The 57423-nt window shown below is 41.7% G+C and carries 56 protein-coding genes and 1 tRNA gene; 20 read left to right on the top strand and 37 right to left on the bottom strand.

All coding sequences use genetic code 11. The features are described from left to right. Positions 1-190: 190 nt before the first annotated feature. From BUC07_RS13930 to BUC07_RS13920, 3 genes are all read left to right on the top strand, one after another. On the top strand, positions 191-892 hold the full coding sequence (locus tag BUC07_RS13930) for an ABC transporter ATP-binding protein (protein WP_073170652.1): 702 nt from the start codon (positions 191-193) through the stop codon (positions 890-892). Between the two features lie 14 nt (positions 893-906). Continuing rightward, a complete protein-coding gene (locus tag BUC07_RS13925) occupies positions 907-1473 on the top strand; it encodes a cob(I)yrinic acid a,c-diamide adenosyltransferase (protein WP_073170649.1) in 567 nt (188 codons plus the stop codon). 83 nt (positions 1474-1556) lie between these two features. Further along, positions 1557-1778 (top strand): DUF2795 domain-containing protein, encoded by a 222-nt coding sequence (locus tag BUC07_RS13920; protein ID WP_073170646.1) that lies wholly within the window; start codon positions 1557-1559, stop codon positions 1776-1778. A gap of 61 nt (positions 1779-1839) precedes the next feature. Here BUC07_RS13920 and BUC07_RS13915 read toward each other — a convergent pair whose 3' ends face one another. Continuing rightward, on the bottom strand, positions 1840-2376 hold the full coding sequence (locus BUC07_RS13915) for a YkgJ family cysteine cluster protein (RefSeq protein ID WP_073170641.1): 537 nt from the start codon (positions 2374-2376) through the stop codon (positions 1840-1842). Between the two features lie 118 nt (positions 2377-2494). On the opposite strand from BUC07_RS13915, the gene BUC07_RS13910 reads away from it, so the two are divergent. Then, on the top strand, positions 2495-5125 hold the full coding sequence (locus tag BUC07_RS13910) for a glycoside hydrolase family 3 C-terminal domain-containing protein (RefSeq protein ID WP_073170638.1): 2631 nt from the start codon (positions 2495-2497) through the stop codon (positions 5123-5125). A 66-nt stretch (positions 5126-5191) separates the two neighbouring features. Here BUC07_RS13910 and BUC07_RS13905 read toward each other — a convergent pair whose 3' ends face one another. From BUC07_RS13905 to BUC07_RS13890, 4 genes are all read right to left on the bottom strand, one after another. Then, positions 5192-5872, bottom strand: coding sequence for a hypothetical protein (locus BUC07_RS13905; protein WP_139279590.1), 681 nt, complete (start codon positions 5870-5872; stop codon positions 5192-5194). Between the two features lie 48 nt (positions 5873-5920). After that, the gene (locus tag BUC07_RS13900) at positions 5921-8554 is read right to left on the bottom strand and encodes a DUF5916 domain-containing protein (protein WP_073170632.1); all 2634 of its coding nucleotides are present in this window, start codon (positions 8552-8554) and stop codon (positions 5921-5923) included. 61 nt (positions 8555-8615) lie between these two features. After that, on the bottom strand, positions 8616-9152 hold the full coding sequence (locus BUC07_RS13895) for a GNAT family N-acetyltransferase (protein WP_073170629.1): 537 nt from the start codon (positions 9150-9152) through the stop codon (positions 8616-8618). A 14-nt stretch (positions 9153-9166) separates the two neighbouring features. Further along, a complete protein-coding gene (locus BUC07_RS13890; protein ID WP_073170626.1) occupies positions 9167-9859 on the bottom strand; it encodes a DUF6962 family protein in 693 nt (230 codons plus the stop codon). 193 nt (positions 9860-10052) lie between these two features. On the opposite strand from BUC07_RS13890, the gene BUC07_RS13885 reads away from it, so the two are divergent. Next, positions 10053-10931 (top strand): hypothetical protein, encoded by an 879-nt coding sequence (locus tag BUC07_RS13885; RefSeq protein ID WP_139279589.1) that lies wholly within the window; start codon positions 10053-10055, stop codon positions 10929-10931. A gap of 51 nt (positions 10932-10982) precedes the next feature. Here the strand turns inward: BUC07_RS13885 and BUC07_RS13880 are convergent, their stop codons facing one another. From BUC07_RS13880 to BUC07_RS13860, 5 genes are all read right to left on the bottom strand, one after another. After that, positions 10983-12638, bottom strand: a complete 1656-nt coding sequence (locus BUC07_RS13880; RefSeq protein ID WP_073170620.1) for an ArnT family glycosyltransferase — start codon at positions 12636-12638, stop codon at positions 10983-10985. Then, positions 12631-13293, bottom strand: a complete 663-nt coding sequence (locus tag BUC07_RS13875) for a phosphatase PAP2 family protein (RefSeq protein ID WP_073170617.1) — start codon at positions 13291-13293, stop codon at positions 12631-12633. The genes BUC07_RS13880 and BUC07_RS13875 overlap by 8 nt, the downstream gene beginning before the upstream one ends. Positions 13294-13352: 59 nt before the next feature. Beyond that, on the bottom strand, positions 13353-13703 hold the full coding sequence (locus tag BUC07_RS13870; protein WP_073170614.1) for an L-rhamnose mutarotase: 351 nt from the start codon (positions 13701-13703) through the stop codon (positions 13353-13355). 11 nt (positions 13704-13714) lie between these two features. After that, positions 13715-14851, bottom strand: coding sequence for an FAD synthase family protein (locus BUC07_RS13865; RefSeq protein WP_073170611.1), 1137 nt, complete (start codon positions 14849-14851; stop codon positions 13715-13717). A gap of 194 nt (positions 14852-15045) precedes the next feature. Further along, positions 15046-16026, bottom strand: a complete 981-nt coding sequence (locus tag BUC07_RS13860; protein WP_073170608.1) for an NAD-dependent epimerase/dehydratase family protein — start codon at positions 16024-16026, stop codon at positions 15046-15048. Between the two features lie 744 nt (positions 16027-16770). Between BUC07_RS13860 and BUC07_RS13855 the strand changes: the two genes are divergently transcribed. From BUC07_RS13855 to BUC07_RS13840, 4 genes are read left to right on the top strand one after another with little or no spacing between them, the layout of a single operon-like run. After that, on the top strand, positions 16771-17103 hold the full coding sequence (locus BUC07_RS13855; protein WP_073170606.1) for a hypothetical protein: 333 nt from the start codon (positions 16771-16773) through the stop codon (positions 17101-17103). Positions 17104-17113: 10 nt separating this feature from the next. Continuing rightward, on the top strand, positions 17114-18631 hold the full coding sequence (locus tag BUC07_RS13850) for a peptidoglycan-binding domain-containing protein (protein ID WP_073170603.1): 1518 nt from the start codon (positions 17114-17116) through the stop codon (positions 18629-18631). Positions 18632-18669: 38 nt separating this feature from the next. Then, positions 18670-19185 carry a hypothetical protein gene (locus BUC07_RS13845; RefSeq protein ID WP_073170600.1) on the top strand — a complete coding sequence of 172 codons (516 nt, stop codon included), beginning with the start codon at positions 18670-18672 and terminating at the stop codon, positions 19183-19185. 5 nt (positions 19186-19190) lie between these two features. Continuing rightward, on the top strand, positions 19191-19394 hold the full coding sequence (locus BUC07_RS13840) for a hypothetical protein (protein ID WP_073170597.1): 204 nt from the start codon (positions 19191-19193) through the stop codon (positions 19392-19394). A 48-nt stretch (positions 19395-19442) separates the two neighbouring features. Here the strand turns inward: BUC07_RS13840 and BUC07_RS13835 are convergent. From BUC07_RS13835 to BUC07_RS13800, 7 genes are all read right to left on the bottom strand, one after another. After that, a tRNA-Leu gene (locus BUC07_RS13835) sits at positions 19443-19526 on the bottom strand. A 154-nt stretch (positions 19527-19680) separates the two neighbouring features. Further along, positions 19681-20154, bottom strand: coding sequence for an aspartate carbamoyltransferase regulatory subunit (gene pyrI / locus BUC07_RS13830; protein WP_073170594.1), 474 nt, complete (start codon positions 20152-20154; stop codon positions 19681-19683). 7 nt (positions 20155-20161) lie between these two features. Continuing rightward, positions 20162-21070 carry an aspartate carbamoyltransferase gene (pyrB, locus tag BUC07_RS13825; RefSeq protein ID WP_073170590.1) on the bottom strand — a complete coding sequence of 303 codons (909 nt, stop codon included), beginning with the start codon at positions 21068-21070 and terminating at the stop codon, positions 20162-20164. Positions 21071-21375: 305 nt separating this feature from the next. Further along, on the bottom strand, positions 21376-21978 hold the full coding sequence (locus BUC07_RS13815) for an IMPACT family protein (RefSeq protein WP_073170584.1): 603 nt from the start codon (positions 21976-21978) through the stop codon (positions 21376-21378). Continuing rightward, entirely contained in the window at positions 21978-22835 is an 858-nt protein-coding gene (locus tag BUC07_RS13810; RefSeq protein ID WP_073170581.1) for a DMT family transporter, read from the bottom strand. Before BUC07_RS13810 ends, BUC07_RS13815 begins: the two co-directional genes overlap by 1 nt. Before the next feature lie 47 nt (positions 22836-22882). Continuing rightward, positions 22883-24316 carry a chromosomal replication initiator protein DnaA gene (gene dnaA / locus BUC07_RS13805; RefSeq protein WP_073170578.1) on the bottom strand — a complete coding sequence of 478 codons (1434 nt, stop codon included), beginning with the start codon at positions 24314-24316 and terminating at the stop codon, positions 22883-22885. A gap of 283 nt (positions 24317-24599) precedes the next feature. Continuing rightward, entirely contained in the window at positions 24600-25856 is a 1257-nt protein-coding gene (locus BUC07_RS13800; RefSeq protein WP_073170575.1) for an MlaD family protein, read from the bottom strand. Between the two features lie 385 nt (positions 25857-26241). On the opposite strand from BUC07_RS13800, the gene BUC07_RS13795 reads away from it, so the two are divergent. Next, positions 26242-28887: a putative LPS assembly protein LptD gene (locus BUC07_RS13795; RefSeq protein ID WP_139279588.1), complete on the top strand. Its 2646-nt coding sequence runs from the start codon at positions 26242-26244 to the stop codon at positions 28885-28887. Positions 28888-28898: 11 nt separating this feature from the next. Next, positions 28899-29276 (top strand): RidA family protein, encoded by a 378-nt coding sequence (locus BUC07_RS13790; RefSeq protein WP_073170573.1) that lies wholly within the window; start codon positions 28899-28901, stop codon positions 29274-29276. A 51-nt stretch (positions 29277-29327) separates the two neighbouring features. On the opposite strand, the gene rplI is transcribed toward BUC07_RS13790, so the two are convergent. The 6 genes from rplI to accC all read right to left on the bottom strand — a co-directional run bounded on the left by rplI (position 29328) and on the right by accC (position 34061). Further along, positions 29328-29774, bottom strand: coding sequence for a 50S ribosomal protein L9 (gene rplI / locus BUC07_RS13785; RefSeq protein ID WP_073170570.1), 447 nt, complete (start codon positions 29772-29774; stop codon positions 29328-29330). A 15-nt stretch (positions 29775-29789) separates the two neighbouring features. Continuing rightward, positions 29790-30059 carry a 30S ribosomal protein S18 gene (rpsR, locus tag BUC07_RS13780; protein WP_073170567.1) on the bottom strand — a complete coding sequence of 90 codons (270 nt, stop codon included), beginning with the start codon at positions 30057-30059 and terminating at the stop codon, positions 29790-29792. A gap of 3 nt (positions 30060-30062) precedes the next feature. Beyond that, positions 30063-30419 carry a 30S ribosomal protein S6 gene (rpsF, locus tag BUC07_RS13775; protein ID WP_139279587.1) on the bottom strand — a complete coding sequence of 119 codons (357 nt, stop codon included), beginning with the start codon at positions 30417-30419 and terminating at the stop codon, positions 30063-30065. 76 nt (positions 30420-30495) lie between these two features. Beyond that, entirely contained in the window at positions 30496-32028 is a 1533-nt protein-coding gene (locus BUC07_RS13770; protein WP_073170564.1) for an acyl-CoA carboxylase subunit beta, read from the bottom strand. Positions 32029-32040: 12 nt separating this feature from the next. Continuing rightward, positions 32041-32550 carry a biotin/lipoyl-containing protein gene (locus BUC07_RS13765; RefSeq protein ID WP_073170562.1) on the bottom strand — a complete coding sequence of 170 codons (510 nt, stop codon included), beginning with the start codon at positions 32548-32550 and terminating at the stop codon, positions 32041-32043. Between the two features lie 2 nt (positions 32551-32552). Beyond that, positions 32553-34061, bottom strand: a complete 1509-nt coding sequence (gene accC / locus BUC07_RS13760) for an acetyl-CoA carboxylase biotin carboxylase subunit (RefSeq protein WP_073170559.1) — start codon at positions 34059-34061, stop codon at positions 32553-32555. Between the two features lie 316 nt (positions 34062-34377). Here accC and BUC07_RS13755 point away from each other — a divergent pair, with 316 nt between their 5' ends. The 3 genes from BUC07_RS13755 to BUC07_RS13745 all read left to right on the top strand — a co-directional run bounded on the left by BUC07_RS13755 (position 34378) and on the right by BUC07_RS13745 (position 39813). Next, positions 34378-36999, top strand: a complete 2622-nt coding sequence (locus BUC07_RS13755; RefSeq protein WP_073170557.1) for a DUF5916 domain-containing protein — start codon at positions 34378-34380, stop codon at positions 36997-36999. A 23-nt stretch (positions 37000-37022) separates the two neighbouring features. Then, a complete protein-coding gene (locus BUC07_RS13750) occupies positions 37023-38360 on the top strand; it encodes an MATE family efflux transporter (RefSeq protein ID WP_073170554.1) in 1338 nt (445 codons plus the stop codon). 415 nt (positions 38361-38775) lie between these two features. Continuing rightward, the gene (locus BUC07_RS13745; RefSeq protein ID WP_073170550.1) at positions 38776-39813 is read left to right on the top strand and encodes a zinc-dependent alcohol dehydrogenase; all 1038 of its coding nucleotides are present in this window, start codon (positions 38776-38778) and stop codon (positions 39811-39813) included. 6 nt (positions 39814-39819) lie between these two features. Here the strand turns inward: BUC07_RS13745 and BUC07_RS13740 are convergent, their stop codons facing one another. The 7 genes from BUC07_RS13740 to BUC07_RS13710 form a co-directional block, all read right to left on the bottom strand. Next, positions 39820-40683 (bottom strand): N-acetylmuramoyl-L-alanine amidase-like domain-containing protein, encoded by an 864-nt coding sequence (locus BUC07_RS13740; RefSeq protein ID WP_073170547.1) that lies wholly within the window; start codon positions 40681-40683, stop codon positions 39820-39822. 22 nt (positions 40684-40705) lie between these two features. Next, on the bottom strand, positions 40706-41569 hold the full coding sequence (locus tag BUC07_RS13735; protein ID WP_073170544.1) for an alpha/beta hydrolase: 864 nt from the start codon (positions 41567-41569) through the stop codon (positions 40706-40708). Positions 41570-41745: 176 nt separating this feature from the next. Next, positions 41746-42393: a peroxiredoxin gene (locus tag BUC07_RS13730; protein WP_073170540.1), complete on the bottom strand. Its 648-nt coding sequence runs from the start codon at positions 42391-42393 to the stop codon at positions 41746-41748. A gap of 184 nt (positions 42394-42577) precedes the next feature. Further along, positions 42578-43408, bottom strand: a complete 831-nt coding sequence (locus tag BUC07_RS13725; RefSeq protein ID WP_073170537.1) for a CPBP family intramembrane glutamic endopeptidase — start codon at positions 43406-43408, stop codon at positions 42578-42580. A 94-nt stretch (positions 43409-43502) separates the two neighbouring features. Next, positions 43503-44021, bottom strand: coding sequence for a GtrA family protein (locus tag BUC07_RS13720; protein ID WP_073170534.1), 519 nt, complete (start codon positions 44019-44021; stop codon positions 43503-43505). A 39-nt stretch (positions 44022-44060) separates the two neighbouring features. After that, positions 44061-44477, bottom strand: a complete 417-nt coding sequence (gene arfB / locus BUC07_RS13715; RefSeq protein WP_073170531.1) for an alternative ribosome rescue aminoacyl-tRNA hydrolase ArfB — start codon at positions 44475-44477, stop codon at positions 44061-44063. Between the two features lie 6 nt (positions 44478-44483). Continuing rightward, positions 44484-45173 carry a Crp/Fnr family transcriptional regulator gene (locus BUC07_RS13710; RefSeq protein WP_073170528.1) on the bottom strand — a complete coding sequence of 230 codons (690 nt, stop codon included), beginning with the start codon at positions 45171-45173 and terminating at the stop codon, positions 44484-44486. A 164-nt stretch (positions 45174-45337) separates the two neighbouring features. Here BUC07_RS13710 and BUC07_RS13705 point away from each other — a divergent pair, with 164 nt between their 5' ends. From BUC07_RS13705 to trxA, 6 genes are read left to right on the top strand one after another with little or no spacing between them, the layout of a single operon-like run. Next, positions 45338-45682 carry a NifB/NifX family molybdenum-iron cluster-binding protein gene (locus BUC07_RS13705; RefSeq protein ID WP_073170525.1) on the top strand — a complete coding sequence of 115 codons (345 nt, stop codon included), beginning with the start codon at positions 45338-45340 and terminating at the stop codon, positions 45680-45682. A 45-nt stretch (positions 45683-45727) separates the two neighbouring features. Then, complete coding sequence (locus BUC07_RS13700) at positions 45728-46084, top strand: thioredoxin family protein (protein ID WP_083578260.1); 357 nt, start codon at positions 45728-45730, stop codon at positions 46082-46084. Positions 46085-46144: 60 nt separating this feature from the next. Then, on the top strand, positions 46145-47104 hold the full coding sequence (locus BUC07_RS13695; RefSeq protein WP_073170522.1) for an NAD(P)/FAD-dependent oxidoreductase: 960 nt from the start codon (positions 46145-46147) through the stop codon (positions 47102-47104). Positions 47105-47139: 35 nt separating this feature from the next. Next, positions 47140-48558 (top strand): alginate export family protein, encoded by a 1419-nt coding sequence (locus BUC07_RS13690; protein ID WP_073170519.1) that lies wholly within the window; start codon positions 47140-47142, stop codon positions 48556-48558. A gap of 33 nt (positions 48559-48591) precedes the next feature. Beyond that, positions 48592-49011, top strand: coding sequence for an OsmC family protein (locus BUC07_RS13685; protein WP_073170516.1), 420 nt, complete (start codon positions 48592-48594; stop codon positions 49009-49011). A gap of 12 nt (positions 49012-49023) precedes the next feature. Beyond that, a complete protein-coding gene (gene trxA, locus BUC07_RS13680; protein WP_317039649.1) occupies positions 49024-49443 on the top strand; it encodes a thioredoxin in 420 nt (139 codons plus the stop codon). Positions 49444-49552: 109 nt separating this feature from the next. Here trxA and BUC07_RS13675 read toward each other — a convergent pair whose 3' ends face one another. The 7 genes from BUC07_RS13675 to BUC07_RS13645 form a co-directional block, all read right to left on the bottom strand. After that, a complete protein-coding gene (locus BUC07_RS13675) occupies positions 49553-50482 on the bottom strand; it encodes a mechanosensitive ion channel family protein (RefSeq protein ID WP_073170513.1) in 930 nt (309 codons plus the stop codon). 169 nt (positions 50483-50651) lie between these two features. Further along, positions 50652-51440, bottom strand: a complete 789-nt coding sequence (locus BUC07_RS13670; RefSeq protein ID WP_073170511.1) for a PhzF family phenazine biosynthesis protein — start codon at positions 51438-51440, stop codon at positions 50652-50654. Between the two features lie 18 nt (positions 51441-51458). Then, on the bottom strand, positions 51459-51857 hold the full coding sequence (locus BUC07_RS13665) for a HEPN domain-containing protein (protein ID WP_073170508.1): 399 nt from the start codon (positions 51855-51857) through the stop codon (positions 51459-51461). Then, on the bottom strand, positions 51854-52177 hold the full coding sequence (locus tag BUC07_RS13660) for a nucleotidyltransferase domain-containing protein (protein WP_073170506.1): 324 nt from the start codon (positions 52175-52177) through the stop codon (positions 51854-51856). Before BUC07_RS13660 ends, BUC07_RS13665 begins: the two co-directional genes overlap by 4 nt. A 48-nt stretch (positions 52178-52225) precedes the next feature. Continuing rightward, entirely contained in the window at positions 52226-54616 is a 2391-nt protein-coding gene (locus tag BUC07_RS13655) for a TonB-dependent receptor (protein WP_175552537.1), read from the bottom strand. A 103-nt stretch (positions 54617-54719) separates the two neighbouring features. After that, complete coding sequence (locus tag BUC07_RS13650; RefSeq protein ID WP_073170498.1) at positions 54720-56042, bottom strand: MFS transporter; 1323 nt, start codon at positions 56040-56042, stop codon at positions 54720-54722. Positions 56043-56071: 29 nt separating this feature from the next. Further along, on the bottom strand, positions 56072-57214 hold the full coding sequence (locus BUC07_RS13645; RefSeq protein WP_073170495.1) for a PAS domain-containing sensor histidine kinase: 1143 nt from the start codon (positions 57212-57214) through the stop codon (positions 56072-56074). Between the last annotated feature and the right edge of the window lie 209 nt (positions 57215-57423).

Genomic DNA, 57423 nt, shown 5'->3' with positions numbered 1-57423 from the left:
AAATCAATTGGGGTTTAATGGTAATAAAGCTAAATTAACCTATTAGAATGTTGACATGTAATATTATCTTTTAAAACGATACCAATGAAAAGATAAAAATGAGACAGGAACCTTCGTTTTGTTATATATTTTTGCTTTTTAGCTGAACAGGAAGGTATAGGATCGTGTTGAAACAGTAACTAAATTAACGATGCAAGAAAAAGTAATCCATCTGGAATCGATTTCGAAGAATTACCGCGTAGGAACACAGGTAGTTCACGCTCTTAAAAATGTTTCGCTCGATATTTTCAGGGGCGAATATGTGGCTATTATGGGTGCCTCCGGTTCAGGTAAATCAACATTGATGAATATTATTGGCTGCCTTGATACATCCACCAGTGGTTCTTATATTCTCAATAACCGCGACGTAAGCCGTTTGTCTGACAATCAACTGGCCGAAATCCGAAATAAAGAAATTGGATTTGTCTTTCAGGTGTTTAATTTGCTTCCCCGCAGTACGGCATTGGAAAACGTGATGTTGCCGATGGTTTATTCGGGGGTTCGTAAAAATGAAAGAAAAAAACGTGCGGTCAGTACGTTAACCGATGTTGGCCTCACCGATCGTATGTTGCATCAGCCCAATGAGCTTTCGGGCGGGCAGCGTCAGCGGGTGGCCATTGCACGTGCGCTTGTTAATCATCCTTCGTTGCTGCTGGCCGATGAACCTACCGGTAACCTCGATTCCAAAATTTCAGAAGAAATTATGAAATTGTTTGCCGAAATTCACCGAAAGGGAAACACGTTGCTCATGGTTACACACGAAGAAGATATTGCAAGGCACGCACACCGCGTGGTAAAATTAAAAGACGGAGAAATTGAATCGGATGTGGTAAATCCGGATCCGGTTTATTAAAAATTTATTTTTGAATGAGAAAAGAGTGGAAAATATATACTAAAACAGGAGATGATGGAACTACAGGACTCGTAGGCGGCACCAGAGTAAAAAAATATGATGTCCGGCTTGAAGCATACGGAACTGTGGATGAACTGAATGCTTCAATTGGCGTAATTCGTTCATTTGAGTTTCCTGCAGGATACAAGAAGTATTTAGTTGAAATTCAGAATAAGTTGTTTAATATTGGTTCCCGGCTGGCTTCCGATGAAAAAGGTGAAGCCGTTACTTCAAAGCTTTCAATATCGGAAGAGGACATAGCAGAACTCGAAAAAGCCATAGATGAGCTGGATGAAGAGCTTCCTGAACTTACGCAGTTTATTCTGCCAGGCGGTGCACCGGCTGCTGCATATTGTCATGTGGCACGCACTGTTTGCCGTCGTGCGGAACGGCGTATCCTTGAATTCTCCGAACAAACTTTTGTTCAGCCCGAAATTATGAAATACATCAACCGGTTATCCGATTTTCTTTTTGTTTTGGCCCGTAAACATACTGCTGTTAGCGGTGTAGAGGAAATACCGTGGCGGCAGCCACAAAAATAATCGTGTCTGCTGTAGTTCGTAATCTTTTTTTATTATATTCGCGGCATTGTAAAAAACGATTTGAACCGCTTAAATTCATTAAGATGTATTGGACACTTGAGTTAGCTTCAAAACTGGAGGATGCTCCCTGGCCGGCGAGCAAAGACGAATTGATCGACTACGCCATTCGTTCGGGGGCACCACTTGAAGTTATTGAAAATTTGCAGGAAATTGAAGACGAAGGCGAAGTTTACGAAAGTATTGAGGACATCTGGCCGGATTATCCCAGTAAAGACGATTTCTTCTTTAACGAAGATGAATATTAAAATTTATCGGATAGAAACGGAAAAGCAGGTTTTTTCAAGCCTGCTTTTTTGTTTGTTGGTACTATAAATAATTTTTCAGCTTTTTTAGGGGTATTAAATCAAATTGATTGTACTTTCCATTTTTAAATTCAGCAATAAATTCCCGGTTTAACAGAAAAAGTTCACTGTTGTATTTATCCTGCGAGTAGGTATTCTCGGTTGTGAAATTTTCAAAATTGAACTGTGTGAAATTCAATTCACACGCCGACAGTTGCCACTCGCCTTCATCGTTGGTGAAAAGAAGCGGCAGCCCGTGGGTGCGGCAAATCACCGGCCGCGATTGATAAATGGTACAAACATGTTTTTGCAAAAACACGCACGAATCATTATTTTCACGTTGTGGAGGCAATTCTGCTTTATCAAAATTGTTGGCTCTTAATTCTTCCACGATAGAGAAAAATTCAACAGGTAAAATCCCGTAGTCCATGCAGCATGAGTCACAGCCAGATTTGCACTCCATGTGATGGTGGTGTTTCTTTGTCAGTTTTGCTGTAGCGGAATCAATTTCTTTCCTTTGGTTGTAGTATTTTTTATAAAATATTTTTGAGCGATCATCCATTTTTATTGTCCGTTTTCAGCCTACAAATTACGATAAAAAATTGCAGAATGTGGGAAGAAATCGTTAATTTTACCATACCAGAACAGAACAGTAGAACATTAACATAAATTAAAGACCGATGAAAAAAATATTGATTAACCTGAGTTTGATTTTGGTCAGCGTAACTTCCTATGCACAATTCACAAATTTTGAGTATTTAAATCCGAATCTGCCAGTTGATGAGCGGGTGGAAATTCTCGTGTCGCAAATGACCGTGGAAGAAAAAATTGACCAGATGGTTTACACGGCACCTGACATCCCGCGTTTGGGCGTGCCGGAGTACAACTGGTGGAACGAAAGTTTGCATGGGGTGGCGCGTGCCGGTTACGCCACTGTTTTCCCGCAGTCGATAACTGTTGCTGCCTCGTGGGACAAAGATTTGATTCACCGCGTGGCAACAACCATTTCGGATGAAGCCCGGGCGAAGCACCACGAGTTTGTTCGCCGCGGGAAACGGGGAATTTACCAGGGACTCACTTTTTGGTCGCCCAACATCAATATTTTTCGCGACCCGCGGTGGGGAAGGGGACACGAAACCTACGGCGAGGATCCTTACCTGACCGGAAAACTGGGAACCCAATTTGTAAAAGGGTTACAGGGCGACCATCCTGAATACCTGAAAACCGTTGCAACAGCCAAACATTATGCGGTTCACTCAGGCCCCGAACCATTGCGTCATGAATTCAACGCGTTGGTGAGTGAACGCGACTTGCGGGAAACCTATCTTCCGGCCTTCCGCGATTTGGTGGTTGAAGGCGGTGTGTATTCTGTAATGGGAGCATACAACCAGTTCCGGGGGCATCCGGCCTGCGCCAATCCAATACTGGAAAACATTCTGCGCAACGAATGGGGATTCGATGGCTACGTGGTTTCCGACTGCTGGGCGATTTCCGATTTTTTTAGGTTTCAGGATTATTCGGCCGATGCTGCCGAAGCTTCAGCCGTTGCCGTTAAAAACGGTACCGATTTAAACTGCGGAAATTCTTATCCTTTTTTGAGAGAAGCAGTAGAGCGTGGTATTATTTCGGAAGAAGAACTCGACAGGGCGGTAAAACGGCTGTTCACCGCCCGGTTTAAACTGGGTATGTTCGATGATAACGAAGATGTGCCGTATGCACAAATTCCGTTTACTGAAAATACATCGGATGAAAATGCGAAACTGGCGCTGGAAGCTGCTCAGAAAAGTATTGTTTTATTGAAAAATGCCCGCCTGCCAGGGCAGGAGAACAACACGTTACCGCTTTCGAAAAATATAAACAGGCTGGCCGTAATTGGACCAAATGCCGACAACTGGGAAGCTTTGCTTGGTAATTACAATGGAATTCCAAAAAATCCGGTGACAATTCTCGAGGGACTGAAAAGAAAACTCAACGATACTGAAGTCCTTTTTGCCGAAGGTGCCCACCTGGCCGCAGGAGTTTCAAATCTGCACCCCATTGCCGGTGAATTTTTGGTTACCGAAAAGGGTGAGCCCGGCGTAACAGGCGAATATTTCGACAATGCCGAGTTGGAAGGTAATCCGGTGTTTACCCGTGTTGATGAAAACATAGATTTTTACTGGGAGTCGCATGCTCCGGTACCCACACTGCCTGATGACGATTTCAGCATTCGCTGGACCGGTTACCTGGTGCCGCCTGTTTCCGGAACCTACAGTTTAGGTTGCTGGGGAATGCCCACGCTCGATGTTTGGCTTGAAGGTGAAAAAATCCTCAGCCATAATACTGAACACCACGCTTTTCATCATGAAACGGCAGTGGAGCTGGAGGCCGGTAAAAAGTACAAGTTTGTGTACGAATACAAAAACTGGCATGGCGATGGCGATGCCCGTTTGTTGTGGGCAATACCAAATCCGGATATGCAGAAGGAAGCTGTTGAAGTAGCTGAAAGAGCTGATGCTGTTGTTTTGGTACTGGGCCTTTCTCAACGGCTGGAAGGTGAGGAAATGGATATTGATGTAGATGGTTTTGCCGGCGGCGACCGCACCCACCTGAAATTGCCCAAAACGCAGCGCGAACTGATGCAAGCAGTTGAAGCAACCGGAAAACCTGTTGTTTTGGTGTTGCTCAATGGAAGCGCACTGGCCATCAACTGGGCCGATGAAAACCTGGATGCGATTGTTTCTGCCGGCTATCCCGGGCAGGAAGGCGGACATGCCGTGGCCAATGTCCTTATGGGCGATTACAACCCGGCAGGACGTTTGCCGGTTACCTATTACAAATCGGTTGATCAGCTGCCGCCATTTGAAGAATATGATATGGAAGGCCGCACCTACCGCTATTTTGAGGGTGAACCGCTTTACCCGTTTGGTTACGGATTGAGTTATACCACCTTCGAATACGATGCACTGGAACTGCCTTCGGAAACTGCTGCCGGTGAATCAGTAAAAGTAAAAGTAAAGGTTACCAATTCGGGCAACATGGCAGGCGACGAAGTGGTTCAGGTGTACCTGACCGATGAAAAAGCATCCACACCCCGTCCGATTGTTCAGCTCGAAGGTTTTAACCGGATTCACCTGCAACCGGGGCAAACAAAAACTGTGGAGTTTGAATTGACACCGCGTCAGTTTTCATTGATTGGTGAGGATGAAATAAGGGTGATTGAACCGGGCGATTTCACCGTTTATGTAGGCGGCGGGCAACCTGGTAAGAAAGGTGCTGTTACAGTGTCAGAAAAAATCAGGTTAACAGGCGAAACTGTAGAAATCAAATAGCAATAGTTGTTTTTAAGATATTCCGCCGCAGGTTCTTATAAATAAAAAGAGCCTGCGGCTTTATTTTTATTCTTTTCTGAAAACAAAAGAATAAACAAACAAAACTCCAAAAGCGCCAAATACTGAAAGTGTGAAACCAGTAATGGTAAACATCGGGATTACCCAATATAAAATTCCATGAATTAACGGCAGCAGACAAAAAATGGCTGCAATTTTTGAAAGACTTTTACCTTTAATTAACACAAAAAACAACAAGAAAAAGGCGAGTGCAAGGCCTCCCCATTTCAACCAGGTTATTAATTGAAGTTGATTGAGCGTAGGCAGCAACCCGGCAGTTATTCCACTTTTTGAATAGTTGTCTGTAATTTCAAGCAGCAGAATATTTTCAAAAAAATCGGCAGCCAATATCATGATGATTAAAGGAAAGCCGGCAAGTAGGAACCGGCTTCCGAATATTTTGTATGTTTTCCTGAAAAACAGGACCAGAAAGAGGGAATACGCCACCATGAAACTAAAATCGAAGTAATTCCCTGTATCAATCTTTCCAATTTTTATGGGTGACAGCGAACCTAAAAGCAGGTTTAAATCCTGCAGTGTTTTTGCAAACTCGAAAGCGACAATAAAATTTGGAAACCCATCAGGCTTAAACCCTGGAAAATAATTTCCCATTAAAATGGTAAGCACACCTACCGGAATTACCAGCAACCCGATTTTTGCATAAGGATGTGTTTTGAAATAGTTTTTCATTGCCGGTTTAATTTTTCCCAAATTAACGAAAAAACAAAACAGTTTTTTCTATCGTCCCAAACGGTAAGATAATTTCACAAGAAAAATATTGTGTGCTTTCTGTCCGAACAGTTGGTTTACATCATTCTGAAACCGAAAATTGCCGGAATTTTCAAAATTATCGCGGTTTTGCGACCATACCAGAAAAAGTGTTGAACCCGGGCGGTATTCCCAGCGAACAACCAGGTTCGACAAAAATTCCTTTACATTGAAATTGGGTTGGTCAAACTCATAATCTGCCTGATTATTTCTAGCTTCAGCAATAAAATATAGTTCGTCATTTGCGTTGTAACTGATTTGATTTTCTGAATAATATTGATACCGGTTGTTTACATCATCGGCTTTGGTGTTGGTGGCGTATTTAAAATCGGAATACTTACCGGTGGCAATAAATGGTTGTCCCCAGTATTGAATGGTCAGGTCGGGTGTAATATTGTAATTGAGCCTTACCGACATGTTCAGTGTATTTCGTTCGATGCGCCCCAGGATGTATCGTTTTTCATTCTCAAAATCTTTTTGGGTGACGTACTGCAACTCATCCATCGATTTATTGAAACCCGGCGAAACATCAATTCTTAAGGATTTGAATGGACGGTAACCAATTCCCAGGTTGTAATTCTGATTATTTTCAAAATCTTTTTCATTGCTGAAATAGTGACCGGTTGAAAAACTGAAAGTGAGTTTTTTTTGCTGATTGGTAGAAAATCCCAGGTAGATATTTTTGTAGCCGGGTAATTTCATGGATGGTCCGCCGCGGAGCATTGAATTGGAGAGCTGGGTTCCCCCCACGTTGAAATTTCCGTAAGCATTCCAGTAATTTTTAAAGTTCATCCACCAGTTAATATTACCTCCCGGTGCGGTAACATTGCCTCCAAAATCGAATTGTACCCACTGGTTCAGGTTGAGGCTGATTTCGCGGAATATTGAAAACGGTTCATAAATGCGGTAGCCGGCCCAGAATATCTGAAAAATATTATCCACCTGCTGTGCGTAGCCGATGTCATTAATTTCCAGTTCGGGCGATTTCCAGGCTACCCCACCCATAAATTTCAGGTTACCTCCCAATTTTCCCAAGGTGAGTTTTCCTCCCTGCCCGGTGAGCGAAGTGCGGGTGGTATCGTAATTTACATAATCAGCATCCGGTCGCTGAAAACTCCGGATGTACGATTCCTGGGTGTTTCTAATTGCTTTCTGGCTGCCCTTTACATGGCTGAAATACCATCCGGCATCCAGCATCCAGTTTTTATTGTTCCATTTATGGATGAAATCAATTCCGCCGGAATATGCGCTGGTGTGCAGAAAATCCAGTTGTGTGTTGTCAATTTTTCGGTTTACTGCTGTAAGCATCCCACCCAAATAAGTATTTCCATCGTTAAAATCTTTTTGAATGCGCGACACAAAGTAATTGGTTAACGGCTCCACGGTTTGTTCGCGGCTGTTCCCAACTCCCCTGATTTGAGCATCTTCTTCGGCAGTCACACTCTCCAATATACCCACCGACCAGCCATCGGGCGTTTTCCCCGTAACTTTGGCAGCTCCCAGAATACGTGTGAACTCGGGCATTCTGGCATATTCATCATTTTCCAGGTCGGGTGAATAATGAGGCTGGCTCCCAATCCGTCGGGAGTAAAACAATCCGTCGGAAGCCAGGTCGCCATCGCCGAACATCAATTTGTATTTCAAAATATTTTTTCCTTCGATGAAAAATGGCCGTTTTTCTTCAAAAAATGTTTCGTGGGTGGAGAGGTTTACTTCCGATGGGTCGGCTTCCACCTGGCCAAAGTCAGGATTGATGGTGAGGTCGAGAGTGAGGAAGTTGGTGAGGCCGAGCTTTGCATCGAGCCCGGCGTTTAAATTGTTGCTTTTTCCGTTTTTTCTGAAAGGATTATCCAAATCCTTCTCAAAACGTTCGGTACGCGCCACCACGTAAGGCATCACATCGAGTGTTTTTTTAGGCTGGATATGTTTTAATCCGTTCATAGTTCCAAACTGAGAAACCAGTCCCGACGCATCTCGTTTCATGTGCTGCCAGGTGGAAAGCTCTTCTTCCCGGAAAATGGTGCGAAAAACCTGCAATCCCCAAGTTTGCTCCTCGCCCTCACGGAAACGCAGCTGCGTCAGTGGAATTCGCATTTCGGTGTTCCAGCCATTTTCGGTGGTTGTGGTTTTTACCCACCAGATTGGATCCCACGAAAAATCTTCGTTTTCGCCGTCGTTGCTAATTACCCAGTCAACTTTTACACCCACGGCCGAAACGGCAAACATAAAAGCAGTTCGCCGGTCGTAGTAGGTATCAAAACCAATCCCAACCTGGTCGCCGTCAATGTCGTCACGCCGGGTCATACGCATCGAAATGCTGCCCGGATTTTTATCTATGGCTTTTATGGCTACATAAATATTATGTTCGTCGTAAAGAATTGCAAATTCAGTTTGCTGATACGGAGGGTTGCCTTCATTCGGTTCAAACTGCACAAACTTGTTTTCCCATTTCACCGACTGCCAGGCAGGTTCATCCAGCTTTCCATCTACATTAATATTGTAACCGTTTACCAGATTGGCGATGTAGCGTTTCTTTGAAATTTCCTGTGCCACAATTGACGGAGTAAAAATTAAACACAGGAAGAACATTGTCATCGTTTTCATAAAAATTGGCTTTTTATTAAGACTGATGAATGGGGTTTAGGTTACACGGAAATAGGATTTTTTACAGGATGTCTCCCTCCAGAATGGCATAATGAAAATTATCGACCCATTCCCCTCTGATTGGCAGAATTTTTCTCCGCGTTCCTTCGCGTGTCAGTCCGGCTTTTTCGAGTACGCGGATAGATACCAAATTTTGGGTGGCCACTCCGGCTTCAATCCTGTGCAGTTTGCATTCTTCAAAACCAAATTTTATGAGGGCTTTTGCCATTTCTGTTGCAAATCCATTTCCCCAAAACTTTGGGAAAAGTTTGTAATAGAACTCGCCCATTTTAAACCGGTCGTTTGATAAAGTCATTCCTGCGATGCCAATAAAGTCATTTGTTTCTTTCAGAATAGCTTTCCAGCAAAAACGGGAGCGGGGCGTTTCATTTTGGTTGTCGATGTAACCCTGGATATTATTTCGCGTTTCATCGAGGTTTTCGGGAATTCCTAATGTGTTGAATTCATCCACTTCGGGAACTAAATGAAGTTGGTGTATCTTTTCAAGGTCATTCCACGAAATTTCGTGCAAGGTTAGCCGGTCAGTTTGAATTTTCATTTTTGCAGATAAAGTTACTGCTTAATTTCCGACATGTCAATACGGATGGCACCAAGGTAGAAAAATGTGGCAGCAATTGCCATCAACACGTGACTTGTACTGGCGTAATTAAACCATTGATGGGGCGATATTTCATTCATGAAAATGAGGGCAGCCACTGCGGCAAAACCAATTCCGGTGAGAATGTATTTCCCGGCAATATTTCGGGTCTTGTAAAACAGGAAACTTTCGAGCGAAAGCACCACAAACATCAGTCCGTAGCCCGAATGAAATTCCACAAAAAAGAAATTGAGTGTGGTAACGGTGAGCGTCAGGAAAATCAGGAATTCAATAATATTCACCACTTTAAAACTGTTGACAATCGATTTGTTTAAATAAATCCGGGTGTGTTCAATTGCCGCCCGTTCCACAAACATTATGGAAATCATGCTCATTATCCAGCCCGGCAGTTTCCAGTAAAAAAGTTCCCCTCTGAAATTTTCAAAAAGATATAAAAACGCATGACCGACTACTCCGCCCAGAAAAGTGGCAATTCCCATGGTAAAAAAATAGATTTTGAAATAGAGAAAGGTCTTCTCCGTTTTACCAGATTGGTGAATTTTATAAGCATACAGAAAACATAGAAATGATACCAGTAAATCGGTTACTGTTACCACCGGTTCGTCAATTCGGATTCCCCACAAATAAACGGTATTTAATTCCTGCATTGGCCTGATTTTTTGTAACTGCTTTCAATGGAATACGTTTTGTTAAACAGATTGTTCATGAATGTTAATAATAATGAAGATTTTTTGTAGTATCAAATATTTTGCGAACCGTCTCGTTAGAAAAATGAAACAAGTTTTGGCACACACGAAAATCGCAAAAAATTATAGCTTTGTCGCGCAAATGAAGAAAAATATGAAATTCAAAAATAATATTCTGCTTGCATTGGTTTTAATTGTAGCTGCTTGTGGAGGTCCGAAAAATTTAACGCAGTATAAACAAAATGCCGAACAAGCCATTTCTGAAGGAAATTACGCCCAGGCAGTTGAGAATTGGAAAACCTATTTTAACGGGCAAAATGAAGCTGAAAATGAAATTACAGGTGCTGAATATGCCGAGGCAGCGAAGACAGCTTTCAAGGCTGATATGACCAATCAGTCAGTGGATTGGTTCGATGAGGCAAGGTGGGCAGGTTATGCTGATGAAGAGATGTACACCACGCTTGCAGAAATTTTTAAGGGCATGGACAACCTGTCGAAAGAATTGACCGCGCTGGAATATTACTACGGTAATTTCAGCAAAGATAATCCGGAAGTAAACAGTCGGCTTTTTTCTATTTACGATGAAATTGATCAGGATGAAAAAGCCCTGGCTGTTTGGGAAAAACTGCCCCTGGAAAAGCAGCGTGAAAGGGAAAATATTGAAAAATTTTTCGATATAAATAAAAAGCTTGAAAACGAGGAAATTGTTGATTCGGTGAGCAGTGAGTTGCTGGAGATTAATCCTGACCACACCGGTGCGCTCGAATGGGAAGCCATGAAATATTACTGGAGAGCTGAAAATCGCTACCAGCGCGAAATGGAAAAATATAACAACAACAAAACCCGCAGCCAATACCGCATTTTACTTGATGAACTCGATAAAGTAACTGCCGATTTTAAAGTGGCACTTTCTTATTTTGAAAAACTGTGGGAGCAAAATCCCGGAGAAAAATATGCACCCTACATGGCCAATATTTACGCCCGGTTTAACGACGAACAGAAAGCCAGTTATTACAGGAAATTTGTTGAATGAAATTTAAAGTAATAGTCTCACTCAAAGTGAGGCTATTACTAAAATTTGTCTCTAATCCGCCTCCCGCTGGAAAAACACAAACCCATTTTTCCGTCCAATTTCTTTCACATCCTCATATTTTTTCAGGTTGTGTGCCCGGTGAATTTTGGTGACAAAACAGACGTCTTTGTCGATGTCGCCGGTGAGCAGCCAGTCGGTGTCGTAAAAGTTGGGGTTTTCAGGAGGCTGCGTTTCGCCATAAAAATAGGTGGCGTACGATTTGAAATAGAGGTTTTTCAGATAAATATCTTGCCCGGCTTTCGATTTGAAGAATTCAATCAGTGCGTTTTGCGAATATTTTTCGATTCGGGGAACAAAAACGAGAATGACCGACAAGGTGAAGAGGAGCGTAGTTCCCCATAAAAATACAGCTCGCTTTAGCGGGTTATTCTTTTTAATCAGCGAGAAAATTAAAATCATTGCGATTAGAAAAAGCACGCCCGGCAAGAATTCAAATCCGGTCCAGTTGGCTTCAGCTTTCAGGTTTTCCACTGCAAAAGCATCTTTAATCAGGTCTTTTTCTATGATAATATTTTTGTATTTTTCCACAAACTGTAATGCGATAACCGGCAGCGCAATTAACGATGCAATAAAAATGGTGAGTGCCGACATCCATTTGCTCCACCTGAATTTTTTTTCCCATGCCCCGTAAATAAAAGCCGCAGCCAGAAAACTTATTGGGAAATAGGCCAGTGATGAATAGTGCACAATTTTGGTTTTTACTATGGAAAAAAGGATGAGGACTACCCAAAACAGGATAATCATCCATTTTTTCAGCAACCGGTAAAATACGTCCTTGCTGTTTTCTTTCTGAAAGGCTTTCATGGCAAGAATGGATGATGGAAACACGCCGAAAAGCAGCACCACAAAATGGTAGCCAAAAAATCCTCCATGGCCGGCATCCTGTGTTTGAAACAACCGTACCTGGTAAACAATGAACTCTTTTACGGTATTGAAATGACCGTTTAAAATTTGCAAAATAAACCACGAACCGCCGACCAGAGCAAGCACTAAAAAGTAAATCAATACATCTTTCATCCTTACTTTCAGTTTGAACTTCTCCCAGGCTAAAAATACGGCGCCAGTTAATGCAATCAGTAAAAAACCAACCGGCCCTTTCGTGAGAATGGCAAGACCGGCAAATGCTGCAGAAAATACCACGTTCCGGATTTTATTCTTATCCTCTGAATTGGTGAAAAGCATCAGAAAATAAACGCCGAGAAAAATAAACAGGTTGAACCACGGATCGATAATTCCTGATTTGAAATAGAAAAAGGGAAGGACCGAGCCTGCATAAGCCAGCACCCAAAGCAAGCCAAACAGGTTGTTTTTTGTTTTGCGGCCAATGCTGAAAAGCACCAGCAACGTAACTATTCCGCAAAGGGCATTTGGAAAACGGGCGGCAAATTCGTTGATGCCAAATAGTTTCATGGAAAGCACCTGCATCCAGATGAAAAGTGGCGGTTTTTCCCAGAACGGTTGAAAATTGATTTGAACTGTCAGGTAATCGCCGGTTACAATCATTTCGCGGGCAGCTTCGGCAAAATTGATTTCGTCCCAGTCGAAAAGATGCACGCCACCTAAAAAAGGCACAAAAAGCAAACCCGTAGTCAATACAATCAGGAACTGAATGGTGAGGGGATGGGTTTTATTTAATTTTTCAATCATGCCTGCGAAATTTTTTTGGGAGAGCTGAGCTATCAAGCCAGGCTTTTTGCCAGTGACTTACCCACCAAAAAACAAGGAGCATTACAGTTACAGCCAGAATAGATCCGGCAGTTATGTCAATTAAAAAGTGTTGCGAAATGTAAACGCGAGAGTAGGCTACCGTTACTGCAACCATAAACAGGAAAAATTTGAGGGTGTTGTTTTTTACAATCAACGCCAAAAAGAAAAACACGCTAAAAGCAGTTGCGGTATGGCCTGACGGAAAACTTTGTTCGCTGTGCAGTTTTACTCCTTCAACCAAATGGAGCTGTGCTTTTTCTACTATTTCAAAATAGCTTGACGGGCGGTAAACGTCTTTTAAAAGCACCCATTTAAAAAGATTTACAATGGCTGAAGCAATTGAACTGCCAATGAGAAAAGCAAATGCAAACCGAAACCGGACAAACAGCAATAGGATAAAAGCAATGGCAACAACTGCTCCGTTGCCCAACGAGGTGGCATGCCTGAAAAAACTATCGAAAAATGGAGAATTTGCCTGGTTCAACAGGAGGTGGAGATCGGCCTTGCTGTAGCTGATTAACAGTATGAAACAAGCTGTTAAGAATACCAAAAAAGGAACCAGGAAAAACTTGTTTTCAGCAAGTATTTTCTTCATACTAATATTTGCTTTTTGTCTTCAAAAGTCTGCAAAAAAACCGGAACCTCCAATTTTAATTATTCACCAAGTTTGTAAATCCGTTCCATGAGCTGCCATTTTTCATCGGCACTTGCATCGGACGATGTTTTTTGAAACTGCGAAACATATTTTTCCCACTCGGCCTGCCGGGGTTTTTGTGCCAGTTCTTTCATGGCTTTCTCGTGGTCAAAATCCGGGACGGTGTCCATAATCATAAAAAGTTGGTTGCTGAGGAGGTAGATTTCCATATCCACGATTCCCACTTCGCGCATTCCCTGTGAAATTTCGGGCCAGGCAGCGCCGGGTGCATGTACTTTTTTGTATTCTTCAATCAATCGGGGATCATCTTCCAGTTTCAATGTTTTGCAATAGCGTTTGTAGTTTTTCATTGTATTTCTGTTTAGTATTTGATTTTGATTTTTAATGTACCTTCAATTTTTTCTTCGGAAGGAAAAATAATGTATCCGCCGCCACTTCCCGAGGTAATAGCGCCGGAATAATTCGGAAAATATTTTTCTTCCATTTCATCCATCACCCAGTCGGGAACGGTGTGCGGCAACAATTCGTGCCAGCAGAGAAATGTCTCTTTCATGGCCTCACCGAGTTGGTTGACATTTTTTTTCAGAATAGCATCGTAACAGGCTTTCCCTGATTCTCCCAATCGTTTGATTAAGGCTGGGGTGAGTTTTTTTTGCTGAATGGGATTGTATCCTTTTGGCCGGGGTGCGAGCGGTGCAAAATTTAGTACTTCCGACAGCCATTCGCAGGTTTCGCGGTCGGTAGTGTTTTCGATGTGAGCGGGCCAGAAACTGCCGTTATAGTCGAGGCGCGAAATACCCGGAACGAGTAATCCAATCTGATCCTGCGAACCTGAAATGTATTCCGAACCCGGAGGATTTTCGGCACCAAAAAGCAGTTGCGCATTGCGCAGCGGGTCGCCATCGGGAAGTTGGTCGCCCCATAATTCGATGCCCACTTTTCGCGAACTGGTGGCCATGCCCGAGCGGTCGTTAAAATCGATGATGGGACAAACCTGTGCCACCACCACCGAACCCGGATGTTTTTCAGAAACCCAGGGTTGATCCATCCAGCCACCGGCCAGGCAAACCCGGTAGGGGAATTGCAACTCTTTTTTGGAACCGGAACTTGAACGTTCGGGCAGTCCTTCTTCCGGAATGCGTTCCAAAACAACGAGCTTGACACCGTTCTCTTCGCACACCCTTTTTTTATCGGGAGTGTAGCCATCAGAATTCACCACAAAAATATCAGGACGCAATTTTTTCATATCTGGTTCAAAATCGAGCATTCCGGAGCCGGAGGCGATGTATGATTTTTCAACATACTTTATGGCATCTACCATGTACCTGCGCTCCTCCTGCGAAAAATAAGGTGCTTTTCCTTTCAATAGTTTGATGTTTTGGTCCTGTCCCACAAACACATGCAGTTCGCCGTATTTCGCGGCGGTTTTAAAAAATGCGATGTGCCCTGCGTGCAGCAGGTCGTAGCACCCGCTGACCATTACTTTTTTTTGAATCATATATTTTTATTGTTCGAATGACTCCATAAGAAATTCCAAATTTCAAAAGATAAATCTCAAATAAATTCCCCCGCAGGGATGCCTATGGCACAATAAAGAATATTAAAATTCAAAACATTTGGAAATATTCCGGGAAATATCAATTTCAAATTTCATTTCCCGGTTTGGTTTTTTTGTTTGAAATTTGATTATTGTTATTTGGACTCTTCTCCCTTTATCATCTGCTCTTTTATCCAGTCGTACGTTTTTTCCATTCCGTCTTTCAGCGGGTAGGAGGGAGCCCAGCCGAGGTATTGTTTTATTAGTGTATTGTCGCTGTTTCTGCCGCGCACACCTTTTGGGGCATCCAAATCGTAGGTGCGTTTCAGTTTGAAGCCGGCAATGTCTTCCACAATGTCCACCAACTGGTTGATGGAAACCATTTCGTCGCTGCCCAGGTTGATCGGCTCCTCGATGTCGCTGTACATAATTTTCAGGATGCCTTCCACACATTCGTCGATGTACATAAACGAACGGGTCTGTTCGCCGTCGCCCCAGATATTGATTTCATTTTTACCGAATAACTCGCTTTCAATCACTTTGCGACACATGGCGGCAGGCGCTTTTTCGCGGCCACCATCATACGTTCCAAACGGTCCGTAAACATTGTGAAAACGTGCTGCCCGTGTGGTAATTCCATAATCTTCTCTGAAATGCCTGCACATTCTTTCCGAGAACAGTTTTTCCCAGCCGTAACCATCTTCTGCCATTGCCGGGTAGGCATCTTCTTCTTTCAATCCGGGATTATCCGTGTCGGTTTGCTTTGTGGCATTGTACACACAAGCCGACGAGGCATAAAAGAAACGGGTAATTCCCAAATCGCGGGAAGCCATCAGCAGGTGAGTATTAATAAGTACACTCAGCATACAATCGGCTTTGTGGGTTTCAATAAATCCCATGCCGCCCATGTCGGCAGCCAGATTGAACACTTCGTTAAATCCATTTAAAGCCGTGTAACAGTTTTCTTTCAGGTTGAGATCGAGCACGAGATTATCCACATCGTCGTGTACCTGGTACCAGTCGGTTAATGGTTTTTTGTCCACTGCACGCACATGATGTCCCATGTCAGCCAGTTTCCGCGACAAGTGACCACCGATAAAACCACCTGCTCCTGCTACTACAATTCTTTTTTTCATCTTTTTAAATTTTTACTTTCCATACAAAGATGCTACATCTTTTGATGCTCTGCAAGCTGCTGTATGTGTGAATTTTGACGCAAAGGTTTCCGCAAAGCTTTGCGAAATAGAAAACATGTTGTGAAACACAAAATATTTACCTGGTTAAAATAAATCCACCATTCGGTTGATAAATATCAAAGAAATCCCCGTCCGGATCCAGGCTGTGTGAAAATACAAACTTTTACACCGTGGCTTTAGCCCGGTGGATGAGAAATTCATAATCGACTTACGGCTTTAGCCGTTAAAACCCTGAAAATTAATGGCTAAAGCCGACCTTCATTCTTCATGAAATCACCGGGTTAAAACCCGGTGCAAAAATCAACCCCATTTGATCCTATTTTCACACAGCCTAGGATCAGACGGGGATAATAAATATTGTTATATCTTTTCTTGTTTTGAAGATTTTCTTTTTTCCAGATTTTACTGATTCGTTAATTCGCCTTCAAGATAGATAGCTTTTGGAAAAATGATGTTGTTTTTGAGTTTTTTCAATGTCTTTATATTGCATTTTTAATCAATTAGTTGTAAATTGTATCAAGCTATCATGGCGCATGGGATATGTACATGGACTATTTCAATATCATTATTTATATTGAGATAAGCTTGAGCTTTAGAACTAATATAAAAGTAGTTAGAAAAGTACCTTATATAAGGTAATAAAATTTATTCGTGTTAGTATTTTTAAACTTTAATTTTTTAGTTATGTCATTGAGAGATGCTTTGCAAAGTCTAAACAGTGCAGTTCAAGACCTCACCTCACTTCACGTTCAAACATTTACTGGTGAACTAAAAACTGAAATAACAGGCGGGAAAAACTTTACAGAAATTCGTAATTTAATCAAGAAAGCAAAAACGGATGGAGAGATTGAATTGGTTGCAGAAACATTGGCACAATTTGATGGCGATTCGTACAATTTTGTTAAAAAAGATTTAAATGAAGCTCCAGAAGTTGCACTGGAAGTACATAGAGATGCAGTACAGTCAGGAATTGAAACAAGGCTCGGTCTCCTTGAACTTTTTAAAGATTTAATATAATCAATGTCTAATGGCTGATTCATTACCAAAATATACGTTTGGTAATCTGTCTGGCTCGCATCTTAATCAGCTAGGCCAGTTTGAACGAATTTTGAACGAAGCCAGCAATAAAGGAATTATCGCAAGAACTCCCTCAAATAAGGATGAAACATACGATATAAAAAGCCAGAAAGTCAGATTACAAACAATTGCAACAAGATTGTGGTTATTGGGCTATTTACCACGTAAAATTAATAAACACAAAATTGATAGGAAGCTGGATGATATAAAAGAAGCTGTTTTAAGGTTTCAGGAAGATTCAAACCTAGAGCAAGATTATTGGGTAGGCGACAAAACATGGTATGCTTTGGATGAATTAGTCAGTTTTGAGTCCGACCTTTCCAAAGAAAAATGGTTTGACAATGCTAAAATCAAACCGGAAGTAGAGAATGCATTTCATAGAGCCATTCAATTGAGGCTTTGGAGTTTGGGGCTCTACCGAAACAAACCAAACTACAAATTCAAATTATTGAATAAACAATCTTTAAGAAACTTTAAAAGCATCTTACAGATATTTCTAATTAGAAATGCCACGTTTAATGCTGACTTTAATTTTGAAACAATAAAAATACTATTTGATCAAGATTATCTTACTCACTGCATTTCTTCAAGAGCATCCGAAGGAAAAAATTCTTTTATGCTATTCCTTTCAGATCGAAATCAAGAAATCAAAAAAAGCCTGGCACAAAAATTTATTGTGAATTGTGCTAAAATAGAGTTATGGCTGTTGGGTTATGACGTAAGAATTGACGGGAAAAATGATTTTGAAATTTCAAGAGGAAGCGATTTATATTCTGCCTTATGTCATTATCATGAACATTTTGGTAATATGAGCAGACAAAAAGCGGAATCTTTTGCAGAAAGAATTACACCAAAATTATTTACGGGAATTGAAGAAGCGAACTCGATTAAGGATACTGACAAGATTGAAGATGCAAGCGAAGAAATTAGTAAAGAATTCCAGTCAACAATTGATATTGACAATGCCTGGTCGTACATAAAAGAAAAAGGTACTAGATTATGGGATGGGTTGAAAAGAATATGGAGGTGGTTTAAGAAAATTGGAAGGAAAGTAATTTCATTTATCAAAGAAAATGTTTTCAGAGCGTTTTTCAGATATGTTTCGAAAGCATATAAGATAATTTCGGCGGGGATATTAAAAGTCATAAAGTCCATAGGAATATACCTGAAAGGTGGATTACAGCTTACTAATATTCATATGATTTATTCCGGAGATATGGATGCTACAGTATTTATTTCTAACAATATTAGTGAAGTGGACGCAATTTCTGGTATAAACAATCTAATGAATCATTCCAAAGCTTTTCGGGTAGCTTGCAAAATTGTGTCTTTTATTTTTAACATCTTCAAAAACATTTCAATAGCATTTATTGGGTGGGCAAAACTTTTATACTCCCTTGTCAAGGGTTATAGTGATTTGAAAATTTTATATCATGACTTTAAAGCCTTGGCAGCGGATGTGAAATGACGATTAGTAATTTTAAACTAATGCTTTATAAATAAAAGATGAAGGATAGTCAGAAAAAAAGAATATTCAATACCCTGCTGAATTACAAATTCAAGTATTTTGTTTTGAATTATATATCAGCAAGGTTTTTTAAAATAGACAGGAACTTGAATGTTTTTTTAGCATTTGCAGCATCAGGTAGTGTAGCCACTTGGATAATTTGGGAAAAACTACCCATTTTGTGGGCAGGAATAATTGTTGCTTCCCAGATTGTCAATGTAGTTAAGCCTTTCTTTCCGTATTCAAAATATGCAAAACAAATCAATGAAAAGCAGAATCAACTGAAAGGAGTACTTCTCAACTTTGAGATCTTGTGGAACAAAATTCAAAATAATAAAGTGGATGATGATAAAGCGATGACTGACTTTTTCCAACTTAAAAAAGATATAGAAAAAATATTGACCTTCCCTTATGATACTGTGTTTTCTGTTAACAAGAACATTAAGCACAAAGCAAACTTAAAAATGAAATATTATTTGAAAAGAAACTATGACATTGAAGTAGAAGTAAATTAGAAATCATGAGTAAAGTTAGAGAATTTGGAAATGAATCAGAAAAAAAAATAAATTCTGATGAACTGGATAGGGAATTTGAGAAAATGGAAAAAGAACTTATTGATATCCCAGAGGATTTTGAACTCGACTTGCCAAAGACTTATTTAGACCTACCCGATTTTGAATTGGATGTAGATTTACCGGGTAAGAAAAAGCACCTAAAACGTTGATTTTAAGTGCTTTTGATTTTTTTTTGATTCCTTTTGAATTCAAAAACGTGCCCAGTAAAGGACTCGAACCTTCACGTCCAAGAGGACACTAGTCCCTGAAACTAGCGCGTCTACCAATTCCGCCAACTGGGCTTTTGTAAAGAACGTTCTCCATTCCGGAAATCGAGGTGCAAATATATAAAAAATTACGTCTGCCCGTGAAAATTTAGTTCAATCATTTTGGGGAAAATTTTAATTCTGAACAGGATGTAGCAGACGTAGTTCATTTTAAGCTTATTGCCGGAAATTACAGCATTCTCATTTGTTCCCCGATTGTCATTTTTTCGCAATACCGGCACCTTAGGGTAACGGGCGAAGTAGAGAGGACTTTAAAGCAAGTGGTAACTTTTTCGTTGTTTGTTATGCATTTCGGGTTAAAACATTTTACAATGCCTTTAATAATTTCAGGTGCCTTTACAATTTTTTTCTCCACCACTTCGTAGTCTCTTATAATGTTGAGTTTGGCATCGGGTGCTATCAGGGCAATTTTATTGATTTCGTCGTTTTCAAAAAACTTGTCGGAAACTTTAATGATGGCCTTGCTACCCAGTTTCTGGCTTTCGAGGTTGGTGCCAAAGGTAATCTGGTTTTCAATTTTATCGAGGCCGAGGATGGTTATTACCTTGAATAAATTTTGGGCCGGGATGTGGTCGATTACCGTGCCTTCTTTAATTGCACTTACTTTAAGTTTCAGCTTCTTTTTTGTTGTATCGTTACTCATGGCTTGCTTATTTAAGGTTCATAATGTGTGTGATAATGGCTTCGCGGGTGTACATTCCGTTTAAAGCCTGTGTGAAATAGTAGGCTTTTTCGTTTTTGTCCACATCTGTATGAATTTCGTTGACCCGTGGCAGCGGATGAAGAATCTTCATGTTGGGCTTGGTATTTTCGAGCATCGAATTGCGGAGGATGTAAATATTTTTCACCTGCTCATATTCCATGGGATCTGAAAAGCGCTCTTTTTGCACGCGGGTCATATAAATAATGTCGGCTTCGCTGATGATGTCGGTAAATTCGCGATGTTCAAAATACCGGATATCATTTTCCCTGAGGAACATTTTATACTCTTCGGGCATTTGCAACTCTGCCGGGGCAATAAAGTTGAAAATCGGGGTGTCGAACTGCGACATGGCCATAAGCAACGAATGCACGGTGCGGCCGTATTTCAGGTCGCCAACCATAAAAATGTTGAGGTTATCGAACGTTCCCTGTGTTTTTAAAATGGAATACATGTCGAGCAGGGTTTGCGTGGGGTGCTGATTGGCCCCGTCGCCTGCATTGATGATCGGTACGGGTGAAACCTCGGCGGCATAACGTGCCGCTCCTTCCAGCGGATGGCGCATTACAATCAAATCGGCATAGTTGCTTACCATTTTTATGGTATCGTGCAGCGTTTCACCTTTGGTGGAACTTGAATTTTGTGGATCGGCAAAACCGACAATTTTACCGCCGAGGCGGTTAATTGCGGTTTCAAAACTTAACCGGGTACGGGTTGATGGCTCAAAAAAAAGGGATGCAACCACTTTCCCTTTTAACAGATCCTGGTTCGGGTTCTTTTCGAACTCAGCAGCCAGGTCCATAATTTTCAGGTATTCTTCCTTCGAATAGTCTGTAATTGAAATTAAATCTCGCTTCATATTCTTATAAATTGATGGTCATAAATTTCTGTTTCAAAAAAAAGCCAATATTTCAAAAAAATAAAATATTGGCTTTTCGTTTGTTGAAAAAGTAAAATCACCTTTTCTTTAAAACCTGTTTTAATCCGGTTATGTAAAAAAACGATAAAATGCCGGGGATGATAAATGCTTGCCGGGTAAAATTGCACCCTGCAGATTTGTTGATGACTGATAATTTGGCATTTCATCATAAAACTCAAAATTAAAATGAAATAAGCAGATTACCTGCGAACTGAATGAACTTTTTTCAGCTTTTTATTAACAGCTCAGCCAATTTGTTCAATCTCTGCTCCATAATAATTTTGAAATTTTTTTTCGATTCTTCCGGCTTCCGATTTTCGCACGGTGAAAAACAGATCGCATTCAATTTCGAACTGTGTGTCAACAATATTCAGATTTTCCTGCTTTATTATCTGCATCACATCGTTCATGTGCGGATAGGTAAAATGAAGTTTGAATTTTACTTTGATGGTTTTGGTAACAATCCGGGCGCTGCTGAGGGCATCGGCAGCAGCAGTTTTGTAAGCATTTATAAGTCCGCTTGTGCCGAGCAGCGTTCCGCCAAAGTAGCGTACTACCACAATAAAAACGTTGGTGACATCAAAACTTTGCAACTGCCCCAGGATAGGCCGTCCGGCTGTTGAGGAAGGTTCCCCGTCGTCGTTGGCCCGCCAGGTGATTTCTTCTGTTCCCAGTCGCCAGGCATAACAGTGGTGACGCGCGTTATGGTGTTCCTTTTTTATTTCTGTAAGAATTTCCTTTATCTCGTCTTCGTTGCTCACCGGGCAGGCATAGGCAATAAATTTACTCCCTTTGTCTTTGAAGTAACCTTCGCTTTTGGCCGCTATGGTTTTATAGGTATCTTCCATTACAGTAAAATATACAAACTTAAAATAGCCAGCACAATTCCGGCAATATTTAACCGGTTCAGTTTTTCTTTAAAAATAAAAAAACCGAGCAATGCCGAAAGCGCTACAACCATCATGTTGTTGAGTGCAAAAACCAGCGAGCTTTCCAGGTTACTTCGGTTGAGCGCCTGCAGTATAAAATAAAGCGAACCAAAATTAGCCATCCCGAGCAAAGCACCTAAAAGCAGAGTTGGAGTGTGCAGGGTTGGTTTCCGGTTTATACTTTTGGAAAAAGTGATTAGTACGCCGAAAATGAAAGCTGTAAAAAATACAAATGAAGAATAGGCTGCCGATAGCTGGTCGTTTATTTGCAGGGCCTGAACGTATTTTATAAATGAATCGATAAAACCACTGCCCAGAAAAATGGCAATGGGTAAAACAAAATAAAAGCGATTGGTTTTTTTGATGTCTTTTTTGTAGAGTGTCAGCAGAACGGCGGCAAATGCTCCGGCAATTCCAAAATATTTTAACGTGGTAATTTGCTCGTTGAACCAGAACAGCGAAAAGAAAACCGGAAATACCAGCGACAGTTTATTGGCCAGCGTGGTGACGGTTATTCCTGCTTTTTGCGACGAAGTGCCTATCAGGAAAAACATGAGAATGTACATTATCCCCAGTATTACTCCATAAGGCAGCCAGTGGTTATTTTCAAAAAAAGGCTGAATATTGAAACGAAGCAGAAACCCAAAGCCCAGAACTGTTGCCACGAGGTAATTCATGGTTATCAGGGCATTCAGTTTGCAGTTGTAATTTTTTGCCCATCTGAAAATGACATAAATTGCAGCTGAAGATATGATGCTTGCTAACAGATAAATCATGTAGGATGGATTAAAAAAGGCAGGAATTTTGGTTCCTGCCCGGTTGGTTACATCGTTAATTTCTTTTCGATATCTTCAACGTATTGCCGGAAATTTTTGTCGGTATCTTTTAGGTTATTTACCGTTTTGCAGGCGTGCAGCACGGTGGCGTGGTCTTTATTTCCTATTTGCGCACCAATACTTGCCAGCGAATATTTGGTAAGACTTTTTGAAAAGAACATGGTGATTTGCCTGGCCTGTACAATTTCACGTTTACGTGTTTTGGTCTGCAGCGACTCCACCGGCATATTAAAGTAATCGCACACTACTTTCGAAATGTATTCAATTGACAGTTCCCTGTGTGAATTCTTTACCAGTTTGTTGATCAGTTTGGCAGTAAGGTCGATCGTAATCTCGCGTTTGTTCAGCATCGACTGGGCCAGTAGCGAAACAAGTGCTCCTTCCAGTTCGCGCACATTATTATTTACGTGCGAGGCAATGTATTCAAGCACTTCGTCGGATAACGAAATGCCGTCGTTGTAAACTTTCCGGCGCAGGATTTCCATCCGGGTTTCAAAATCGGGTGTTTGCAGGTCGGCTGTGAGCCCCCATTTAAACCGCGACAAAAGCCGTTGTTCCATGCCTTTCAGCTCAATGGGCGGTTTATCCGAGGTTAAAATGAGTTGTTTTCCGGTTTGGTGCAGGTGGTTGAAAATATGGAAAAAGGTTTCCTGCGTTTTTTCTTTGCCGGCAAATTCGTGCACGTCGTCCAGGATCAGTACGTCAATCATCTGGTAGAAATGCAGGAAATCGTTCCGGTTGTTGTTGCGCGTTGCTTCGGTAAATTGGGTTTGAAATTTATTGGCATTTACATAAAGCACCACTTTGTCCGGCATATTTTCTTTTACTTCAATGCCAATGGCTTGCCCCAGGTGTGTCTTGCCTAGCCCTGAGTTTCCGTAAATCATTAACGGGTTGAAAGCGGTTCCGCCGGGATTACGGGCAACAGCATAGCCTGCGCTTCGTGCCAGCCGGTTGCAGTCGCCTTCAATAAAATTATCAAATGTATTATCGGCTTTGAGCTGCGGGTCAATCTGCAGTTTCTGTATGCCGGGAATTATAAACGGATTTTTTATGGATTTTTTTTCATCTGCTTTCAGCGGAATATTTAACGGCTGGTTTTGAATTTTTGAGTTGTTGTTGGTTGGATAGCTTACAGTATAGGGTGAGCCATTTGTTTGTGTGTCGCCACCCATTACTACATTATACTCCAGCTTGGCACCGGTGCCTAAAACCATGCGCAGTGTTTTTCGAAGAATGTCAATAAACTGTTCTTCGAGATACTCATAAAAAAATGCACTGGGCACTTGAATCGTTAGTACTTTGTTGTCGAGTTTGACGGGTACTATTGGTTCAAACCAAGTTTTAAAACTGCTGCCTGGCACATTATCTCTGATAATGTTGAGGCATTTTTCCCAGGCCGAAATATGTTCCTTACTCATTTAATCTGGTTGGATTTTTGAGGTTCTACAAAAAATTCCCTTTTAATTCCCGAAAGCAAAATTTGCTAAAAAAAAGTTTAAAAAAAAATGGATTTGGGCTTGACTTTTTCGGAAATGTTTTATCGGTTTCTATTTGAGGGGATTAAAAGTTGAATATTTTTTAAAATTAATAATCTGTTGATATCCAATTGATTGTGTTTAACATTTTGATAGTTAGCAGGCTATCTGGTTGGTAGTGATCGGGTTTTAACTTGTATTTACAAGTATATTAACGCTCCGTTGTTTATTTCTTTAATGATTTTAGTGCTTTTTCTAATTTTATCAACCGTCCGTTTTTGAATGCGACAATGGTTGCATCCGGAAATTTGTCTGTAGCCTTAACATGCAATTCTGCTATTTCGGCATACGAATGTGATTCACCAGCAAGATAAGAATAAGCTCCACTGGCTTCGTACTCTTCAATTGGGCCAAGTCCTTTAAAATGGTCAGCATCGAGCGGAATTTTATTTTCACTTGAAACAAGGTGTACTTTAAATACAATGTTTTCTTCTGCTGCATCTCCGCTGGCATTGATGTACACATTTTTACCCAGGTCGATGGCTGAAAACTGAAGGTAACGTTCCGGGTTTATCCTGATGTCTCTTATTAATGAACTCAAATCGGCAGAAAGCGTAGTAATGGAAGCATAGAGTTCGTCGTCGTTAAGGAGGAGGCCGGCTGAATTGTCGGTGCTTTCGAGTTTGGCAAGTACCGAATTGATTTTGTTTGAGGCTTCCAGTATATTTGTCAGCACAGGGGTAATTGGCATTTGGGCCAGTGTGTCGCTGAATTGGGCTATGTTTTGCAGGGTTTTTTCCAGCTCGGCAGTATTTCGGTTGAAAGCAGTGGTGATGCTGTCCATGTTCGTGATGATGTTTCCCACACTTTCTTTTTCAGTAGAAACAAAAACTTGCAAGTCGGAAGTAGTTTGTTCCAGGTTTTCGATGGTGCGGTTAATATTCTCAAAACTTTCAGAAAGGTTTTGGCGGGCATCTTCGTTGAAAATTACGGTTAAAATGGTTATGGCAGAGTCGATTGTGCTCAGTAATTCTTCGGCTTTATTTTTTATGGGCAGCACCTGCATGCTCACCTGTTCTTTTAAATCGCTTTCAATATCTCCTGGTATGGTGTCGTTGGGCTGGTAAAACTCATTTTCATCGGTCATGTTCAGTTTAATCGACCGGGTTCCCATCAAATCGCTGCTCACTATCTGAGCCACAGAGTTAACAGGTATTTTTATGTCCGAATCAATGGTGAAAGTTACCCGCAAATAGCTTCGGTTACCCTGTGTGAAGGCAATATTTTTCACCTGCCCGATTTTATACCCGCTGAGAATTACATCATTTGATTTCGAAAGCCCGTCAACACGTTCGTATATGACATGGTAGTCGTTTGATTTCTGAAAAATATCATTGCCTTTCAGATAGCTCAATCCCCATATTAAAATTGTGATGGATATCACTATCAAAATTCCCAGTTTCGTGTATTTTGAAATATTCATACTGTTTAATTTTTTCAAAAATATAGGGTAAAATTAGGCAATTCAATCAGGAATTACATTTTTCTGAAGGTGTTTTTCTCAGATATTAATTCATTGTTCTTTTGAGAAGGCGAAGAAGTGAATTGTTTTCAGACTTAAAATGGTATTTAAAATCCCCCGATTTTCATGAAAAAATATGTTAAAACACCTGTAATTTTTTCATTATTAATAATTTCAAATTTGAAAACCAAACAGTAAATTTTCCCCCTTGCTGTCCGGCTAATTGATTTACCGGCAAAAATAGAAATATTAAATTTATTTTGCATTTATTAGCGTTCAAGTAAAGGGCTTATTTTTATTTTTGCACGTCGTGCCATTAGGTGAAGCATTAAATTCAGAAAACATTTTGTATAAGATACTTTTTACATACCTGTTCGTATTTATTTCTCTGCTGGGTTTTTGTCAGAAAACGGAAAGTTTATCTCCTGTATTGGAAATTCCGCAATCTGACACCGTTTACAATCAGGCCGTTCAGGTTGACACATTGCAGGAAATGGGAGGGACAGTAATTGATACTACTGCAGCTGATTCTATTGTTGCTCCGGTAATAGAAGCTCCCATCGATTACAATGCCGAAGATTCAATTATCGTTTCTTTCGACGGGCAGAAGGTTTTTCTCTACAACAATTCCAAAGTTACTTATCAGCAAATCGAATTGTCGGCTTATTTCATCGAGCTCGATTTGGAAACCAAGGAAGTGTATGCTGAAGGTATCCAGGATTCCACCGGGGCCCTGGTGCAGAAACCAATTTTTAAAGATGGTAACGAGGAGTTTGAATCCAAAACACTGCGGTATAACTTTGAAACCGAAAAGGGGATTATTACCGAGGTGGTTACTGAGCAGGGCGATGGGTTTGTGCATAGCCAGCGAACCAAAAAGATTTCGAAAGATGCTTTTATTTTGAGAAAGGGCAAATACACTACCTGCGATGCCGACCATCCTCACTTTTACCTGCATCTAACCAAAGCGAAAGTAATATCAAATAACAAAATAATTACAGGCCCGGCCTATATGGTTTTGGAAGATTTCCCAATCTATTTTCCTATTCTTCCGTTTGGTTACTTTCCTAATGCACCAACTTATTCATCCGGAATACTGGTGCCGGCATACGGTGAAGAACAAAACCGCGGGTTCTTTTTGCGTGACGGGGGGTATTACTGGGCAGCCAGCGAATATTTCGATTTGGCGTTGCAGGGCGATATTTACTCCAAAGGTTCATGGGCTTCAAAATTAAATACCAATTACCGGAAACGCTACAAGTTTAGCGGGGGTATGAACCTGCAATACAGTGTAAATGTATTTGGCGAAAAAGGGCGGGAAGATTACCGGAGGACACCACAGTTTTCAGTGCGCTGGAACCACAGCCAGGATGCCAAAGCCAATCCGAACCAGACGTTTTCGGCCAGCGTGAATTTATCGTCAAGCGGTTATGAAAAATTAAATTCCTATTCGTCACGGGAATATCTGAGTACCCAAAAATCGTCGAGTGTTTCATTTACCAAGAAATTTGAAAATACACCATTTAATATGTCGGTTAACCTGCGGCATTCACAAAATTCACGGGACTCCACCATGTCGTTGTCGTTGCCCGAAATGACATTCAGCATGGGAAAAATTTACCCTTTCAGAAAAAAGAACCGCAGCGGGGCCATTAAATGGTACGAAAAGCTGGGGGTTAATTACAGCGGAAACCTCCGAAACTCGGTAACGGCCAAGCAATCGGAAATACTGAACCAATCGTTTACACGCGACTGGAAAAACGGGATACGGCACAATATTCCCATCGCATTGCCCAGTTTTAATTTATTTAACCACGTGAATTTCAGTCCGGGGTTCAGCTACAACGAAAAATGGTACTTTAAAAAATACGATTACACGTACAATGAAGGAGCTGATTATGATAATCCTTCAGGGGTCCCCAGTGCGGTGAAAGTTGACACTATTACCGGTCTGAACCGGGTTTACGACTATTCGTACAGTGTGAGCGCATCAACAAATATTTACGGGATGTTTTTGCCTCGCAACGCCAATTCGAAAGTGAAAGGTATCAGGCATAAAATGTCGCCTTCCATGAGCTTTAGTTACCGCCCCGATTTTGGTGCCGAGCGTTTTGGCTATTGGCAGAAAGTTATGGTGGACTCCACCATGCAGTATTTCGATGTTAATGCCGGCGGTATTTACGGCGGCTCGCCCGGTCGGGGAGCATCGGGCTCAGTTTCATTTTCATTGAATAACAATCTCGAAATGAAGGTGCTCGACACAAATGATACCACCAAAACCGAGGGCGAACAACAAACACGAAAGGTGAAAATTATTGACAACCTGAGTTTCGGGACTTCCTATAATTTAATTGCCGACTCGCTGAATCTTTCTCCAATTAGTATTCGTGCACGAACAACTGTTGCGGGAGTGAGCATCAACATGGGAGGTGTGCTGGACCCCTACATGGTAAACGATGATTACCAAAAAATTCATAAATATGTTTGGAACGAAAAGAGTGGACTGGCCAAACTGGGAAGGTTAACGCGTGCCAATCTCTCTTTTGGTATGAATTTCCGTTCGAAGAAAGGGGAGGAAGAAGCCGAACGGAATAAGGGGCTTGTGGAAGAGGAAAATATTTTACCCGGCGAGTATGAAGATTACGTGGATTTTAATATCCCGTGGGATTTTGGTTTCGATTACAGTTTTAACTATACCGGCCCCACCAGGGCAGCACCCGATGGCAGGTTCTCGCAAACAATCGGTGTGAGAGGAAATGTAAACCTGACCGAAAAATGGCGGATTAGCGCAAATACCAATTACGATATTATGGCCGGTGAATTTGCCCACACCACTTTCAATGTGAACCGCGATTTACACTGCTGGCAAATGTCATTCAGTTTTGTTCCATTTGGTTTCCGCAAAAGCTACAGCTTCACTATCAACGCCAAGTCTTCCATCCTGAAAGACCTGAAAATCCAGAAACGACAAAGTCATTACGATAATTTCTAAAACCTGTAATTATGAAAAAAATAATTGCTACACCCAATGCCCCGCAGGCGATTGGGCCTTACAGTCAGGCCGTGGAAGTAAACGGCACGTTGTACATTTCGGGCCAGGTGCCGCTCGACCCCGAAACCATGAAAGTGGTAGAAGGTGGAATTAAGGAGCAAACCCGCCAGGTGATGAAAAACATTGGCGCTATCCTGAAAGTGGCCGGCTACAGTTTTTCGGATGTAGTAAAATCTACCTGCCTGCTTAGCGACATGGCCAATTTTAAAGCCATGAACGAGGTATATGGAGCGTTTTACGAGAAAGATCCGCCGGCACGTGCAGCATTTGCTGTAAAAGAATTGCCGCTTGGGGTTTTAATTGAAGTTGAAACTGTGGCTGTGAAGTAATAAAAAAGGGTTCCCTTTCGAGAACCCTTTTAAAATATATCAAAGGTTTTTTTATTCACCTACTACATCAAACTCCAGCTCAACGATGACGTCTTTGAAGAGTTTGATTTTGGCAGTGTATGTTCCTGCTTCTTTAATGCTGTCAGAAGGCAGGGTAATTTGTTTGCGGTCGATTTCAAATCCTTTTTTGTTGATAGCTTCTGCTACCTGGATGGTATTTACCGAACCGAAAATTTTACCCGAAGAGCTCACTTTGGCGCCAATGCTAACTTTCTTGTTTGCCAGCTTGTCGGCAATTTTCTGGGCTTCTTCTCTTAATCTTGCTTCTTTATGTGCGCGTTGTCTTTTGTTTTCTTCCATCACCTTCCTGGCTGTGGCAGTGGCAGCAATTGCCATTTTTTGCGGAATAAGGAAATTGCGCGCGTATCCTTCTTTTACTGAAACAATGTCATCTTTGTTTCCCAGCCGCTCAACGTCTTGTGTTAATATAATATCCATTTCAAGTCTCCTTTTTTATTTCATCATATCGGTTACATAAGGCAGCAAAGCAATCTGGCGGGCCCGTTTAATGGCCTGGCCCACTTTGCGCTGGTATTTCAGTGAAGTGCCGGTAATACGGCGGGGAAGAATTTTCCCCTGCTCGTTCAGGAATTTTTTCAAAAACTCCGGGTCTTTGTAATCGACATATTTGATTCCGTTCTTCTTGAAACGGCAATATTTTTTCTTTTTAATTTCTACTGACGGCGGGGTCAGGTACCTGATTTCACTTGTATTTTGTGCCATTTTTTATCCCTCCTTATTTTCTGTTTTTTCTTTCTGAAGCCTTCTTCTTTTCTCACTGTATTCAACTGCGTACTTGTCGAGTTTTACAGTCATAAAACGAATGATTCGTTCCTCGCGGCGCAGCTCAATCTCAAACTTTTTGATGAGCGAAGGTTCGGCTTTAAATTCAAACAAATTATAAAAGCCAGTAGATTTCTTTTGAATGGGATAAGCCAGTTTTTTCATCCCCCAGTTCTCTTCATTGACCATTTCCCCTCCGTTGGAGGTGATAATGTCTTTGAATTTTTTTACCGTTTCCTTTACCTGTGGCTCAGATAAAACGGGAGTACAAATGAAAACGGTTTCGTACTGATTCAACATAAACATTAATTTTAATTATTACTTAATAAATTTTGAACGCGCAAAAATAGAAATAAATTGTTATTCAGCAAAGTAATTACAACGGAATGTTTCCGTGTTTTTTAGGCGGGTTCGATTTGCGCTTGTTGCGGGTCATTTCCAGTGCACCAATAATTTTTTTGCGTGTTTCTTTTGGCGGAATAATTTCATCGATGTAGCCCAGCGCGGCAGCTTTGTATGGATTGGCAAATTTCTCACGGTATTCATCCACTGCCTTGGATTTTTCTTCGGCGTTGTATTTACGGTAAAGAATATTGATGGCACCTTCGGGGCCCATTACAGCTATTTCTGCTGTGGGGTAGGCAAAATTAACATCGGCGCCAATGTGCTTGCTCGACATCACATCGTAGGCCCCGCCGTAAGCTTTTCGGGTGATGACGGTAATTTTGGGCACCGTGGCCTCCGAAAAAGCATACAGTAGTTTGGCTCCGTGTTTTATAATTCCTCCAAACTCCTGGCTGGTACCGGGTAAAAATCCGGGAACATCCACAAACGTTACCAGCGGAATGTTGAATGCATCGCAAAAGCGCACAAAACGGGCTGCTTTTGCCGATGAATTAATATCGAGCACACCGGCCAAATGATTGGGCTGATTGGCGACAATTCCTACCGGCTGGCCGCCAAACCGGGCAAAACCAACAATAATATTTTGAGCATACTGCGGCTGTACTTCCAGGAAATGCTTGTTGTCGATTACATTCTGAATAATTTCATGCATATCGTATGGTCGGTTCGGGTCGGCCGGAACAATTTCCTGCAGGTGTTCTTCCTCCCTGTCGCTGGGGTCGATTGTCGATTTTACGGGCGGATCTTCCAGATTGTTCGATGGCAGAAAAGTGACCAGTTCGCGGATCATCATCAATGTTTGTTCTTCGTCGGCACCTGTGAAATGGGCAACTCCGCTTTTGGTGCTGTGCGTGTTTGCTCCTCCTAACTCTTCTTTCGAAACATCTTCGTGGGTAACAGTTTTGATAACTTCGGGGCCGGTAACAAACATGTGGCTTTTTTCATCCACCATAAAAATGAAATCGGTTAACGCCGGTGAATAAACCGCACCTCCCGCACAAGGCCCCAGGATAGCCGATATTTGCGGGATGACTCCTGAAGAAGTTACATTGTTGTGAAAAATGTCGGCGTACCCGGCGAGGCTTTCCACGCCTTCCTGAATGCGGGCACCGCCTGAGTCGTTGAGACCAATAAGAGGTGCTCCCATTTTCAGGGCGAGGTTTTGAATTTTTACAATTTTATCGGCATTGGCCCGGCTTAGCGAACCGCCAAAAACGGTAAAATCCTGTGCAAATACATACACCAGCCTTCCGCTGATTTTTCCATAGCCTGTAACTACACCGTCGCCCAGGAATTTCTTCTCCTGCATGCCAAAATCGTAATTGCGGTGGGTAACCAACTTGTCAATTTCATTGAAAGTTCCGGGGTCAAGCAGTTGCAGAACCCTTTCGCGGGCTGTTTTTTTTCCTGTCGCGTGTTGTTTCTCAATGCGTTCTTCTCCTCCTCCCAGCTCGGCTTTCGTGTTAAACTCTTCGAGCTGGTTGTATTTATCCTGTAGATTCATAAATAAATTGGTTTATTCGAGTTCAATAAGCACCTGGTTTCCTTCAATAGTATCACCTTCGCTTACATTAATTTTCTTTACCATCCCACTGATTGGGGCTTTGTATTCACTCTCCATTTTCATGGCGGCAATAATAATGGCGGTTTTTCCTTCATCTATTATATCGCCTTCGTTTACCAAAACTTTTACCACTTTCCCGGGCATAGGCGACGATATGGTTTTTTCACTTTTACCCACTCCGTTTGAACCGCGGTTGATAAGATAACGTGCTTCGGCATCAATAATATCAACTTCGTAGGTGTTGTAAAGTGTGTGTGCGGTGTATTTTTTTGGTTGGTTGTGGGGGACCAATTCAATATTATAGGAATGTCCGCCTTCGAGAATGGAAAATGTTCCGTCTGCTGTGTGGAGCAGGTCAACATTGTAGCGTTTGCCGTCAACCTCCACTTCCAGCAGGTTCCCGTTTTGTTGAATGAGGTTAACCCATGTTGTACGATCGTTTATTTTTATTTCAAGTGCCATAGTTAAAAATGGTTAATGTACGGTATTTTCTTCCAGCGGCTTTCTGCCGGCGGGGCAAATTCTTTCTGGTTGTCCTGAATCCGGCTGATTTTATCCATGTAATCAACAAATGCGGCAATAACTACCATGTCATCGCTTTCTTCAATATCAGATTTTTTATACAATTGATTCTTATTATTTTCAATGAAATGCGTGTCGTATTTTCCTTCAATAAAGCTTGCATTGTTCATAATGCGTTCAAGAAATTTTATTGAAGTTTTAACCCCTGTGATTTTGTATTCATACAAAGCCCTTCGCATTCGGGCGATGGCTTCTTTTCTTGTTTTTCCCCAAACAATCAGTTTTGAAATCATGGGGTCGTAAAAAATTGGAATTTCATAGCCTTCGTAAACATATCCGTCGGTGCGAACGCCCAAGCCCAAAGGTTCTGATATTTTGTAAATTTTCCCCGGACTTGGCATGAAATTATTATCGGGGTCTTCGGCGTAAATCCGGCATTCAATGGCGTGTCCCTTTTGGCTTAAATCGTTTTGCGAGAACTCCAGTTTACGGCCTTCAGCAATTTTGATTTGTTCTTTCACCAGGTCGATTCCGGTTACCCGTTCGGTAATCGGATGTTCCACCTGCAGCCGTGTATTCATTTCGAGGAAATAATAATTCAGGCTTTCATCTACCAGGAACTCAATGGTGCCGGCACCAGTGTAATCAACTGCTTTTGCTGCTTCCACGGCGGCATTACCCATTTTTTGCCTCAATTTTTCGGTCATTAACGGGGATGGAGTTTCTTCAATCATTTTTTGGTGACGCCGCTGAACGGAACATTCGCGTTCGAACAGGTGCACTGCGTTCCCGTGCTGGTCGGCCAGAATTTGAAATTCGATGTGGTGTGGTGAGCTGATATATTTTTCAATATAAACCGAATCGTCACCAAACGCTGATTTCGCTTCGGAGCGGGCAGCTCTAACGGCAGCAACAATTTCTTCCTTTTTGTGCACGAGCCGCATTCCTTTTCCCCCGCCACCTGCCGATGCTTTTATCATAACCGGCAGCCCTATATTTTTAATGGCATCGAGCGCTTCTTTTTCGTTGTTCACACTGTTGGGCGTGCCGGGAACCACCGGGATTCCGGCTTTCATCATGGCTTCGCGGGCTTCAATTTTATCTCCCATTTGCGAAATAACTTCCGGCGACGGTCCAATAAAAATAATTCCTTCTTCATTGCATCGCCGGGCAAAATCAGCATTTTCCGATAAAAAACCATAGCCGGGGTGGATGGCATCCGCGCCGCACGCTTTTGCAACTTCAATTATTTTTTCCACATTCAGATAGCTTTCGGGAGAAGGAGCTTTGCCAATGTAATAAGCTTCGTGAGCATACCTTACATGCTGTGAAGTTCGGTCTGCCTCAGAAAAAACGGCAACTGATTCGATATTCAGCTCCCGGCATGTACGCATAATTCGAATAGCTATTTCTCCACGATTAGCAACCAGGATTTTTTTTATTTGGCTCATTGCGTTTATTTTTATTGCAATAAATATTGTTTTCTAAAAACACACCTAAATAACTCATTTGGTTAAAAATTGTTTAGGCTCTTTTATTAACTGTTGAAATTACGCCATGAATCTGACAACGCAAATGGGAATGTGTTAATAAATGCAAATTGGACGTTTAATGGCTTCTCAGATTTGTTGTTATTTGAAAATCAAAAACTCTGGTTCTAATAGTGCAAATTTTAATGTTTTCTGACATCTGCAAGGAAGATTATATGTTAAGATTTTTTTTGTTTAGGAAATCATTTTATTTTTACTGGGAATAAAACTAACCTAAATGAAAAACAAACACTTGTTGATTATATTCTTACTATTTTTGGGAATTACCACGAGGGCACAAAATTACGATTACACATTGTCTGATGATTCGCTGGTGAACTACCATGCAAGTATTAAAAGGGTGTATTATGCTACCCGCACCGAACTGGTCCCCAAAATTGACGGCAAACTGGATGATGAATGCTGGCAAAAATTGGGAAGCTGGGATGGAGGGTTTATTCAACAGCAACCCAACCAGGCTCAAACTCCTTCGCAGGAAACGGAGATTAAAATTTTGTACGACGACACCTATTTGTACATGGCCATTGCTTGTTATGATAATGAACCGGAGAAAATACGTTCAATTCTTGGCCGGCGAGATGAAAATATGGGGGATATGGCCGGGATTGCCCTGGATAGTTATTCCGACAGGCAAACCGCTTTCGAGTTTAATGTAACTGCTGCCGGGCAAAAAGTGGATTTGATGCACCTTGGCGAGTATGGATGGGATTTTAACTGGGATGCCGTTTGGGATGGAAAGTCGCATGTGGGCGATTCGGCCTGGTATGCCGAGATGCGTGTGCCATTTAGTCAGCTCAGGTACGCCAATAAAGAAGAACATGTGTGGGGAATGCACGTCTGGCGTTGGATTGACCGATTGAAAGAGGAAGATCAGTGGAAACTTATTCCGGTTGATGCCCCCGCAATGGTTTATATTTTTGGCGAATTGCGTGGGATTGAAAATATTCCGTATAAACGCAATTTTGAAGTGATGCCCTATGCCAAGGCAAAATATGTTTCGGATGCCCCGGACAATTTTAAAGGAGGTTTTGGCGTGGATGGCAAAATTGGAGTCACTTCTGATTTTACGCTCGACTATACAATTAACCCTGATTTTGGCCAGGTAGAAGCCGACCCGTCGGTGCTCAACCTCACTTCCTACGAAGTTTTTTACGACGAAAAACGGCCTTTTTTCCTTGAAGGGAACAGCATCCTGGAATATGGTGCCGGCAGCAGCGATTTACTTTTTTATTCGCGCCGGATTGGGGCTTCACCCGGCTATACACCTTCTGTAGCGGAAATGGAAACACTGGAAATGCCCGATCAAACTTCCATTATAAATGCACTTAAATTAACCGGAAAAAACCGCTCAGGACTTTCGGTGGGGGTTGTTAACAGCATGACGGCACATGAAAATGCAACCATACATTTTAACGGTCAGGAAAGGGAAGAAGCTGTGGAGCCTTTTACCAACTATTTTATTGGCCGGGTGAAGCAGGATTTCAACGAGGGGAGCACTGTGTTGGGCGGAATGGTTACATCCACATTGCGCAATATTAAAGATGAGCATCTGGAATTTTTGCCCGACAATTCAACAGTTGGCGGAGTGGATTTTCAACATAACTGGAAAAATCGAAAATATTTTGTTGATTTCAAAGGATTTTTCTCGCAGGTAAACGGCTCGGAAGAAGCCATTTCAAACCTGCAAACCAACTCAAGGCATTACTTTCAACGCACCGATGCTGAGCATCTTGAATACGATCCGACGTTAACATCACTAAGTGGTTGGGGCGGTGAAATGAGCGGCGGAAAACGAAGTGGTAAATTCAGAATAATGGGAGCGCTCGACTGGCGTTCGCCGGGAGTGGAGCTCAACGATGTGGGGTATCTGAGGCAGGCCGATTATATCGATCAGGAAATTAACATTGTTTACTGGGTGAACAAACCCAAAGGCATTTTAAACAATTACTATTTTGATTTTGAACAGGAACATAACTGGAGTTATGGAGGCGAAAATCTGGGAGATGAAATAACCGGCCATGCCCGCTTTCAGTTTAAAAACCTTTGGCGGCTCGACCTGGTTGCGGAGCGTTCGTTTTACGAAATCGATACCCGCAAATTGTGGGGCGGCCCTTCGCTGAGGATTGATGGAGAAACCAGCGGAGAAGTCTTTTTGCAAACCAATTCGAGCAAGGACCTCTTCTTTGGCGGGGGAACTGAACTGACCCGGAATGATGATAATATTTCAAAAGCCACTGAAAATACTTTTTACGTGCAATGGCAAATCGGCAGCCGTTTTACCCTTTCTTCAATGAATAATTTTAATGTTGAAACAGATAATAACCAGTTTGTAACAAGCATGGAAAGAAATACTTTTTCCAGAAAATATATTGTTGGAAAAATCGATCGGAAAACCATTTCTTCCACTATCCGGGCCGAATTTTTTGTTACCCCCGAACTCTCTTTTCAGTATTACGGAAATCCTTACGCCTCGGTAGGTAAATTTTCTGACTACCGGGAAGTTGCTTCTTCTAAGTCAAAAAATATAAACCAGCGGTTTGCACCTCTGTTTGTTGAAGAACAGGAAAGTGGCGGACAATGGCTGGTGGATGAACAACAAAACTATATTATGGATTTGGCACAGAATTCCCCGGATTTTAACTTTCAGGAATTTCGTTCCAACTTTGTGGCCCGGTGGGAATATAAAACGGGGTCAACACTCTATTTTGTGTGGACTAATTCGCGCTCGCGTTACGAAAGCAAATACGAACCTTCAGTATTCGAAAGTTTTAAAGGAATCTCGGATGTGAAAGCTCAAAATGCTTTTATGCTTAAAGTAAGTTTCTGGTTCTCTATTTAATCTAAAAATGTAATTTTGGCGCCATGAATCTGGCGCACTACATACCATTTTACAAACGTAACCTGAGGCTGGCCCTTCCGGTTGTGCTGTCGCAAATTGGGCAGGTTGTTGTTATGCTGGCCGACAATATGATGGTTGGCCATGTTGGAACCGTTGAACTTGCTGCTTCATCGTTTGCCAATAATGTATTTGTAATTGGTATGTTTTTCGGGATGGGGGTTACCTATGGGCTTACCCCACTGGTTGGAAAGGCTTTTGGCAATAACCGGTTAGATCGGGTGGTGGTGTGGCTTAAAAATGGCTTTTTTACGCATGCGGTTGCCACTTTTGTTTTGGCACTCATAATGTTTGGAGTGTATTTTCTTTTGCCATTTATGGGGCAGACCGATGCCGTGATCGAAATGTCGAAACCCTATTATTTGCTCCTGTGTTTATCCTACTTTCCGCTAATGCTTTTCTTTTCGGTAAAACAGTTTTTCGAAGGAATTGGTAACACAAAAATGGCAATGCAGATAACCCTGACAGCCAACGTTATCAATATTATTTTGAACTATTTGTTGATTTTCGGGAAATTTGGTTTTCCTGAATTAGGTTTGGTTGGAGCTGGTATCGGCACGTTGGTTTCACGTATTTTTATGCCGTTGCTGTTTGTGGGCTACATTCTTAAATTTTCGCGTTTCAGAAGATTTTTCGTGCTTGCGCGAAAACAAACGTACGAAAAACGAAAAATATTTTCCGTGTTAAAAATTGGGATTCCTATTGGATTTCAGTTGATTGTGGAAGTGCTGACTTTTAGTCTTGGGGCTGTTATGATGGGGTGGCTGGGCGAAACACAACTGGCTGCCCACCAGGTGGCAATGGGGATGGCATCGTTTACATACATGATTTCTCTGGGAGTGTCGCAGGCAAATACTATCCGGGTGAGTCATCAAATGGGTGAGAATAATTTAAGTTCGATGCGCATGGCTGCTATGGCCTCTACGCACCTGGTGCTGTTTTTTATGTCGGTAATGGGACTCATTTTTATACTTACAAAAAATTACCTGCCGTTTCTTTTTACAACCGATCCGCAGGTTGTAGCCGTGGCTTCGCAACTGCTTATTGTTGCTGCCATCTTTCAAATTTTTGACGGGTTGCAGGTGATAATGCTCAGTACTTTGCGAGGAATGGCAGATGTAAAAGTACCTATGTTTATTGCTTTTGCTGCTTATCTTTTAGTTGGGGTGCCCACCAGTTATGTTCTGACCTTTTTGCTTAATGCCGGGCCACAGGGAATTTGGTTCGGATTTCTCGTGGGGCTCGGTTCGGCAGGGATCTCCTTCTACTTCAGGTTTAAACATAATCTTCGGAAAATAGCATAAAAAAACGGGTTACCATTGGTGGCGATAACCCGATTGTTCATAGTTTAGTTTAGTTAGACCTGTTTAAATATTGGTTTAACAGAGAAAAGGTAGTGTTTCAAATAACATTTAGTTTACATTCAATTAATGAATTGCTAATATAATACAAAAATAGCTCGAATGTAAAATTTTTTGAAAAAATTATTAAAAATTGTTAATTTACAGTGATTTCTAAATTGTAATTTATTGTTATGTAGTGGGTTCTAAAGATAAAAGATGTTATAAAAAATATTGCAATTTTTTCGGTATTGGAGAAGTAGATTCATAAATCTTCTGTGAATAATTATACATTGCATGTGATGGAAAATCATTAAACCTGATAGTACAGGATTCAGGAAAAAATATAATTTGCACTTTTACATTGAAAAATATTCTTATGAAACAAGTAGCACTTACCGGCATTCGCCAAATGCAATTGACTCGCGCAAACGAACCAACGTTGAAATCGGGAGATGATGTAAAAATCAGGCTGTCGTCAATAGGGGTTTGTGGCTCAGATATTCATTATTATTCAGAAGGGAAAATTGGAACCCAGGTAGTTAAATATCCGTTTGTTGTGGGGCACGAGTGTTCGGGCGTGGTGGAAGCAACGGGAGAAAACGTTAAAAACATAAAACCCGGCGATTTGGTTGTTATCGATCCGGCGGTGCATTGCGGAACATGTGACCAGTGCCTGGCCGGTCGTCCGCACACCTGCAGGAACAACAAATTTTTGGGATGCCCCGGGCAAATTGAAGGCTGTTTGGGGGAATACATTGTAATGCCTTCGTTCACCTGTTTCCCCGTTACCGGGAAAATGAACCCGGTGCAGGCCGCTTTAATCGAACCGTTTTCCATAGGTGTTTATGCGGTGAAACTGGCTCAAGTTGCAGATGAAAATAGTTCTGCGGTAATATTTGGTGCCGGCCCCATCGGACTGAGTATTTTGCTGAAACTGCTGGCCGATGGTATTTCCAATGTTGGGATGATTGAGCCACTCGAATACCGGCTGAAAAAATCGAAGGAAATTGGGGCCCGGTATTTCATCAATCCCGAAAAACAGGATGTGGAAAAGGAAGTGCAAAACCAGGAAGAATTGCTTGTTGATGTGGCATTTGAGGCCAGCGGAGAACAGGATGCTGTTGACAATGCGCTGAAAATTCTGAAACCGGGCGGAAAGCTGGTGCTGGTTGGTATTCCACCATCTGCACAATATACTTTCAATATGGATTTAATGCGCCGCAAAGAATTGACAGTTGTCAATGTCCGGCGACAGAACCATTGTGTGGAAGAGGCCATTGATTTGGTGGTGAGTGGAAAAGCCGATGTGGAAAAAATGGTCACCCATCATTTTTCGCTGGATGAAACACCCACCGCTTTCGATATTGTTGAAGGCTATAAAGATGGCGTGGTAAAAGCTATGATTGATTTATAGCAGTCTTTACCTGGGACGTGCCACCATAATTCCGTTGGCCGATTTACTTCCCAGCAGGTAATCTTCCAGCGTTCCTTCAGAAACAACCACCTTTTCGGCCAGCGACGAAGCGTGCATCAGGTGAATGCGACCTGCTTTGCGTACCAAAATTCCAACATGCGAAATATCGAGCCCGTCGATGTTGGTGGTAATTCCCACAATGTCGCCATCCATCAGTTGGTCTTCCACTTCCGAAATTTGGGTTTCGGGTATGTGAAAAAGGTTTCTCGAGTTGATATTTTTTTCCTGTTCTGCGATAATTTCAACCAGTTGGCTACTGTCTTTCAGCATCGGATAACTCTCAGGATGCGTGCTCATGAAATTGATTTCTTTGCTGTAAGGAGTTGCTGCAATTTCTTTTGAAATAGCATTGACCAGCCGTTTTTGCTGGTTATCGAAAATCCAGTCGCTGAAATAGTGCAACCGTGATGGGTAACCATCAATTTCTCCATTACGGTAACGAATTTTTTTAAGTTCTTTTGTGAATTGCTCAAAAGAGTGTTTTCCGCTTTGGACGGTTTTTGAAATGGCGAGGCAGTTCTCGGCAAAAGTGGTGCAGTCCATTTCACGCAAATTGACAACCAACTGTTCAGGAGATGTTTCAAGCGTGTTGGCTACGTAAGGTGTTCCCAGAAAAAAAGTGCCGGTTTTTACCATGAGCAGCGAAGTAGGGGATTCCCTGTCTTCGGCAAACATCTCCAGCGCTTGTTCCAGAATTTCTTTATCCTGTTGCTGGTAAATAACTGGCAATTCCTTTTCATTACTATTCTGTGCTGAATTGCATGCAGCAAATATCAAAAACAGCGGGATGAAAAATATTTTGAATTTCATAGAAACAACTATTTGCAAATTATTAATGCTGATGAAATGCCTCGGAAACAAACCGGAGCACTTGGGGTAGCGATTCGCGCCAGTAGGTCCAGGTGTGGCCGCCATCACGAATGCGGAATTCGTGGGGAATTTCTTTTTTACGCATTTCGATGTGCACCAGCGAATTGCCCTCAAAAAGAAAGTCGTCGTCGCCGCAATCGATGTACCAGCGAACGGCTCTTTTTTGCTCGTCGGGAATATTTTTCAGCAGTTCCAAAACGTTGTATTTTTCAAACCATTCATTCTTTTGCTCTTCGCTGGCACCGGGCATTCCTCGCCGGCCCATATAATTTTCCACATCGTCGCGGGTCCGTGGGCCGGTTGAAGCGCTCAGCGGACAGGCTGACGAAAACAGATCGGGACGGTGCAGGGCATAATAAAAAGTGCCGCCGCCACCCATTGAAAGCCCGGAAACTGCACGGTAACGTTTTTCACTTTTAATGCGGTATTTTTCTTCCACAAACGGCATCAGTTCTTCAAAAAAGAAATCTTCGTAGCGCCAGTTGCCGTTCACATCGTTGGTATAACCACGCTGTCCGGTGTTGGCATCGGGCATAATAATTACCATTGGAGTGGCTTTGCCTTCTTTTATGGCTTTGTCGGCAATATGGCGTACTTCGCCAAACTGCACCCAGCCGGTCTGGTCGTCGCCGGCGCCATGTAACAAATACAGCACGGGGTAACTGCGTTCCGAAATGCCGTAGCCCGGCGGGAGATAAACAGCATATTTACGTTCCATGTCAAGTATTTCACTTTCCATTGAAAGATTGTCAAACACTTTCCCGGTTTGGGCAAAAACGAAATTTGAGAGGAGAAGCGAAATAAGTAGAAATGAAATATTTTTCATGACAAGTTGAATTTAGATTTGAAAATGGGTAGTAAAAATGCATTTATTTCCGGAGTTTTGAAAATTCTTTTAATAAAAACAGTTATGTTTTGATGAAAACTGAAAGTGCTTGGAATTGTAGCAATAAAAAAGGCTGTCCGCAATAGACAGCCTTTTTATGAATGAGTGAAGTCATTTTATAAATCTTTTTTAGCGAGGTAAAAGTCAACCATTTCGTAGCTGCTTTTTTCGCGTTCTTCCATTGCCTCAACAGTTTTTGGCGGAGGAACAATTACTTTATCGCCTGGTTTCCAGTCGAGTGGTAGTGCAACGCCGTGTTTATCGGATGTTTGCAGTGCTTTCAATACCCTGATAATTTCATCCATGTTACGGCCCACGTTAAGCGGGTAGTACATCATAAGGCGGATTTTACCTTCGGGATCAATAAAGAATACGGCACGTACCGCAGCTGTTTCACTTTCGTTCGGTTGTAACATTCCGTACAGTTTAGATACATTCATTGAAATATCTTCAACAATCGGGAAATCGAACAAAACGCCGGTATTCTTTTTCACATTGTTCACCCATGCTACGTGCGAGTGAATACTGTCAATGCTTAATCCCATTAGTTTGGTATTCAGTTCTTTGAATTCGTTGTGGCGCACGGCAAATCCGCTCATTTCGGTGGTGCAAACCGGAGTAAAGTCGGCAGGGTGCGAAAATAAAATCACCCAGCTTCCTTTATTGTATTCTGAAAACTGAATAGGACCATAAGTTGTGTTGGCTTTAAAGTCGGGAGCCATGTCGCCAATGCGTGGCATTTGTGTAACTTTTTCTTCTTCCATTTTTTATGAAATTTTTAGTGTTATTAATTTGAATTTTCGTGAAGATAAACATTCTTGGTGAGAATAAGTTCAATAAAATGTTAAAGATATTTAAGCTGTATGCCGGTTTTGTGATGTTTCTTTATCCTTCAGGCTGGGGGTAAAATACTGTAATTCAGTTTCTGAAAATGCAGAAATAATTTTTTTAATGTGAATGATTTTTTTGCCTGATTCTTTTGGGCCATAAGCTCAGAAAGTAAATTAGTATAAGTGACAAACCGGCAACTGCTACACTTAACAGCATGGATTCTTTTTTCTCCATCAGAAACAGGGCGTGGGTGTTTATTTCCTGCCAGTAGGTTACTGTAAGCAAAACAATTAAATTGTTGAAAGAGTGGGCAATTATGGCCAGAATTAAACTTTGTGTACGTATGACAAGCCAGCCAAGTAGCAGGCCTAAAACGAAGGTAGCCGGCATTTGCCAGGGATTCAGATGAAACAGCGAAAACAAAAGGGCCGACATTACTACCGACACGAAATTGTTGTAATTGCGCCGAAACCCCTGGAAAATAAGGCCCCGGAAAATAGACTCTTCCACAATGGGCGCCACAATGGCAACTTTCATAAAAGCACCCCACCAGCCAAAATCGCTTTCAAAAATATTAGTGAAAAGTTCCCAAAACCAGGCCGGAGCAGGAATAACCTTTTCAATGGCAATGTTCACTTGTTCAATTAAATTCTGGATGCCCCAAAAAAAAGGAACCAGCGGAATTAAAATTAACGGATTGAAAAATTTTAGCGGGAATACTTTTTTAAACGGTACTTCCGATTTACGAAAACCATAGATGAGGATAAAAAGTGTGGAACCAACTCCCAGAACTACTTTTTTTACGGGGTGGTATAAATAATCGGTCCCCTTGTAGTAATCGATTAAAGCAAGTGGGAAATCAACAATTGTTTGAATAAAAAGGTACAAAATTAACAGGTGGATGGCCTGCAAAATTGTGGGGTAATATTTTAACCTTGGTTGCTGCATTTACAATAAATAATAAAGATAATCTTTTTTGTTATTCAACAATAAAACACACCAACAAAGAAAAGTTCTGATAATTATTTGAAAATATAAATTGTCAGGCTGATTTTTTTGATAGCACCAGACTTGCTGTTTGAAACGAAAAATAGCGCTGCGATACGTAGCTGAATGCAACCACAATAACAGTTGTGAAAACTTTTGAAAGGGTAGCGTACAGACCAACGTACTCTACGAAAAATTTCAGAAAAACATAGTTTAGGAGAATTGCCCCGGCAACTGTGACTCCGTAACGAATTAGTTGAATGCGTCCTCGTAGTTCAGATGCGGTAAATGTAATATACTTGGCCAGCAAAAATCCGGAAGCAAAAGTAATGGGGAACACAATCAGAAATGCTGCAATGTGCGGGCTGATAGCAACAAAACCCAAATCAACAATTTGTTTGTTCAGCACAAACCGGTAAAAAACAAAATAGAGAAAAATGTCCATGGCTGTATTTGCCCCGCCGGTTGCGCCATACCTGAAAACTTCCTGCGGAATGAAACGCAGAAAAGGAAAATAGAAGAAATCTATAATTTGAATGATTTTATTCCGACATTTTCGCAAAAAGTTCAGCATTCCTTTTTTACTTTTGAATGGCAAAGAAATAAATTTTCGTTAATTCTCCGGTGGTTTCCGCAACTGTTTCTTTTGGCCTTGTTTCTTTTTGTTCTCGAGTCGTTTGAGCTTTGAGGCTTTGGTTGGCCTGGTTTTAATGCGTTTTTTTGGTGGAGTCAGTGCTTTCTCTATCAGCTCGAAAAATTTCTGCATCACTTTCTCCCGGTTCCGCCACTGCGTCCGTTCGGCAGAGGAGGTCAGCACCAGTTCGCCGGAAGTTGTTATCCGGTTTTTCAGTTTCGAAAGAAGCCGCTGTTTTTGAGTTTCGGTAAGTGTTTCAGAATCGTTTACCGGAAACCGCAACTCCACTTTGGTACTTACTTTATTTACATTTTGTCCGCCCGGTCCGCCTCCGCGACTGGCCGAAAAGCTAACTTCCGAAATCAGGTTTTCCCGTATTGAATGTGATAAATGCATGATTTATTAACTCGTTTTACTTACGGTTTCCAGTTTCTTGCGGTCGGTTATTTCAATGCCCCGTCCTTTCAGGATTATCATTTTTTCTTTTTCAAATTCCTTCAGGAACTTGATGGCGCTTTCAGTGGAAATGGAAGCAAAATCGGCAATTTCCTGCCGGGTTAGGTACTGAAAAACATCCTCTTTCAGGAATTCTTCATGCGACAGGTAAAGCAGCCCCGATGCCAGTTTTCCACGCATTTGCTTGTACGAAATATTTTTAATTATCTCGAGTAAATGCCGTTCGTTCCGGTAGTTTTTTGAGGTAACCTCCAGGGCAAATTCGGGGTTCTGCAGCAGAATGGTTTTGAGGCTCTCTTTTTCAATCATGCAAATCACCGAATCTTTCTGTGCCTGCGCTGAATAAGTGTGAATATTCTCGCCGAATATGGATGAAAAAGCAAGGAAATCGCCTGTTTTGGCCAAACTGAGGTTTATCTGTTTTTCAAAACCTGTTTGCAAATACACTTTTATCAGTCCGCGCACCACGTATAAAACATAAGGTGCAAAAGCGCCCTGTTTAAAAATGGTTTCGCCTTTGAGGTAAGTTATTTGAGTCTTGCTTTTAGTTAGCTCTTCCAAAGCGTCGGGCAGCTGTTTTATCAACCCCTCAAAGTCCTTTTTTTGTTGACGGTTTTTCGATTTTTCGTTGCTCATTTCAATATTTCTGAAGTCGGTACAAAAGTATCAAAAACAAATAATATTGTCTGGTGACAGGAAAAAAACTGAAATAATACAGTTTTGCTGCTTTCGCATCATAGCCCCGTTCTCTTTCCTGATTGTAAGGCTGTTTCTACTTTTGTAGCAGAAATTTTAAACAAATGAAACGAGTTGCCATACCAGTATCAAATGAAAGTTTAAGCGAATATTTTGGCGAGTGCCAGCACTACGAAATATTTGAAGTTGACGGAAAAGCGGTGGAAAAGAAAGAAACCGTTTATCCTTCGGCTATTGGGCAATCAGATTTACCTGCATGGCTCAAAGAAATGGGAATTACCGATGTGATTGCCTACAGAGTTAATAAACAGATTATTAACCTTTTTGCAGCCGAAAAAGTGAACCTGTTTGTTGGCATCCCTTTAAACTCGCCCCGCAATTTGTTGGAAGACTGGCTGGAAGGAAAGCTCGAATCGGATGAAAAAATTATTGGCGAAATAACAAATTAAAAGTTATAGAAAATCAATTATTCACAATTTTAAAAGAGACTTGTTATGAAAATGTTACAAACAAATTTGCACGAGATCGAAACAGCCACAGAGCTGGAAAAAATGATTCAGGAAAATGAAAATGTAATGGTATGCTGTGGTCGTATGGGCCCGATGTGTATGCCTGTTTACGATGTAATGGAAGAACTGGAAGATGAAAGGGACGATGTGAAATTTGCCGTGATGGCATTCGATAACCCCGAAGCTGCCATTATTCGCAATGCACCGGAAACCAATGGTTTTATGGGACTTCCGTTCACCATGTATTACAAAAATGGTAAAGTGGCACATGCAACAAGCAGCATTCAGAACATGCAGCAGGTTGCTTCCATTTTAGACGAACAGTTTGCAGAAAAAGTGTAACACAAAACCTTAAGGGTTGCCCGGATAATTTCCGGGTTGCCCTTTTTAAATTTTTATGCCATGAACGATACCTACGATGTAATGATAATTGGTGCTGGAGCAGCCGGATTAACCGCCGGAATTTATTCTTCCCGCGCCAAACTTACAACACTGATTTTGAATGAAGGTGCTGTTGGCGGCCAAATGGTGCTTACCGAGGAAATTGCCAACTATCCGGGTGTTCCGGCCACAAAAGGTTACATGCTGGCCAATACTATGAAACAGCAGGCCAAAAGTTTTGGCTGTAAAATAAAATCGAATATTAAAATTGCCCGTTACGATCTGGAAGGTGATATTAAAAAAGTAGAGCTGGAGGATGGCCGCAGTTTTAAGGCACGTTCGGTGATTCTTACACCAGGCGGAAGGCCGCGTTCGCTGAATATTCCGGGAGAAGATAAGTTTAAAGGAACGGGAATTTCATACTGTGCTACCTGCGATGGTGATTTTTTCACCGGAAAAGAAGTTGTGGTTGTTGGGGGCGGCAATTCGGCACTCGAAGAAGCGGTTGCACTTACTCAATTTGCCACAAAAGTGACCATCGTTCATCAGTTCGACCATTTTCAGGCTTTTAAACATGCAGTGGAGGAGGCACAGAAAAATCCGAAAATCAATTTCATAATGGAATCGGAATTGCGTAGTTTTTATGGAAATGGCAAACTGGAAAGCGTGGATATCGAACACCTTCCAACCGGTAAAATGAGCAGCCTTAAAACCGACGGCACATTCATTTTTGTAGGATATCAGCCCAATACCGAAACTTTGAACGGACTGGTAAAACTCAACGAAAGAAATGAGATTGTGGTGGATACCGACATGAAAACAAACATTGACGGTGTATTTGCCGCCGGCGACAGTATTGTGAAAAAATACCGGCAGGTGACCACGGCTGTTGCCGACGGAACCATTGCCGCATTAAGCGCAGCGCGGTATTTATCGGAAAAGCATGTGAAAGCAGGAGAACTCCTGGAACAGGAAGCCTGAAAAAATTTTCGTAGAAGGAAGAAGTATTATATTTTATGAGAAAATCCGGATTATTATTTTTGATTGTAAGTTTTATTAGTGTTCAGCAAGTAGTTGGTCAGTTCTCGGTTGACGGTGAATTCCGGAGCCGAAGCATACTGAGTCAGGGATATAAAGTTCCGGTAAAATCAACGTCTGATGCGGTTTTTTCGTTCGATCAACGCTCACGCTTGAATTTGAATTATAAAAATGACAAGTATTCCACCCGGCTGGTTTTGCAGGATGCCCGGGTTTGGGGCTCCGATGACAGGTACAATCCAACCGGGGTAATGGGTAATTCCGGTACTTTTGGAATTTACGAGGCCTGGGTGGAGTTAAAATTGAAAGAAAAATCGAGCCTGCGAATTGGCCGCCAGGAGTGGAATTACAACAATATGCGGATTCTCTCGTATCGGAACTGGTGGACCAGCGGATTAAGTTACGACGGACTGCTTTACAAATTGCACGACGATGAAAATGGCTGGTTTATCGATTTGGGGCTTTCCTACAATAACGATGGCTCATTAATCGGAGATGTTGATAACACAACCTGGACAGGCGAAAAACTGAAGACAATCAATTTCGTCAATTTCAAAAAAAAACATCACAATATATTTTCAACCTCACTGTTTTTTAGCCTTGCCGGGCGCGATTATCCTGACATCGACAAATTTTTCCCCACCGGAACGCATGGCCTGATTCTGGATTATAACAATGAGGGCACCGGATTTTTCGGCTCCCTTTCGGGCTACTACCAACACGGCACCGACAGTAAAAAGGGCCCGAACGGTGACTACCGGAATATTTCGGCCTGGCTGGTTTCGGGCGAATTGGGGGTGCGTGCTCCTGAAAAAAACTGGGAGCTGGCAGCCGGGGCCGAAGTTATTTCAGGACACGATTTCAGCAATACAGAAAATGATTATGCCAATACCCGGCACAGTTTCGATTTGCTGTACAGCGCGCGATTTGCGTATTACGGAGGGAATGTCAACCATTTTATCATGCAGGACAGCTACAAAACCGGCACAAAAGGCGGGGGATATTTTGATCCGTACCTGCGGTTCAGTTTTAAACCCGGCAAAAAAAATGCACTGGATGTAACCTGGTGGTCGCCGGTTTTAACAACAAATGTACCTGCGCATACTTTTATTGATGAAGCAACCGGATTGCCTGCCGGTACTGAAACCGACAACAACGGAAACACGGTTTACTGGAAAGGCGGCCTGGGAAATTACATCGATTTGGGTTTCACCCAACGCATAAATCCGGATATCGTGCTGAAAACAGGTTTTTCGTTTGGCACGATATCGGACATTAAAAATCAGATGGTGTTTGGATACAAAAATACCTCGGACCAGGAGTTGTTCGAGCCCGGAGCCAATTACCTGGGATGGGTGATGCTCATTGTGAAACCAAATTTTTTCACAAGTGAATAAATATTAATTTTGAATTTTGAAAGGAAATAAGATATGGCAAAAGAACAAGTAAAAGTAAGCTGGCTGGAGAAGATGGCTTTTTCGGCCGAAGTAAACGGACATAAAATTACACTCGACGCTGCCGAAAAAGTGGGTGGCGAAGACCGCGGGCCACGCCCAAAACCGCTGATGATGACAGCGCTGGCCGGTTGCACCGGAATGGACGTGGTTTCTATTCTCAAAAAAATGCGTGTGGAAGTGGAAGATTTTAACGTAACTGTTGAGGGCGATTTAACAGAGGAACATCCGAAACAATTTTCGAAAATGCACGTGATTTATGAGTTTAAGGGCAAAGATTTGCCAATGGAAAAACTTAAAAAAGCAGTCAGCCTTTCCGAAGAGCGCTACTGCGGAGTGAGTGCCACCTACCGCCAGGCAATGGAACTCACTTCAGAAATAAAAGTTACAGAATAAAAACAAACAGATATGTCAACAACTCTAATTATAATACTTGCCGTTTTGGTTGCTTTAATCGGGTTGATAACCTTTAATTTTTACCGGATGAAAAATGCCAAACCGGTGGAAGACAGCAAAAAAATCATTCAACTTGGCAAGAAAAATTTTAAGCCGGCCATCCGCAGGGGAATTACGCTGGTCGATTTTTGGGCGCCCTGGTGCAATCCCTGTAAAATGGTAGCGCCAATCCTGAACGATATTGCCGAATCGGAAGACGATATCACCATTGGGAAAGTGAATGTCGATCAGCAGCAATACCTGGCTAAAAAATTCAAAGTTCGCAATATTCCCACGCTTCTTGTTTTTCAGGATGGAGTGGAAGTGAAACGGATTGTTGGGGTAAAACCCAAAAAACATATCATGAAACAGGTGGAACAATTGCGTGCGTGACTTTTAAGTATAGATATTCGAAGGCACATAAAAAACCCTGTGGTTAACAAAAATCACAGGGTTTTTTATGTTTTTTGTCGTGTTGATTTTGAAAATCAACGTTTTGTTTTTAATTCTTCGCGGCAGATGTTTGATTCACATCCAGCTTCAGCGGATTGATTTCCTCTCCCCAGTAAACAGTAGTATGCGGGAATGGGATTTCAATATTTCGTGCATCGAAAGCTGCTTTCAGGCGGCGGCGATATTCGCGGCCAATTGTCCATTGCTGGCTGGGTTTTGTTTTTATCCGTGCTTTTATCACCAGAGCGCTGTCGCCAAACTGGTCGAGGCCAAAAATTTCAATGGGTTCAAAAAATGCTTTTTTGAAATTGGCATCGTTTTGAAGGTCTTCGCCCACTTCGCGCATTACCTCCATTACAGTATCCACATTTTCTTTATACGCCACGCCCACATCGAACACCATTGCCGACCATTCGCGGGTCATATTGGAGAGTGTGTTGATTTTTCCGTTCTGAAATACATGCACTGTTCCTGAAAAATCGCGCAAAGTAATGGTTCGCATTTCAATTTTTTCCACGAGTCCGCCGGTTCCGTTAATAGCTGCTACGTCGCCGGTGCGCACCTGGTTTTCGAGCAAAATAAAAAATCCGGAAATAAAATCGCGCACCAGTTCCTGTGCTCCAAAACCAACAGCCACGCCAATAATTCCCACACTAGCCAGGATGGGGCCAATATCCACACCAAATTTTTTCAATGCAATCATTATAAAGATGGTCCACAACACAATTTTTACAATGCCTTTGAGGATGTCAACCAGGGTGTTAATTCTTTTTTCAACTTCTCCGGCATCTTTATCTTTTGCTTTACCTGCCCGGGCAATCAGTCTCATTTTAACCTTTTTCAGCGTAAATGAAAAAGTTTTGAAAATTATCAGCATTACAACAATAATAATCAGCAATCCGGGTAATTCTGTGACTATCCATTCGCGGGCACCCGCAATCAACGTTTCCCAAAATTCATTAGAAAAAAATTTTTCCATGTTTTAATTTTTAAGATTTGAGGTAATAAAATAAGGGTTTGGGTTAAATAAACAAAAGTTTTTATTTAATGCAGCTATAAATTAACATTTCGTTAAGCAGTGGGTGGTTTTGTCAATTTTGAATCCGGATGCTGAAGTTTTTTTGGTAACGAATTTTTCAATTGCGGGGTTAAACAAAAATTTCCCCCTGTAGATAGGTTATGGCCTGGCCACCAATTTCAACTCGTTCTCCCAGGAGTTTGCAGTGCAGCACACCTCCGCGAGCCGAAATCTGTTTGGCCATCAATTCGGTTTTGCCAAGTTTTTTTGCCCAGAAAGGAATGAGCATGGTATGAGCCGAACCGGTAACCGGATCCTCGTTTATTCCTTCGATGGGAGCAAAAAAGCGTGATACAAAATCATATTTTTCAGAAGTAGCGGCAGCTGTAGCAGTTATGCCTCGGGTGTCGAGCGTTTTCATGAACTGAAAGTCGGGTTGCAGGTTTTTAATATCGGCTTCGTTGTTAAATTCAAACAACAAATCTTCGCGGCCTTTGAAACATTTCACAGGGCGTTTGCCAAAAGCCTGCTTAATATTTTGTGGCAGTTCAATTTCTTTTAGCTCCGAAACCGGGAAATTGAGCACAATAAACTGGCCTTCTTTTTTAACGGTCAATTCACCCGTTTTTGATTCAAATTTTATTTCTTTTTTATTGAATCCCAAGTGATTGAAGAGCACATGTGCACTGGCCAGTGTGGCATGTCCGCATAAATTTACTTCTGTTAATGGTGTGAACCAGCGAATATGATAACCATTGTGTGTGGGAACAAAAAAGGCCGTTTCCGACAAGTTATTTTCCATTGCAATTTTCTGCATCACTTCATCGGGCAGCCATTTTTCCAGCGGAACTACTGCTGCCGGATTGCCTTTAAAAACGTTGTCGGTAAACGCGTCAATCTGAAAAATTGTGTACTGCATGTTTTTTAGCAAGAATTTTTAATCTTTTTCTTTTTCAATTAAGTTAACGAGAACTTCGTTCAATTTTTTAACTCTTACGAGTAGCGGTAAAACATCTTGTTCTTTAAATTCCACATAAACAGAATATTCACTTTCTTGTCTCCAGTCAATTAAGAGCGAGTAAAGTTTTCCTAATTCAGTATCAATAATTTTATTTTTTACATAAAGCTGAAGAAATTTTGTTTTTAAGCCTTCATGCGATTTTGTTTTGATTCCTTGCTTAAACAGTAAAGCATTTACCAGATGAAATGATGAATAATACAATCTGTTAATGCAGGAATTCCATCTATTATTTTGAGCTAATAATTCAGCATCTTGAAATAACTCTTTGGCCTTTTCAAGTCTGTAATTGATATAATCGTTTTGAAATTCGTTCATGAAAGTACTATCCCTTCGTTTTCAATATTTTCAAAAAGAGGTGTTTTAGAATATTTTTTGTACCACTCTTCTTTGGAGTATATTAAAGTGGATATTGGCTCACCCAGTTCAAGTTCTAAGTTGAATAATTCATTTCTGTACTTCATTTCAACAGATCGATCAGTTTTGGGGGAATCAATAAGTATTAAAATATCCCAGTCTGATTCGGAGTTTGCTTTTCCTCTGGCATGCGAACCAAATAAAATTACGCTTGCGTTTGAATCTTTTTTTTTGATTCGATTATTAATTTCGCGGGCGATATTTAATTCTCTGTCAGTCATAGAACAAATATAACACCTATTCTCTGCCAAAACAATGAAAACAATCTCTCAAAATTTAACTGTCAGTTTTAAATTGAATTTCCGGTCGGTGAGGTAGTTGGGCACTGCAAACTGGTCGCCGTAAATACTCGATACCCAAAAGTAGGAAATGGTATTTTTAATATTTAACAGGTTAAATACTTCGAGGCTGAGCGACATATCGTTGACATGCCTGAGGAAGTTGTGTTTAACCGGCCGGGCGGCACTTATGAGGACTTTTGAAAAACCGAGGTCGATGCGGCGATAGGGCGGCATTCTGAAAACATCTTCGTACCGTTCGGAATTAGGCGGGCCGGTGGGCAGCCGGGCACCGTAAAATCCGGAAAGATGCATTTTCCACGAGGGGTTTCCCGGGAGGTAATCCTGAAAAAACAGGCTGAAATTTACCCACTGGTCGGTGGGGCGCGGAATGTATCCGTGTCCGTCATTAAAGATATTTTCTTTGGTTTCAAGGAGCGAAAGGCTGGCCCACGATTGCACGCCACTCACAAATTCGCCGTTAATTTTCATATCGATTCCGGTGGCGTAGCCTTTTGCTTCCTGGTCGGCAAGGTAGCGAATCTGAACATTGTCAATCTGGTAGGGAACCAGCCGGCTCAGCCACTTGTAGTATGCTTCGGTGGTAAACCGGAAAGGACGGTCCCAGGCTGTAAACAGCAAATCGGAACCTGCCACTATCTGAAATGAACGTTGTGCCTTTGAGTTGTAATTGATGCTCCCGTCACGGGTTTTCAGTTCTTTGAAAAACGGCGACTGGTGGTACATCCCCGCCGAAAGACTGAATGACATTTTGTGTTTCCAGGCGGGGTAAAAACTTACTGATGCGCGCGGACTGATAAGTAACTCATCATTAAAATCCCAGTAATTAAACCGCACACCGCCATTGAGGTATAAATCGCCCGAGCTCACCGGCAGGCTCCAGGTGTCCTGTACAAAACCGGTCAGGCGGTTGGAGCTGATTTTGTTTGCGCTGTTCAGGGTGTAGTAGAGCAAAACTTCCGAGTCGGAGTAGGGAAGGGAATAACCGGTTGAATCGCGGTAAATCCACTCATTTATTTTGCTTTCAAACTTTTCGTGCTGAAATTTCAGTCCCCAGTTTACCAGGTGATTTTCGGAATTGAAAGCCCCTCTGTGTGAAAAGCTGAACACATGGGCATTGAGAGTATTGCGGGCATGGTTTAAAAATGAGCCAACCCCCAGGTTGAGGATGCTGTCGCCAAATTCTTCTGAAGACATGTTTCGTTCCAACTGGTTGAGGTAATACTGCCCGAGAATATCGTAGGTTTCTTTTTCTGAAGTTTTAAAAGCCGATGCACTAAATTTCAGGTTCAGGTTCAGGTTGGGATGGTAGTTGGCCGAAAGTGCCCCGAGATAAGTTTTAAAATCGTCAATCTCCTGTCCTTCGAAAAATATGGTGGTGTTGAGTGGGTTTTGCCACGTGCCGAATGTTGTTTTGCGGGTTTGTGGTATAAACTGATATTGATTTTGTGCGGCATTTCCCAGAAACGAGATGTTGAATTTTTCAGAAAACTGATAGGTGATGTAGGTTTGAAAATCGACAAACTGCGGGTTGTAATTTCCTTTTTCGTCGAGCCCGCCCAGCATATAACGATTGGTTTTGTAGCGAATTCCCGAAATGTGCGAAAGCTTTCCTTTCAGTGCAACATCTTCGAAATGGGCAGTTGCGCCGAGTAAACTCATTGATGCCGAACCTCTGAACTGGCTGGGTTTTCGGTATTTTATATCGAGTACCGACGACATTTTATCGCCGTATTTGGCACTGAACCCACCCGATGAAAATTCAATGGTAGAAACCATATCGCTGTTGATAAAACTGAGGCCTTCCTGCTGGCCGGCACGAATGAGAAACGGACGGTAGATTTCAATGTCGTTTACATACACCATATTTTCATCGAAATTACCACCACGAACCGTGTATTGCGAACTCAGCTCGTTATTGGAAGAAACGCCGGGCAGTGTTTTAATCAGCGCTTCCACACCACCGGTAGCCGCATCGGGCATTACGCCTGTGAATTTAGGATCGAGTCGGGTTACATTGCCACTCCGGCGGCGCTGCTCGGTAACCACCACTTCGGCCAGCTGAAGATTGGTTGAATTCAGGGTGATTTCCCGGTACACATTTTCTTCGGCACTGGCATTTATGGTATCGGACACTGATTCATAGCCCAGTGATGAAAATATAATGACAATTTCTTTGTCTGCCGGAATGCGTAACAGGAATTTTCCTTCGCGGTTTGAGCTGGTGCCCAGCGGGTAGTCTTTCAGACCAATGTTTACCATGTCGAGCGGGTTTCCGTGCTGATCGGTAACCAATCCGCGGAATGTGGCGTTACTGCTTTGTCCGGTTGAATGAATAGCCGACAAAACAAATAAAATCAATAAAATTGTATGTTGAATTTTAAACATCGGGCACAAAACTAATAATCCAATTCTTATTAAAACTTTTTATTGATAAATTAATTGTTTTGGAGGAACGGATTTTTTAATCTTCCACATCGGGCAACCGGGAGCTTGTCCATGCTCCGGCAATTCCAAAAAATGAAAGCACCAGGATAATTCCTTCCACAGATATTAATGAAACAAGCGCGCTGATTCCTCCGGTTATCAAAAGAATTACTCCTATAACTGTGTTGCTCACAGCTACGTAGTCGGTGCGTTTGTTTCCGCCGGCCAAATCAACAATATAGGTTTTCCGGCCCAGGCGGACGCCGCTGTGGGCTATTCCCAGAATAAAAAATGTAAACGGATAAAACCAGCTGCTTTCCCTTAAAAACGGTACCCAGCTGATAACTGCAAAAACCAAAATTCCGAGAGCTGACGTAATAATGGCGGCTTTCACCATAACACCTTTACTCGATGTGTCGGCCATTTTCCCCCAAAACGGAGCACTGACGGATGAAGCAATTCCGTTGGCAATTATAAAAAGGCCTAAAATATAAATGTCGGTGCCCAGTTGGTTTTGAGCCAGGACGACATAAAAAGGAGCGGTAAGTGCAGAACTCAAAAGCAGTGAGCGTGATATGACAAAGTTTCGGAAAGGTTTATCTTTTTTCAGAATATTGAGACGGTCGAAAGCTTCTTTTAGCGCATTGCCGCCGCCGGCTGTTTCTCCGCTGTATTCTTTAATTCCTGAATAAACCGCAGCAGCCAAAACCCAAAGGCTGGCGGCAAAAAACAGGACGATCCCGTAAAATTCAATCCCTGTATCGCTGTTTGTTTTAAAAATCATAAACAAACCGGCTACAATTACCAGCACACCCGAAAAGGATGATGCATATCCCTTTAACCGCCCGCGGCGGGTTTTGGGTATTGTCTTTCCCAGCACATCTTTAGAGGCCACCGAGCAAAGCCCCCTCGCAAGGCTGAAAGTGATAAGCAACAGAATGATTAACCATCCTGCTTTTTCGCCTTCGAAATGGAGGGCCACAATACCAATTCCGGCAATTGATACAAACTGCAGCAGCGAACCAACCACCCACACCCATTTGCGCACGGGCATGCGGCGGATGTAACTTGCAATTACTATTTGTGGCAGCATGGATCCCGATTCGCGAATAGGAACAATAAAGCTGATTAAAAAAATAGGAGCATTTACATAATTCATCAGCCAGGCAAGAACAGTTTTGGGATTGCTTAGCACGTCGCCAAGCTGGGTGAGGGTGTTGCTTATAATGATGAGGAAATAATTCAGCGGTGTGTACCGGCAGACATCGTCAGGAATATCTTTGCAAACGCGCGCATCTTCTTCATTGTTTATGCGATCGTAAATTTTTCCGAGCCGGTTGTAAATTCTTGCTTTGTCCATGAATATTGAATTACGTCACTCAATAATTCTTACTGTACTTTGTGTGTTTCGTGTTTTTCCGCAGGCAACGAAACAGTGAACACTGAGCCCTGACCGGGCTTGCTGCTTACTGAAAGTTTACCATCGTTTTTTTCAATAAAATCTTTGCAGATGATTAACCCAAGTCCTGTGCCTTTTTCGCCTTCGGTGCCCAGATTGGTATGATTTTCATCGGGTTCAAACAAATGAGAAAGTTGCTCTTTTGAAATTCCGATACCTGTATCACTGATTTCAATCAAAACCCTTCCATTTTCATTTTTTGTAGAAATGGTTATGGTGCCGCCCCTGTTGGTAAATTTTATGGCATTGGAAATGAGGTTGCGAATAACCGTTGTAATCATTTCTTCGTCGGCAAAAATAATCGTTTCGGGGTGTACGCTGTTTTTTAACCTGATTTGCTTTTTAATGGCATTTTGCTCCAGCACACTAAAACATTTTGCAATTATGTAGCTGAGGGCAATGTTTTGCGGAGTTACTGATATTTTTTGCCGCTGTGCCCGCGACCATGTGAGCAAATTTTCAAGCAGGTCGGAAACAGTGAGTGAAAGCCGGTAAATTAATTTGTTGTAATGACGAATATCCTCCGGCGAATGTTTGTCGTAACCTTCCTCTATAAGTTCCGAAAAGCCTAAAATATTGTTCAGCGGGCCTTTCAGGTCGTGCCCTATAATTGAGAAAAGCTTATCCTTGGTTGCATTCAATTCTTTCAACCTGGCTTCGTTTTCCCTCAACGCATTTTCGGCTCTTTTTTGCTCGGTAATATCAGTAGATGTGGAAATTATCCCATCAATTTTGCCGGTGCTTTTCAGGTGTGGATAAAAATTAAGCTTTAATATTTTGAATTCTCCGCCGGGCAATTCGCCTTCGTACTGCATGAATACAGGCTCTCCAGCAAGGCAATTATTCAGTTGTGGTTTTATTTTTGACTCAAAATCATCCTTTCCAAAAATATCTGCCCCGGTTTTTCCGATTATTTCGCTGGTTTCTTTATTATAAAAAGTATTGAAGGCACTGTTTACAAAAACATAGCGGTAATTTCTGTTAATAAAAGATGCGGGTTCGGATATCGTGTTCAGAATTTCTTTTTGGTAATGAAAGTATCGGTTTTTGCGTTTTTTATTCGGAGCTTTCATTTCAGGAATTTAGTTTTTTCCATAGAATAAATTTTATACCGTACCGTGATAAAAAAAACCGAAACCTATTTCGGTTTTTACTTGATTTTTTCAAGGATAGCCAGAACATTTTTTGGCATTGTTAAAAAAGTATAGCTAATTGATTGTTTCTTTTCATCATTAATAATTTTACTGAATGAATCAGCATGTATTTTGCTTTTGTATAGCAT

It is taken from the genome of Tangfeifania diversioriginum, assembly GCF_900141875.1.
Taxonomy (GTDB): Bacteria; Bacteroidota; Bacteroidia; order Bacteroidales; family Prolixibacteraceae; genus Tangfeifania; species Tangfeifania diversioriginum.
The sequence above is the reverse complement of the archived record's forward strand: the minus strand, read 5'-3'. Positions and strand labels throughout refer to the sequence as shown.

Bases quoted from the DNA above. Each gene is read 5' to 3' on its own strand.
- BUC07_RS13920 (WP_073170646.1), top strand. From the start codon at position 1,557: ATGTATTGGACACTTGAGTTAGCTTCAAAACTGGAGGATGCTCCCTGG.
- BUC07_RS13675 (WP_073170513.1), bottom strand. From the start codon at position 50,482: ATGGAAAAATTTTTTTCTAATGAATTTTGGGAAACGTTGATTGCGGGT.
- BUC07_RS13895 (WP_073170629.1), bottom strand. From the start codon at position 9,152: ATGAAAATTCAAACTGACCGGCTAACCTTGCACGAAATTTCGTGGAAT.
- BUC07_RS13740 (WP_073170547.1), bottom strand. From the start codon at position 40,683: ATGAAATTCAAAATATTTTTCATCCCGCTGTTTTTGATATTTGCTGCA.
- BUC07_RS13855 (WP_073170606.1), top strand. From the start codon at position 16,771: ATGTCATTGAGAGATGCTTTGCAAAGTCTAAACAGTGCAGTTCAAGAC.
- BUC07_RS13705 (WP_073170525.1), top strand. From the start codon at position 45,338: ATGAAACGAGTTGCCATACCAGTATCAAATGAAAGTTTAAGCGAATAT.
- BUC07_RS13815 (WP_073170584.1), bottom strand. From the start codon at position 21,978: ATGGAAGATACCTATAAAACCATAGCGGCCAAAAGCGAAGGTTACTTC.
- BUC07_RS13890 (WP_073170626.1), bottom strand. From the start codon at position 9,859: ATGCAGGAATTAAATACCGTTTATTTGTGGGGAATCCGAATTGACGAA.
- BUC07_RS13745 (WP_073170550.1), top strand. From the start codon at position 38,776: ATGAAACAAGTAGCACTTACCGGCATTCGCCAAATGCAATTGACTCGC.
- BUC07_RS13885 (WP_139279589.1), top strand. From the start codon at position 10,053: ATGAAATTCAAAAATAATATTCTGCTTGCATTGGTTTTAATTGTAGCT.
- BUC07_RS13695 (WP_073170522.1), top strand. From the start codon at position 46,145: ATGAACGATACCTACGATGTAATGATAATTGGTGCTGGAGCAGCCGGA.
- BUC07_RS13850 (WP_073170603.1), top strand. From the start codon at position 17,114: ATGGCTGATTCATTACCAAAATATACGTTTGGTAATCTGTCTGGCTCG.
- BUC07_RS13770 (WP_073170564.1), bottom strand. From the start codon at position 32,028: ATGAATCTACAGGATAAATACAACCAGCTCGAAGAGTTTAACACGAAA.
- rplI (WP_073170570.1), bottom strand. From the start codon at position 29,774: ATGGATATTATATTAACACAAGACGTTGAGCGGCTGGGAAACAAAGAT.
- BUC07_RS13875 (WP_073170617.1), bottom strand. From the start codon at position 13,293: ATGAAGAAAATACTTGCTGAAAACAAGTTTTTCCTGGTTCCTTTTTTG.
- BUC07_RS13860 (WP_073170608.1), bottom strand. From the start codon at position 16,026: ATGAAAAAAAGAATTGTAGTAGCAGGAGCAGGTGGTTTTATCGGTGGT.
- BUC07_RS13915 (WP_073170641.1), bottom strand. From the start codon at position 2,376: ATGGATGATCGCTCAAAAATATTTTATAAAAAATACTACAACCAAAGG.
- BUC07_RS13720 (WP_073170534.1), bottom strand. From the start codon at position 44,021: ATGCTGAACTTTTTGCGAAAATGTCGGAATAAAATCATTCAAATTATA.
- BUC07_RS13645 (WP_073170495.1), bottom strand. From the start codon at position 57,214: ATGAAAGCTCCGAATAAAAAACGCAAAAACCGATACTTTCATTACCAA.
- BUC07_RS13730 (WP_073170540.1), bottom strand. From the start codon at position 42,393: ATGGAAGAAGAAAAAGTTACACAAATGCCACGCATTGGCGACATGGCT.
- BUC07_RS13755 (WP_073170557.1), top strand. From the start codon at position 34,378: ATGAAAAACAAACACTTGTTGATTATATTCTTACTATTTTTGGGAATT.
- rpsF (WP_139279587.1), bottom strand. From the start codon at position 30,419: ATGTTGAATCAGTACGAAACCGTTTTCATTTGTACTCCCGTTTTATCT.
- BUC07_RS13865 (WP_073170611.1), bottom strand. From the start codon at position 14,851: ATGATTCAAAAAAAAGTAATGGTCAGCGGGTGCTACGACCTGCTGCAC.
- pyrI (WP_073170594.1), bottom strand. From the start codon at position 20,154: ATGAGTAACGATACAACAAAAAAGAAGCTGAAACTTAAAGTAAGTGCA.
- dnaA (WP_073170578.1), bottom strand. From the start codon at position 24,316: ATGAGTAAGGAACATATTTCGGCCTGGGAAAAATGCCTCAACATTATC.
- BUC07_RS13880 (WP_073170620.1), bottom strand. From the start codon at position 12,638: ATGATTGAAAAATTAAATAAAACCCATCCCCTCACCATTCAGTTCCTG.
- BUC07_RS13925 (WP_073170649.1), top strand. From the start codon at position 907: ATGAGAAAAGAGTGGAAAATATATACTAAAACAGGAGATGATGGAACT.
- BUC07_RS13790 (WP_073170573.1), top strand. From the start codon at position 28,899: ATGAAAAAAATAATTGCTACACCCAATGCCCCGCAGGCGATTGGGCCT.
- arfB (WP_073170531.1), bottom strand. From the start codon at position 44,477: ATGCATTTATCACATTCAATACGGGAAAACCTGATTTCGGAAGTTAGC.
- BUC07_RS13725 (WP_073170537.1), bottom strand. From the start codon at position 43,408: ATGCAGCAACCAAGGTTAAAATATTACCCCACAATTTTGCAGGCCATC.
- trxA (WP_317039649.1), top strand. From the start codon at position 49,024: ATGTCAACAACTCTAATTATAATACTTGCCGTTTTGGTTGCTTTAATC.
- BUC07_RS13870 (WP_073170614.1), bottom strand. From the start codon at position 13,703: ATGAAAAACTACAAACGCTATTGCAAAACATTGAAACTGGAAGATGAT.
- BUC07_RS13665 (WP_073170508.1), bottom strand. From the start codon at position 51,857: ATGAACGAATTTCAAAACGATTATATCAATTACAGACTTGAAAAGGCC.
- BUC07_RS13905 (WP_139279590.1), bottom strand. From the start codon at position 5,872: ATGAAAAACTATTTCAAAACACATCCTTATGCAAAAATCGGGTTGCTG.
- BUC07_RS13690 (WP_073170519.1), top strand. From the start codon at position 47,140: ATGAGAAAATCCGGATTATTATTTTTGATTGTAAGTTTTATTAGTGTT.
- BUC07_RS13710 (WP_073170528.1), bottom strand. From the start codon at position 45,173: ATGAGCAACGAAAAATCGAAAAACCGTCAACAAAAAAAGGACTTTGAG.
- BUC07_RS13660 (WP_073170506.1), bottom strand. From the start codon at position 52,177: ATGACTGACAGAGAATTAAATATCGCCCGCGAAATTAATAATCGAATC.
- BUC07_RS13930 (WP_073170652.1), top strand. From the start codon at position 191: ATGCAAGAAAAAGTAATCCATCTGGAATCGATTTCGAAGAATTACCGC.
- BUC07_RS13910 (WP_073170638.1), top strand. From the start codon at position 2,495: ATGAAAAAAATATTGATTAACCTGAGTTTGATTTTGGTCAGCGTAACT.
- BUC07_RS13650 (WP_073170498.1), bottom strand. From the start codon at position 56,042: ATGGACAAAGCAAGAATTTACAACCGGCTCGGAAAAATTTACGATCGC.
- BUC07_RS13800 (WP_073170575.1), bottom strand. From the start codon at position 25,856: ATGAATATTTCAAAATACACGAAACTGGGAATTTTGATAGTGATATCC.
- BUC07_RS13900 (WP_073170632.1), bottom strand. From the start codon at position 8,554: ATGAAAACGATGACAATGTTCTTCCTGTGTTTAATTTTTACTCCGTCA.
- BUC07_RS13845 (WP_073170600.1), top strand. From the start codon at position 18,670: ATGAAGGATAGTCAGAAAAAAAGAATATTCAATACCCTGCTGAATTAC.
- BUC07_RS13750 (WP_073170554.1), top strand. From the start codon at position 37,023: ATGAATCTGGCGCACTACATACCATTTTACAAACGTAACCTGAGGCTG.
- BUC07_RS13765 (WP_073170562.1), bottom strand. From the start codon at position 32,550: ATGGCACTTGAAATAAAAATAAACGATCGTACAACATGGGTTAACCTC.
- accC (WP_073170559.1), bottom strand. From the start codon at position 34,061: ATGAGCCAAATAAAAAAAATCCTGGTTGCTAATCGTGGAGAAATAGCT.
- BUC07_RS13670 (WP_073170511.1), bottom strand. From the start codon at position 51,440: ATGCAGTACACAATTTTTCAGATTGACGCGTTTACCGACAACGTTTTT.
- BUC07_RS13840 (WP_073170597.1), top strand. From the start codon at position 19,191: ATGAGTAAAGTTAGAGAATTTGGAAATGAATCAGAAAAAAAAATAAAT.
- pyrB (WP_073170590.1), bottom strand. From the start codon at position 21,070: ATGAAGCGAGATTTAATTTCAATTACAGACTATTCGAAGGAAGAATAC.
- BUC07_RS13810 (WP_073170581.1), bottom strand. From the start codon at position 22,835: ATGATTTATCTGTTAGCAAGCATCATATCTTCAGCTGCAATTTATGTC.
- BUC07_RS13700 (WP_083578260.1), top strand. From the start codon at position 45,728: ATGAAAATGTTACAAACAAATTTGCACGAGATCGAAACAGCCACAGAG.
- BUC07_RS13735 (WP_073170544.1), bottom strand. From the start codon at position 41,569: ATGAAAAATATTTCATTTCTACTTATTTCGCTTCTCCTCTCAAATTTC.
- BUC07_RS13685 (WP_073170516.1), top strand. From the start codon at position 48,592: ATGGCAAAAGAACAAGTAAAAGTAAGCTGGCTGGAGAAGATGGCTTTT.
- rpsR (WP_073170567.1), bottom strand. From the start codon at position 30,059: ATGGCACAAAATACAAGTGAAATCAGGTACCTGACCCCGCCGTCAGTA.